Here is a 56,440-nt window from a genome sequence, read left to right as displayed (position 1 = left end):
GGAGCATCAGGACGCGCTCTGGCGCGGCCTGCAGGCGGGCATGCTGCAGACCACAGCCACCGACCACTGCTGCTTCTGCGCCCCGCAGAAGCGCATGGGCCACAACAACTTCACCCAGATCCCCAACGGCACCGGCGGGGTCGAGGACCGCATGCATGTGCTCTGGCACCACGGGGTGAATTCCGGCCGCCTGACGATGAACGAGTTCGTGGCCATCACCTCCACCAACGCCGCCAAGATCTTCAACATCTATCCGCGCAAGGGCTCGATCTCCGTCGGCGCCGATGCCGACATCGCGATCTGGGACCCGACCAAGGAGCGCACGATTTCCAAGGACACGCACCATCAGAACGTGGACTTCAATATCTTCGAGGGAATGACCGTCAAGGGCATCAATACGGTCACCATCAGCCAGGGCAAAGTGGTTTACCAGGACGGCGACGTCCGCACCGAACGCGGCGCGGGACGTTACGTCGACCGGCCGACCTTCGCGCCCTACTACGACGCTGTGAACCGCCGGCGGGAGGCAAAGACGCCGGTGGCGGTGAACCGGATGTAACAACACGGGTCCAAGGCCGACCGGACAGTGATAGCCGGGCGGCGAAGCACCGCAAACAAGGGAGCTAGGGGGATGACTTCTCGAATTTCGGGGAACGATACGGTATTGGCGAAACAAGGTTGGGGCCGGCGCTGTGTTCTGCGCGCCGGCGCGGTGGCTCTGGTGGCGGCCGCCGCCTTTGGGCTTTCCGGCGGCACGGCGCAGGCCGAAAAGCTGAAGGTCGCCGGCATCTACACGGTGCCGATCCAGCAGAAGTGGGTGGGCACCCTGCACCGGGCGCTGACCGCCGCCAAGGAGCGCGGCGACATCGAGTACAGCTTCTCGGAGAAGGTGTCCAACACCGACTATGTCCGGGTGATGCGCGAGTATGCCGAGGGCGGCGTCGATCTAGTGGTCGGGGAGGCCTTCGGCATCAGCCGCGAGGCCCGCAAGGTGGCCGATGACTATCCCGAAATCGCCTTCCTCATGGGCGATCCGGGCGTGCCCCACGGCAAGAACTTCTCCGTCTTCGACAACTGGATCCACGAGCCCTGCTATCTCATGGGGATCGTCGCCGGCACCATGACCAAGACCAACAGGATCGGCATGGTCGGCGGCTTTCCCATCGGCGAGGTGAACCGCCTGTTCCACGCCTTCATGGAAGGCGCGCGCTCGGTCAATCCGGACGTCGAATTCAAGGTCTCCTTCATCGGCTCCTGGTACGACCCGCCGAAGGCCAAGGAGTTCGCCTTCGCCCAGGTCGAGGCCGGGGTGGACGTGCTCTATGCCGAGCGGGCCGGCGTGGTCGACGCCGCCCGTGAGAAAGGCATCATCGCCTTCGGCAACGTGAACGACATGAACAAGGCCGAGAACGGCACCGACGTGGTGGTCGCCTCTGCCCTCTGGCACATGGAACCGGCTATCGACTACGCCATTTCCCAGGTGAAAGCCGGCACCTTCACGGCCGAGAACTACAAGGAGTGGACGATGATGAAGGCCGGCGGCGCCTCGCTCTCGCCGTTCTACGAGTTCGAAGACAAAATCCCGGCCGAAACCAAGGCGAAGATCGAGACGCTGGCCCAGGAGATCAAAGCCGGGGACTTCGTGGTACAGACCAACGACGACGAACCCAAGTCGACGTTCTGACCGAACGCGTCAGGGGTCGGGGCAGCAGTTCTAACGCTGCCCCGACCCCCGCAGAAATCGATCATCGGGGGATCTGACGATGGCGCAGGCGCAAGCGTCCGCCGCTGCCGCCACGAGCGCTGAGCCGGTGTTGCGGCTGTCCGGCGTCACCAAGCGCTTCGGAGCGCTGGTTGCCAACGACGCCATTTCCCTCGGTCTGGGGCGTGGGGAAATCCTGGCCCTCCTGGGCGAGAACGGCGCCGGCAAGACCACCTTGATGAGCATCCTCTTCGGTCACTACCTGGCCGACGAGGGCGAGATCGCGGTCTCCGGCGAAGCCTTGCCGCCGGGCTCCCCCAAGGCCGCCATCGCGGCCGGGGTGGGCATGGTGCATCAGCATTTTACCTTGGGCGAAAACCTCACCGTCCTCGACAACATCGTGCTGGGCACGGAGCCGCTCTGGCGTCTGAAGCAGAACCGTGCGGCCGCCCGGCGCCGGGTCGAGGATCTGGCGGCGCGCTTCGGCCTGCAGGTGGAGGGTCGGCGCCTCGTGCGCGACCTCTCCGTCGGCGAGCGCCAGCGGGTGGAAATCCTCAAGGCCCTCTATCGCGGCGCCCGCATCCTGATCCTGGACGAGCCGACCGCGGTGCTGACACCGCAGGAAGTTGAGAGTTTCTTCGCCACCCTGAAGACCATGGCGGCGGAAGGGCTCTCCATCATTTTCATCTCCCACAAACTGAACGAGGTGATGGCCATTGCCGACCGCGTCGCCGTGCTGCGCCAGGGCAGGCTGGTGGCCGACTTCCCCATCGCCGAAGCCTCGCGCGAAGGGCTTGCAGAGGGCATGGTGGGGCGTGCCGTCACCTTGCCCGAACGCAGCCGCCTGGAGCCGGGCGCACCTCTGCTGAAGATGGAAGGCGTCGGGCTGCGCGGCGCAGAGGGCAAGGTATCGCTTGAAAACATCGACCTAACCCTCTGTGAAAAAGAAGTTCTTGGCATTGCCGGGGTCTCCGGCAACGGTCAAGCCGCCCTCGCCGCCCTGATCTCCGGTCTCGATGCCCCGACAGCAGGACGCTTCGAGATCCTCGGCGACGCCATCACCGCGGCCTCCCCTGCCGCCATGCTGAAACGCGGGGTCGGGCGGGTGCCGGAGGACCGCCACGCCACTGGCGTCGTTGGCGACTTCACGGTCGAAGAGAACCTGGCGTTGGAAGCCTACGGCGGGGATCGCTTCTCGCGCCTCGGCTTCGTCAAGGGGGCGGCCCTGCGCCGCAACGCGGAGGAAAAGATTGCCGCCTTCGACATCCGCGGCGCCGATGCGACCACGGCCACGCGCAGCCTTTCCGGCGGCAACATGCAGAAGGTCATCCTGGCCCGGGTCCTGGACGAGAAGCCGCGCATCATCCTCGCCAACCAGCCGACCCGCGGGCTCGATGTCGGTGCCGCGGCGGCGGTGCAGGCCCTGCTGTTCCAGGCACGGGCCGAGGGTGCGGGCATCGTCCTGATCTCCGAAGACCTCGAAGAGCTGCTGCAGATGTCCGACCGCATCGCGGTGCTCTATCACGGGCGCCTGTCAGCGCCCATGCCGGTGGAGGAGGCGGACCTCAGGACTCTCGGCCTGATGATGGCCGGTCACGGTGCGGCAGGGCATCGCGACGAGGGCCGCCATGCGTCTTGAGCCCCGCGCCCATGTGCCGCTCTGGCTGAACCTGGCCGCCCCACTGACGGCCATCGCCCTGGCCTTCCTGCTCTGCGGGCTGCTCATCGCCTGGGCCGGCGCGCCGGTGCTGGCCGCTTACGGCGCTTTGGTAAAGGGCGCGCTGGGCTCGGTCTTCGCCCTGAGCGAGACCCTGACCCGCGCGGCGCCGTTGATCTTCACCGGGCTGGCCGCCGCCGTCGCCTTCCGGGCCAAGCTCTGGAACATCGGCGGCGAGGGCCAGCTCTATGCCGGTGCGCTGGCGGCAACCTATGTCGGCACCGGGCTCATCACCCTGCCGCCCTTACTGATGGTGCCCTTCCTCTTCCTGGCCGGAGCCCTCGCCGGCGGACTGCTGCTGCTCCTGCCGGTGATCCTGAAGCTAAAGCTCAGGGTCGACGAGGTGGTGACCACCCTCCTCCTCAACTTCGTCGTGCTGCTCTTCGCCAACTACCTGCTCTTCGGCCCCTGGAAAGACCCCTTGGCCATGGGCTGGCCCCAGGCGGCGCCGATCATCGACGAAGGCGTGCTCTCGCCGCTGATCCCGCGCACCCGCCTGCATTCGGGCTTGATCTGGGCGGTCTTCTTCGCGGTCGCGGCCTGGGCCTTCATCCGCTATTCCAAGTGGGGCTTCGAGATCCGCGCCGTCGGCAACAACCCGGAGGCTGCGCGCTTCGCCGGCATCCCCATGGGCGCGACCGTCCTGCGCACGGCGCTGCTCTCCGGCGGCCTTGCCGGCATGGCCGGGGTCTGCGAGCTGGCGGGCCTGAAAGGCTATCTCACCCTCGATATCTCCCCCGGCTTCGGCTACACCGGCATCGCGGTGGCCATGCTGGCGGGCCTGCATCCCCTGGGCGTGATCGCGGCGGCGATCTTCGTCGCCGCCATCTACAACGGCGCCGATGCCATGAGCCGGGCCATGTCGATCTCCAACTACCTGGCCGACGTGCTGACCGCGACCGCGCTGCTTCTGGTGCTGGCGAGCGTGCTCTTCGTGCGCTATCGGCCCCGCCTGCGCTAGGGGCCGGACGGCATGGATATCCTGGAGATCTTCGTCTCGCTGGGCTTCTGGGGGGCGCTGGTGCGCATGGCAACACCGCTCATCTTCGGCACCCTGGGGGAGCTGATCTGCGAGCGCGCCGGCGTCCTCAATCTCGGCATCGAGGGCATCATGACCCTGGGCGCCATGGTCGCCTGGATGTGGGTCTACCAGGGCGGCGGGCTGTGGTCGGCGGTGCTGGTGGCCGCGGCCTTCGGCGCCCTCTTCGGCCTGCTGCACTCGGGCTTCAGCGTCTATCTCGGCGTCTCCCAGCACGTCACCGGAATCGGCATCACCCTGCTGGCCTCTGCGCTCAGCTATTTCGCCTTCCGCATGCTGCTGCCGGATGTCACCACGCCGCCGAAGATCGACCCCTTCCAGCCCTACCCCGTTCCGGGCCTGTCGGAACTGCCCTTCCTCGGCGAGGTCCTCTTCACCCAGAGCCCCCTCACCTACCTGGCCTTCGCGCTGGTGCCGCTGGTCGCCTATGGCCTCTACCGCACGCCGCTGGGCCTGGCCGTGCGCATGGTGGGCGAGAACCCCATGGCCGTGGAAGCGCAAGGCATCGACGTCCATCGCCTGCGGACCGCTGCCGTCATGCTGGGCAGCGCCTTCATGGCCGTCGGCGGCGCCTTCCTCACCATCTCCGTCTTCGATGCCTTCTACATCGGCATGATCAACGGGCGCGGCTGGATCTGCGTCGCCCTGGTGATCTTCGCCTCCTGGCGGCCTGGCAAGGCGCTGCTCGGCGCGCTGCTCTTCGCCGCCTTCGAAGCGTTGCAGATCCGCGTGCAGCAGTCCGCCTCGGCCTTTATCCCCTACCAGTTCTTCCTCATGATGCCCTATGTTCTGAGCATCCTGGCGATGATCGTCATGGCGCGGCGCGCGGCCTACCCCAAGGCCCTGCTGGTGCCCTTCCGCAAGGGCGAGCGGTGAGGTGGGCTCGCTCTTCGAGACGGGCCTGTCGGCCCTCCTCAGGACGAGGCTCACTCCTTGCCTCATCCTGAGGAGCCGCGTCAGCGGCGTCTCGAAGGATGGGTACTCGATCGGAGAGATGTGATGCTCGATCTTATCGTGCGCAACGCCACCCTGCCCGATGGCGCAAGCGGGCTGGACATCGCCGTAGAGAACGGCGTCATCGCCGAGGTGGCCCCGTCCATCGCGGCGGAGGCGGAGCAGGTCATCGACGCCCGGGGCCATCTCGTCACGCCGCCCTTCGTCGACAGCCACTTCCACATGGACGCGACCCTCAGCCTCGGCCTGCCGCGCCTAAACCAGAGCGGCACGCTGCTGGAGGGCATCGCCCTCTGGGGCGAGCTGAAGCCGGATCTGACGGTGGAGGCGCTGAAGGCGCGCGCGCTGGCGCTCTGCCGCTGGTCGGTCGCCAAGGGCACGCTGGCGATCCGCAGCCATGTCGACATCTGCGACGACCGCCTGCTCGCCGTCGAGGCCCTAGTGGAAGTGCGGGAAACCGTAAAGGACGTCATCGACCTGCAGCTCGTCGCCTTTCCGCAGGACGGCTACCTGCGCTCCCCCAGCGCGCGGGAGAACATGCGCCGCGCCCTCAACAAGGGCGTCGACATCGTCGGCGGCATCCCCCATTTCGAGCGCACCATGGCCGAGGGGGCCGAGTCCGTGCGCCTGCTCTGCGAACTGGCCGCCGAGCGGGGCCTGCGCGTCGACATGCATTGTGACGAGACCGACGACCCCAACTCCCGGCACATCGAGACCCTGTCCTACGAGACCCAGCGCCTGGGCCTGCAGGAACGCGTCACGGGCTCCCACCTCACCTCCATGCACTCCATGGACAACTACTACGTCTCCAAGCTGATGCCGCTGATGGCCGAGGCCGGCGTGAATGCGGTGGCCAATCCGCTGATCAACATCACCATCCAGGGCCGCCACGACAGCTACCCCAAGCGCCGCGGCATGACCCGAGTGAAGGAACTGCTGGCCCAGGGCGTCAACGTCTCCTTCGGCCACGACTGCGTCATGGACCCCTGGTATCCGTTGGGCAGCCACGACATGATCGAGGTGGCCCACATGGGCCTGCACGTCGGGCTCATGACCGGCGTCGAGGAGCAGAAGAGTTGCTTCGCCGCGATCACCACGAACGGGGCGAAAACCCTGGGGCTGGAGGGCTACGGCCTCGCCCCCGGCTGCAATGCCGACATGGTGATCCTCCAGGCCGGCGACGTGCTGGAGGCCCTGCGTCTGCGCCCCGCCCGCCTCACCGTCATCCGCCGCGGCCGCGTGATCGCCGAAACCCCGCCGGTGGAATCGCAGTTGAAGGTGCTGGGCAATGAAGCTATCGACTTTACGAAACACTGATGTGCGATTGAGGAACTCCTTTGTCCCAGCTCGACCTCGCCTTCGTCCGCTCCCAGTTTCCCGCCTTTGCCGAGCCTTCCCTGAAGGACTGGGCCTTCTTCGAAAACGCCGGCGGTTCCTATGCCTGCGGGCCGGTGATCGAACGGCTGACCCGCTTTTACCGGGAAACCAAGGTGCAGCCCTACGGCCCCTTCCCGGCCTCCGAGCGCGCCGGGGCGGAGATGGACGAGGCGCGGCGGCGTCTCGCCGGTTACCTGAACGTCGCCGAGAACGAGCTGCACTTCGGCCCCTCGACCACCCAGAACACCTATGTGCTGGCCCAGGCCTTCCGCGAGATGCTGAACGAGGGCGACGAGATCGTCGTCACCAACCAGGACCACGAGGCCAACTCCGGCGCCTGGCGGCGCTTGGCGGACAGCGGCATCGTGGTGCGCGAGTGGCAGGTGGACCCGGAGAGCGGCCAGCTCGATCCAGGCGGGCTCGACGCGCTGCTCACTGAGAAGACCCGGTTGGTCGCCTTCCCTCACTGCTCCAACATCGTCGGCCACGTGAATCCGGTGGCCGAGATCGCGGCCAAGGCCCATGCCGCCGAAGCGGTGGTCGCGGTGGACGGAGTCTCCTACGCGCCCCACGGCTTCCCCGACGTGGCCGCGCTGGACGCCGACATCTACCTTTTTTCGCTCTACAAGACCTACGGGCCGCATCAGGGCCTGATGACCGTGAAGCGCGACCTGGCCGAGCGCCTGCCCAATCAGGGCCATTTCTTCAACGCCGGCAAGATCCTGAAGAAGCTGACGCCCGCCGGCCCGGACCACGCGCAGATCGCCGCCTCCGCCGGCATCGCCGACTACTTCGACGCCCTCCACGCCCACCACTTCGACGGCGAAAACGCCGACGAAGCCGAACGTGGCCGCCGCGTCCATGGGCTCATGGAGGCGCAGGAGAAGGTGCTGCTGGCGCCGCTGCTCGACCACCTGCGTCAGCGCAACGACATCCGCGTGCTGGGCCCGACCGACCCGGCGGTGCGCGCGCCCACGGTGGCCATCCATCCCAAGAACAAGCCGGCGCCGGAGGTCATCGAGAGCCTGCGGCACCACAAGATCGCCGCCTGCGTCAGCAACTTCTACGCCTACCGCCTCGTGCAGGCCATGGGCATCGACCCCGAGCCCGGCGTGCTCCGCCTCTCCTTCGTCCACTACACCAGTTCCGAGGACATCGAGCGCCTGTTGGAAGCCTTGGACGCGTCGCTCTGACGGTCCACCGGATACGCATCCTTCGAGACGCCGCCTGCGGCGGCTCCTCAGGATGAGGGTCCAGGCCATGTCCTCATCCTGAGGAGCGGTCCAGAGGACCGCGTCTCGAAGGATGCGAAGCCTTAAAGAAAACGGGGGAGCGCCACAGCGCTCCCCCAAACCCACCCCTCTATGCTGCGGGATTTACATCCCGTTGGCCTTTTCCCAGACCGCGTGGGTCCAGGCGCCTTCCGGCTTCTTGGTGATGACGGGCGTCGACGCATTGGCAAGCAGCGTGTCCACCGTACGGTCGTAGTCGCCCGGCTCCAGATAGCCGAGGCCCTTGGCCGAGCCTTCCAGCAGCTTGGCGATCTCGCCCATCATGCGCCGCTGGTGCTTCTCGGTCTGGGCGCCGGTCTCGTCGTTTTCCAGCACGATGTCGGCAGCTTCCTCGACGTTGTTCTTGGCATAGTCCCAGCCCTTCAGGGAGGCGGCCACGAAGCGCGCCATCTTGTCGACGAAGGCCGGGTCCTGAAGGTTCTCTTCCAGAACGTAGAGGCCGTCCTCCAGGGTCGCGACGCCCTGGTCCTCGTACTTGTAGACGATGAGGTCGTCGGCGCTAAGCCCGGCGTCGATGATCTGCCAGTACTCGTTGTAGGTCATGGTGGAGACGCAGTCGGCCTGTTTCTGCAGGATCGGGTCGACGTTGAAGCCCTGCTTCAGCACCGTCACGCCCTCGGGCCCGCCGTCGGTCGGCAGGCCGAGCTTCGCCATCCAGGAGAGGAAGGGGTACTCGTTGCCGAAGAACCAGACCCCCAGGGTGCGGCCCTTGAAATCCGCCGGCGAGGTGATACCGCTGTCCTTGCGGCAGGTCAGCATCATGCCCGACTTCTTGAAGACCTGGGCGATGTTCACCAGCGGCACGCCCTTCTCCCGCGACGCCAGGGCCGAGGGCATCCAGTCGATGATCACATCGGCGCCGCCGCCGGCGATCACCTGCGGCGGGGCGATGTCCGGCCCGCCCGGCTTGATGGTGACGTCGAGCCCGGCTTCCTCATAGAAGCCCTTGTCCTGGGCGACGAAGTAGCCGGCGAACTGCGCCTGGGTCACCCACTTCAACTGCAGCGTCACCTCGTCGGCCGCCGCCGCCGTCCCGGCCGTCAGCAGCAGGCCCGCCCCCGCCGCCAGTGAAATCAGCTTTCTCATCTTGCCTCTCCTCTTCTCTGAGACTCGTTTCTTGCTCTTGAGGTTTCTCTCCCTAAACGCATCCCAAATCCTTGGTCTTCCTTCCTTATCGATAGGAGGGATGCCAGAACGTCGCGGCCCGCTCGGCCAGGGCCAACAGCCCGTAGAACAGCGATCCGGCCACGGCCGCCACGGCGATGGTGGCCCAGACCATCTCCACGTTCATGCGGCCGATCTCGGTCGAAATCCGGAAGCCCATGCCGACGATCGGCGTGCCGAAGAACTCCGCCACGATGGCGCCGATCAGCGCCAGCGTCGAGTTGATCTTGAGGGCGTTGAAAATAAAGGGCAAGGCGTTGGGCAACCTGACCCGCACCAGGGTCTGCAGGTAGCTCGCCCCGTAGGAGCGCATGAGGTCGCGCTCCATCGCCTGAGTGGCGTGGAGACCGGTGATGGTGTTCACCAGCATCGGGAAGAAGGTCATGATAACGACGACCGCCGCCTTGGACTGCCAGTCGAAGCCGAACCACATCACCATGATCGGCGCGACACCGACGATGGGCAGGGCCGAGACGAAGTTGCCGAGCGGCAGCAGGCCGCGCTGCAGGAAGGGCACCCGGTCCACCAGGATCGCTACCAGGAAGCCGCTGCCACAGCCCATCAGGAAACCGGTCAGCACCGACTTGATGAAGGTCTGGTAGAAATCGGCGATCAGAGTATCCGTGGAGACCATGAAGATGGCCGCGATGCGCTCCGGCGAGGGCAGCAGCACCGTCGGCACGCCGAAGCCGGTGACACCGACCTGCCAGAGATAGATCAGCCAGGCGCCGAAGAGGCCGGGCACCAGCAGCGCGGCGAAGCCTTTGCTGTCGCCCTTGCCCGCGGCTTCCGACAGCAGCCCGAGGGTGCGCCAGACCAGAAAGCCCAGCCCGAGAACGAAGATCCAGACCCCCATCCCCTGAAGCCCGACCGGCGCTTCGGCGCCCAGAACGGCGAACTGTCGGCTGATGGCCGCAAGCGGAACCCAGGCGCCGGCGACGCAGGCCATGAGCAGGACCAAGCCGACCGCGAGGCCGCGCAGCGCCAGCGCCGCCTGGCCCACTGCGGCCAAGGCGGCTATGCCGAGACCAAGCAGGAGACCGGGCTCCGCCAGCCAGGCCACGCTGTTGCCGAGCACGTCCTGACCGACCGGCAGAAGAAGCGAGACAGCGAAACACAACAGGGCCAGGAGACAGGCGCCCTCTTCCTTCCAGGCCCGCCGCATCATGGACGGACCCCCGTGCGCCGCAGTACCAGCCGCTCGATCATGCCCACGGCCGCCACCAGCAGGCCGGCCATGGCCGCGGCGGTCAGCAGCGCCGCCCAGATCTGCACGGTCTGGCCGTAGTAGGACCCCACCAGCAGCCGCGCGCCGATACCTGCCGAGGCGCCGGTCGGCAGTTCACCCACGATGGCGCCAACCAGGGAGATGGCGATGGCGACCTTCAAGCTGGCGAAGAGGAAGGGGATCGACGAGGGCCAGCGCAGCTTACGGAACACCTGGCCCGTGCTGGCGCTGTAGGTGCGCATCAGGTCCATCTGCAGCGGATCGGGCGAACGCAGGCCCTTCACCATGCCGATGGTCACCGGGAAGAAGCAGAGGTACATGGAAATCAGCGCTTTCGGCACCAGCCCGGTGAAACCGATGTTGCCCAGCACCACGATGATCATCGGCGCGATGGCAAGGATCGGAATGGTCTGGGAGGCGATCACCCAGGGCAGCAGGCTGCGGTCCAGGGTGTTCACATGGACGATGCCGACGGCGAGCACGATACCCAGCAAGGTGCCCATGGCAAAGCCCAGCAGGGTCGAGGAAAGGGTCACCCAGCCGTGGTAGACGAGGCTGCGTTTGGAGGTCACGTTGCGCTGGAAGATCGACTTGTTCAGCTCCACCGCGACCTGATGCGGCGCCGGCAACACCGGGCGCTCCATGGCCATGGCGTCTTCGGCCAGGCGGGTGATGGACCAGTCTTCACCCTGGCGCTCGTAGCGGTCAATCAACAGGGGCGCGTTCAGCCAGACCGTGCCCAGGTACCAGAGCGCGAAGATCGCCAGGCAGACCACCGCAAGGGGTCCGCTGCGGCCTGCGAAGACCCGGGACAGGAGTCCGGGCGAGGATCGTGGCGGAGCGCCGAGAGCCTCAGTCGTCATAGCTGTGCCCGGCCCGCAACCCCTCGCGCACACGGTGCGCGATCTCCGCGAAGTCCTTGCTCTCGCGGCTGTCGAGGGTGCGGTCCGGCGGCAGGTTGCAGTCGATGATGTCGATGATGCGCCCTGGGCGCGGCGACATGACGACGATCTTGGAGGAGAGGAACACCGCCTCGGGGATCGAGTGGGTGACGAAGATCACCGTCTTGCCCGTGCGCTCCCAGAGGCGCAGCAGTTGCTCGTTCAGGTGATCGCGGGTGATCTCGTCCAGCGCGCCGAAAGGTTCGTCCATCAACAGCAGGTCCGGCTCGAAGGACAGCGCCCGGGCGATGGAGACTCGCTGCTGCATACCGCCCGAAAGCTGCCAGGGGAACTTCTTCTCGAAGCCCTTCAGGTTCACCAGGTCGAGATAGCGCGCCGCGCGTTCGCGCCGCTCGGCGCTGCTCATGCCCATGATTTCCAGCGGCAGCATGACGTTGCGCTCCACCGTGCGCCAGGGATAGAGCGCCGGCGCCTGGAAGACATAGCCGTAGGCGCGGGCCTGGCGCGCCTCGTGGGGCGAGACGCCATTCACGCTGATATTGCCCGCGGTCTGGCGCTCCAGATCGGCGATCACCCGCAGCAGGGTGGTCTTGCCGCAGCCGGAAGGACCAATGAAGGAGACGAAATCGCCGGCGTTGACGGTGAGATCGACCTCCGACAGCGCATAGACCGGCCCGTCCGCGGTCTCGAAGGTCAGGGAGAGGTTCTGGACGTCGATGACCGGCCGGGACCGGCTTTGTGACCGGTGCTCCGCACCCTCTTCCCTTGCCGCTGCCCCCGCTTCCTGCTGCATCGCCGCCTCTAGCGCCATCCTGTCATGCCCCTCTCACATCCCTCTTGCCTGTGGGGGCTTTGCGCTATTCCGGCCTGTTCGCCCGGAAAGGTCAAGCACTAGCCCGCTCCAGCATGGCATGCAGCAAAACGTTGCAGCCCGCCGCCAGGTCCTCCGGCGTGGCCGATTCGCTCTCGTTGTGGCTGACCCCGTCCTCGCAGGGCACGAAGATCATGGCGGTGGGCGCCACCCGGCTGATGTAGCAGGCGTCATGCCCGGCACCGGAGATAATGTCCATGTTGCCGTAGCCGGCCGCCCCCGCCGCCTTCTTCACCGCCGCGACGCAGTCCGCGTCGAAGGCGATCGGCGGCGAATACCAGATGTTCTCGATCTCCGCTTCGACGCCCACCGGATCGCAGATCCCGGCGCAGGCGGCGCGCAGTTCGCTTTCCATCTGGCTCAGCGTGTCGTCGTCGGGATGGCGCAGGTCGACGGTCATGAAGACCGAGCCGGGGATGGTGTTCCGCGAATTGGGGCTCACCTGCATCATGCCGACCGTAGTGACGGCATGGGGCGGATGGGCCAGGGCGATCTCGTTGATCGCCGTCACCAGCTTGGAGGCAGCGACCAGCGCATCCTTGCGGCGGTTCATCGGTGTGGTCCCGGCATGGGATTCGGACCCCGTCAGCGTCACCTCGAACCAGCGCTGGCCCTGGGCGCCGGTGACCACGCCGATGGTCTTTTCCTCCGCCTCCAGGATCGGCCCCTGCTCGATGTGGGCCTCGAAGAAAGCCTTCATCGGATGCTCGCCTGGCGTCTCCTCGCCCAGGTAGCCGATGCGCTCCAGCTCCGCGCCGATGGTCTTGCCATCGACGTCGGCACGGGAATGGCCATAGTCTAGATCGAAGACCCCGGCGAAAACGCCGGAGGCGACCATGGCCGGGGCGAAGCGCGATCCCTCCTCGTTGGTCCAGACTGAGACCTCGACCGGCGCCGCGGTCTCGATGCCGTGGTCGTTCAGGGTGCGGATCACCTCCAGGCCCGCCAGCACGCCGAAGACACCGTCGAACTTGCCGCCGGTCGGCTGGGTGTCCAGGTGGCTGCCGGTGGCGACCGGCGGCAGGGAGGGATCGCTGCCCGGGCGCCGCGCGAAGATGTTGCCCATCTTGTCGACGGTGATGGTGCAGCCGGCGTCCTGGCACCAGCGCACGAAGAGATCGCGCCCCTCGCGGTCGAAGTCGGTCAGGGCCAGGCGGCAGTTACCGCCGGCCACGCCCGGTCCGATCCGGGCCATCTCCATCAAGGAGTCCCACAAGCGGTCCTGATTGACCGTGAGGTTCTTCAAGGTCATTGCAGTCTGTCCCCCTGCACTCTTCGTCCCGTTCGGCCGCCATCGGGCGGGCCGGCGGATGTGTTCTTCGCCCCCAGGCTTACTGTACCGGCCTTACTCTGCCGCCTTCTGGTTCATCGGGTTGCGCGGGTCCTGGGTCCAGTTCATGTAATCCTTGCCGTTGTCCACCTCGACCATGGAGATGCAGCCCTCCACCGGGCAGACGTGCATGCAGAGATTGCAGCCGACGCACTCGGCGTCGATCACCTCGTAGCGTCGCGCGCCGTTATCCTTCTGCGCCGCGATGGCCTGGTGGGAGGTATCCTCACAGGCGATATGGCAGAGGCCGCACTGGATGCAGAGGTCCTGGTCGATCTTGGCGACGGTCTCGAAGTTGAGGTCCAGATACTGCCAATCGGTGACGTTGGGCACCGCAGCGCCGCGGAAGTCGTCCAGCGCCGCATGACCCTTGCCGTCCATCCAGTAGCCGAGGCCGTCGATCATGTCCTCGACGATCTTGAAGCCCTTGTGCATGGCCGCCGTGCAGACCTGAACGGAGCCGGCGCCAAGGCTCATGAACTCTGCCGCATCGCGCCAGTCGCTGATGCCGCCGATGCCGGAGATCGGCAGGCCGGCGCACTCAGGGTCGCGGGCGATCTCTGCCACCATGTGCATGGCGATGGGCTTCACCGCCGGGCCACAGTAGCCGCCGTGGCTGCCCTTGCCGCCAACCGTCGGCGTCGGCGCCATCATGTCGAGGTCGACGGACATGATGGAGTTGATGGTGTTGATCAGGGAGACCGCATCGGCCCCGCCTGCCTTGGCCGCCCGCGCCGGCCCCAGCACATTGGTGACGTTGGGGGTCAGCTTCACGAAGACCGGCATGCGGCTGTGCTTCTTGCACCAGCGGGTCACCATCTCGATGTATTCCGGCACCTGGCCGACGGCGGAGCCCATGCCGCGCTCCGACATGCCGTGCGGGCATCCGAAGTTCAACTCCACCGCATCGGCCTCTGTCTCTTCCACCTGCTTCAGGATGTTGCGCCAGTTCTCCTCCTCGCAGGGCACCATCAGCGAGACCACCATGGCCCGGTCGGGCCAGTCGCGCTTCACCTGCTTGATCTCGCGCAGGTTCACATCGAGGGGCCGATCGGTGATCAGTTCGATGTTGTTGAAGCCGGCCATGCGGGTGCCGTTGTAGGTCATGGCCCCGTAGCGCGAGGAGACGTTCACAACAGGCGGGTCCTCGCCCAGGGTTTTCCAGACCACGCCGCCCCAGCCGGCCTTAAAGGCGCGGACGACGTTGTACTCCTTGTCCGTCGGCGGCGCCGAGGCCAGCCAGAAGGGATTGGGGGACTTTACACCGGCGATGTCGCAACGAATGTCAGCCATGTCCTTGCCTCCCGGGCCGCAGCCCTTCCTGCTTGCGGTCGCTTCAGGACCGCAGAAAACGATTGATGGACTCCGCCGCGAGCTTGCCGTCCTGCACGGCGGCAACCGTCAGGTCCTCGCTGGCGGCCACACAGTCGCCGCCGGCCCAGACATCGGGCAGCGAGGTCTGGCGCTCGTCGTTGACCGCGATGCAGGCGCCATCCATCTCCAAAAGCGCGCTGCTCCCGTTCGCCTGCGGCAGCGGGAGCATCTCCTGGCCGATGGCCTTGAACACCATGTCCGCGGGCACGCTGAAGGCATCGCCGGTGCCGCTGAGGCGCCCGTCGCCATCAAGCTGTGTATACTCGAAGACCACGTCGGTGACGTGCCCGTGGGCGCCCCGGATCTCGCGCGGCTGCGCCCAGTGCTTGATCTTCACCCCGTTGACCTGGGCGAACTCCTGCTCATGCCCGGTCGCCGACATGGCCTCGGGGCCCCGGCGATAAACCAGGGTGACGTCCTCCGCGCCCAGGCGCTTGGTCTGGACGGCGATGTCGATGGCGGTGTTGCCGCCGCCGATCACCACCACCTTACGGCCCACCGGCAGACTGGCCAGGTTCTCGCTCTGGCGCAGATCGGAAATGAAGTCGACGGCGTTGTGGACGCCCTCCAGATCCTCGCCTTCCAGCCCAAGCGCCCGCACGCCGCCAAGGCCCATGCCCAGGAAGACCGCGTCATAGTCGCGGCGCAGGTCGGCCAGGGAGATATCGCGCCCAAGGGCCTGGTCGTTGCGGATCTCGATGCCGCCGATCTCCAGGATGAAATCCACTTCGCGGTGGGCGAAGTCCTCAGGCACCTTGTAGGCCGCGATGCCGTATTCGTTGAGTCCGCCGGCCTTGGCCTTGGCCTCGAAGATCACCACGTCATGGCCGTGCATCGCCAGACGGTGCGCGCAGGACAACCCGGCCGGCCCGGCGCCCACGATGGCAACCCGCCTGCCCGTCGCTTCGGCGCGCTGGAAGGGGTGCGCCGCGTCGTCCATCACTGCATCGGTGGCATAGCGTTGCAGCAGGCCGATCTGCACCGGCTTGTGTTCCTGCGTGTTGCGCACGCAGGCCTCCTGGCAGAGCACCTCCGTGGGGCAGACCCGCGCGCAGGCGCCACCCATGATGTTCTCGTCCAGGATGTCCTGCGCCGCGCCGCGCACGTTGTCTGTCGAGATCTTGCGGATGAAGCTCGGGATATCGATCCCGGTGGGGCAGGCCTCGATGCAGGGCGCGTCGTAACAGAAGTAGCAGCGGCTCGACTCGATGAGCGCCGCCTTGCGGTCCAGCGGCGGATGCACGTCGCTGAAGTTCTCCGCGTAATCGGAATCGGTCAAGCGGCCGGCCGCAATGTCCGGTTGGTTACCCATCCTGATCTCCCCGATCATTTGCCTGCTTACGCACTTCCGGCGTATTGCTTCTTTGTTGAGGATGACTGTAGCCTTGCCTTGACCAAGCGGTCAATTAATTTTGACCAGTTGGTCAGGTTTTGCGCTATCCTGGTGCGTGCGAACGGTCGGTTCGAAAGACGCGATAGGAAAACAAAGAAGGCCGATGAGCGAAACGGCAGCAAAAGAAGGCCCGGTTAAAGAGGCCGAAAAAGAGGAAACCGCCCCCGGACATATCCGGCTGCGCAACCGGGCCCTCATTCTGAAGGCTGCCGAGGAGATCTTCGCCGAGCAGGGCTACCGCGGCGCCACCACGGCGGCCATTGCCAAGCGCGCCGGCCTGCCCAAGGCCAACGTCCACTACTACTTTGGCACCAAGGAGGCGCTCTACCGCGCCGTGCTCGACGACATCCTGACGCTCTGGCTGGGCGAACTGGACCGGCTGACGGAAGACAGCGATCCGGCCGAAGCTCTGGCGGACTACATCCGCGCCAAGATCCGCCACTCGCGCGAGCGCCCCCTCGCCTCGCGGGTCTACGCCAACGAGATGATCCGCGGCGCCAAGCACACCGGCGACTTCCTGAAGAGCGACCTGAAAAGCCTGGTGGCCGCGAAGTCGAAGGTGCTGGAGAGCTGGGTGCGCCAGGGCAAGATCGAGCCGGTGGACCCCGTCCACCTGTTCTCGGTGATCTGGGCGGCAACCCAGCACTATGCCGATTTCGAGGTGCAGGTGAGCGCCCTGGTCGGCCGCCGCCAGCTCGCCGCCAAGGACTACGACACAGCCGCCGAGACCGTGGTGCGCATGGTGCTGCGCGGTTGCGGGCTGAGCTATCGGGGTGCAACGGAATGATCAAGGCGGTGGAGCTGCTGAAACGCAAGGACGAACTCTCGGCGGATGCCTTTGCCGATTGGCTGCTGAAGGAGCATCTGCCCATGGTGCTGAAGCTGCCGGGGCTGCGCCGCTATCAGGCAAACATCGCCGCCGACCCGGAGGACGACTTCGACGGCTTCAGCGAGCTCTGGTTCGACAGCGAGGAGGCCATGCTGAGTGCTTACAGCACCGACCTGGGCAAGGCCGTAGCCGCCGACTCCCTGGCCCATGTGAAGCTGCGCAAGCGTTTCGTGGTGCGCGAGCATCCCTTCGAGCCACCCTTCCCTTCGGAGGCATGATCTGATGGCCCTGGTGGTGCGCGTCGGCAATGCCCGTGCCGAGTGGTGGCGGGAAAAGCTGCAAGGCCTACTTCCCGACGTCGACTGCCGCGACTGGGAGACGCCCGGCGACAAGGCCGATGTGGAGTACGCCGTGGTCTGGAAGCCGCCGCCCGGTGGGCTCAAGACCTTTCCCAATCTGAAGTGCGTCGTCTCCATGGGCGCCGGCATCGACCATGTGCTGGTGGACCCGGAACTGCCCAAACACCTGCCTATCATCCGCACGGTCGGCGACGACCTGCGCCAGCGTATGCGCGAATACGTCGCGCTCCACGTGTTGCGCCACCACCGCCGCCTGCCGGACATCCAGGCCGCGCAGCAGCGCAAGGCCTGGGACCAGATCATCACGCCGCCGGCGCCGGAGCGTCACGTCGCCGTCCTGGGCCTCGGCAACATGGGCGCCGAGGTGGCGCGCACCCTGTCGGGGATCGGTTTCGCCGTCCATGGCTGGTCGCGGCGCCCGAAAAACCTGAACGGGATTGTCTGCCATCACGGCGAAGCCGGGCTCGCCGAACTGCTGCCGCTGTCAGAGATCCTCGTCTGCCTGCTGCCCCTCACCCCGGCGACCGAGGGTGTTCTGAACAAGGACCTCTTCGCACGACTGCCGGAGGGCGCGGCGGTCATCAACGTCGGACGCGGCGGCCATCTGGTCGAAGAAGACCTGATCCCCGCGCTGGACAGCGGGCAGCTCTCCGGCGCCACACTGGACGTCCTGCATCAGGAGCCGCCGCCGGAAGACCACCCTTTCTGGACCCATCCCAAGGTGCTGCTGACGCCCCATATCGCCAGCCTCATCGACCCCGAAGCCGGCGCCAAGGTGATCGCGGAGAACATCCGCCGCTTCCGCGCCGGCCAGCCGGTCCCCGATCTGGTCGATCTGGAACAGGGGTACTAATTCGGGCGGAAGTATCTTCTTAAGTCAGACGCTCAGGCGATTGATCTGGAAGGAAAATTGTGTATCATCGCCCTGCTCCCTACGCCGAACAGAGTAGACCTTTGGTGAACCTTCTCGTTGATCCGCCGACGTACTATCTTATCTGAGATACGCATTTATCTGTGACCCAACGCGGGCGGATCGGGGGAAGACATGTCGGGATGGAGGCGATGGGCGCTGCTGCTTGCCGCGCTTGCCTGCATTTCCCCCGCGCTGGCGACCAATCCGGCCCGTGCCGAGCTTCCGAAGGGCGCCGTCCTGGTGATCGAGGCGGAGAGCGCTGCGGTCCTGCAGTCCGAGAACGCCACCCACCTCTGGTATCCCGCCTCCCTCACCAAGGTCATGACCGCCTACATGGTCTTCGAGGCGCTGGCGGACGGCCGCCTGGCGCTCGACCAGAAGGTCCCGGTTTCCAAGCACGCCGCCGGCCAGTCGCCGACCAAGCTGGGCCTCGGCGCCGGCAAGCAGGTGCGCGTCGATCTCTTGCTGGACGCCATGATCGTGCGCTCCGCGAACGATGCGGCGGTGGCCCTGGCCGAAGCGGTGAGCGGCAGCGAGGAGGCTTTCGCCACCGCCATGACCCGTAAGGCCCGCGCGCTCGGCATGCGCCGGACGGTGTTCAAGAACGCTTCCGGTCTACCGGACCCGATGCAGGTCACCACCGCCAAGGACATGGCAATCCTGGCGCGTGCACAGCTGAACACCTTCCCGCAGCACTTCGCGCGCTTTTCCAAGACCCAGTTCATGCTGAACCGCCGCGCGCGGCCCACCACCAACGGCTGGATGGTCGGCTACCCCGGCGCCGACGGCTTCAAGACCGGCTTCACCTGCGGCTCCGGCTACAACCTGATCGGCACGGCGGAGCGCGACGGACGGCGGGTGATTGCCGTGGTTCTGGGCGGCAAGACCAGCGGTGTCCGCAACGCCCGCATGACCAAGCTGATGAACGCGGCCTTCGCTGCGCCTTCGCCGGACGCCGACGCCGGGACCCTCGGTTCGCTGCCCGCCACGCCGACCGCCGCCGTTCCCTATGTGCTGCCCGGCGGGCAGTGCGCTGTGGCCCCGGCGGTCGGCACCGCCCCCACCGACGGCAAGCTGCCGGGCTGGGGCCTCGTGCTCGGGTCCTTCGGCAGCAAGGCCCAGGCCAATGCGGTCATCAAGGGGCACCGCCAGTCCCTGAAGGAGGTCACCCGGCGCGGACGCCCGGCGGTGATCGCAAAGCTGCGCCACGATCCACAGCTTTACACCGCCCTGCTGGTCGATCTGAACCAGCGCGACGCCGGGGAGGCCTGCAAACACCTCTGGAGCCTCGGCCACTACTGCCTGGCGGTCCCGCCCAAGCTGCTGAACAATCCGGATACGCTCTGGCGCTAGCCGCGGGCGCTGATCCATCCCAGCTTCCGCCGCCATCTGATCGTCGCGGCAATTGCCAAAGCGGCAAGGCCTCACTAGCATTGTTCCCTGGTGTCCCAAGCACTTAGGACGGCAGCCCAACGAACCGTCCGGCCGGCCACCCTCAAGTCCCTGTTCAGGTCCACATAACAATTCGGGAGGAAACCATGCGGATGCTTCGAACCACCGGTGTGATCATGGCAACGGCCGCCGCGGCCCTGCTGTCGGCGGGGGCTGCCTTTGCGGCCTGCGACTGGACGCCGGAAAGGCCGGTCACCTACGTCGTGCCCTGGGGCGCCGGCGGCGGCACCGACGCCAATTCGCGCATGCTCGCCAGCATGCTGGAAAAGCACTTCGGCGTGCCCTTCAACGTCGTCAACCGCACCGGCGGTAACGGCGTCGTCGGCCACAGCGCCATCGCCACGGCGGAGCCGGACGGCTACACCATCGGCGCGGCCACGGTGGAGATCACCACCATGCATCACGCGGGCCTGACCGAGCTGAACCACACCGACATCACGCCCATCGCCCTGGTGGACATCGTTCCTTCCAGCGTGCTGGTCGCCAAGGATTCGGAGTTCAACAGCCTCAACGACCTCCTGACCTACGCCAAGGCCAACCCCGGCAAGCTCACCGGCTCCGGCACCGCCCAGGGCGGCATCTGGCACCTCGCCCTGGCCGGCATGCTGAACTCCGAAGGCATGGACCCGGCGGCGATCCGCTGGGTGCCCTCCAACGGCGCGGCCGCGGCCATGCAGGAACTGATTGCCGGCGGCGTCGACGTTGCCACGCCCGCCCTTTCCGAGGGCAAGGCCCTGATCGAGTCCGGCGAGTTGAAGGCGCTGGCCTACATGCACGACAGCCGCATGGGCGCGCTGCCGGAGGTCCCGACCACCAAGGAACTGCTGAAGTCGGGCTGGACCCTGGCCGCCTTCATCAGCATCAGCGGTCCCAAGGGCCTGCCGGAGGAAATCGCCTGCAGCTACGAGAAGGCAGCCCTGGAGGCCTTCGAGACGCAGGACTGGGCCGACTTCAAGGCTTCCCGCGGGGCCGAAGTGGTGAAGATGGGCAGTGCCGATCTGACCACCATGATGGCGGCCACTTCCGACAACCTGGGCGCCACCATGAAGGCGATCGGGCTGACGCAGTAGCGACCCACCGCGAGAACGCGGCCGCCGCGGGCGAAAGCTCCGGCGGCCCCCTTTCCTTTATGTTTTCAATCCGGGCGGGCCTGCAAGACTGAAGGCCCGCAACACAAGCTTGCAATGACCCCTGCAATGACAGAGGACGCCGGCGCATGAAACTGGGGGACCTTCCGCTCGGGTTGCTGGCCGGGGTCGTCGGCCTCGCGATCATCCTGGAAGCTGCAAGCTTCCCGGTCATGGCCGGCATGGCCTACGGGCCGGAGTTCTTCCCGATCATCATCGGCATCGGATTCTGTCTCTGCGGGCTCGTGCTGATCGCCGCCGACCTGCGCGCGCGGCTTTCGGGAACCGCTGGCCCGGCCCTCACCATCGAGCCGGCCCTGCGGCGGCGCAAAGCCCTGCTGCGGGCCGGCGCCGTCGTGATCGGCACTGTCGCCTTCATCGCCCTGGTGAAGCCCCTGGGCTTTCTGCTCGCCCTGGCGCTGCTGCTGGTCTTCCTGCTGCGGGTGCTGGCGGCGGGCTGGACGATCACACTCGCGCTGGCGCTCGGCCTGCCCTTTGCCCTGCATTTCGGCTTCACCTGGCTGCTGCGGGTGCCGCTGCCGCGCGGCCTCGTCGAAACCCTGCTGTTCTAGGCCGCGCGACGATGCCCGAAGCCCTCGCCGCCGCCCTTACTTCGGTTTTCACGTTTGAGGTCTTGCTGACGATCCTCCTGTCCGCGCTCTACGGGCTCTTTGTCGGCTCCATCCCCGGGCTCACGGCCACCATGTCGGTGGCGCTGCTGGTGCCCATCACCTTTTTCCTCGACCCCGTGCCGGCGGTGGCCGCCATCGTCACCACCACGGCAACGGCCATCTTCGCCGGCGACATTCCCGGCGCCCTGCTGCGCATTCCAGGCACCCCCGCCTCCGCCGCCTATGTGGACGAAGCCTTCACTCTGACCCAGCGCGGCGAAAGCGAGAAGGCGCTGGGGGCGAGCCTGGTGACGGCGGCCATCGGCGGAATCATCGGCGTGCTGCTGCTGACGCTCTTCGCCAACCAGCTGGCCGGCGTGGCCGTGCGCTTCTCCTCCATGGAGTACTTCTGGCTCGGCTGCCTGGGGCTCACCTCTGCGGTCATGGTATCGGGCGGATCGGTGGTGCGCTCCGCCCTCTCTCTGCTCATTGGCCTGATGATCTCAACCGTGGGGATCGATATCGCCACCGGCCATCCGCGCTTCACCTTCGGGGCGATCGATCTGCTGGACGGCGTCTCTTTCATCCCCGCCATGATCGGTATGTTCGCCCTGAGCCAGGTCCTGCGGACCGTGACCACGGACCTGCAGACGGAAAGCCGGGTCTCGCCGATCGGGTCCCTCTTCGGCTACATGGTCGGCACGGTCCGGCGCTACTGGCTGAACATCATCCGCTCCAGCCTGCTGGGCAACGTGCTGGGCGCCCTGCCCGGCGCCGGCGCCGACATCGCCGCCTGGATCGCCTACAGCATCTCCAAGCGCTTCTCCAAGAAGCCCGAGAAGTTCGGCAAGGGGTATGAGGAAGGCATCGTCGATGCCGGTTCCGCCAACAACTCCGCCGTCGCCGGCGCCTGGACGCCGGCGCTGGTCTTCGGCATCCCCGGCGACTCCGTTACGGCCATTGCCATCGGCGTGCTGATGCTGAAGGGCATCACGCCGAGCCCGCGCGTCTTTCAGACCGACGGCGATTTGGTCTACGCGATCTTTCTCGCCTTCATCATCGCCAACCTGCTGCTGCTGCCGCTGGGCAGCCTGGCGATCCGTCTCGCCCGCCACGTGCTGACCATCCCCAAGCGCGTCCTCATGCCGCTGATCCTGGTGTTCTCCATCCTCGGCGCCTTCGCCGTCGACAACACCACCTTCTCTATCGGCATCATGCTGGTGCTCGGCCTGCTGGCCTATTTCATGGAGAGCAACGACATCCCCATCGCCCCGGCGATCCTCGGCATCGTGCTGGGCAAGGTGATCGAAAAGAACTTCCTTATCACCATGATCAAGACCGAGGGCGACCTGCTGGGCTTCTTCAGCCGCCCCATCGCCGCCGGCCTGGGCGCCGTCACCGTGGCGCTGTGGCTCTATCTCTGCCTCGCGCCGCTGCTGCGTGCGATGAGGAATAAAAGACAAACAAAACAAAGCGAAAGCGAGAACCCTTCATGAGCGCACTCAAGAAACGCATGGCCTCCAAGACGCCCACCTACGGGGCCTGGCTGCAGTTCGCCTCGGCCAACGTGGCCGAAGCCCTGGTGAACGCGGGCTTTTCTCTGGCGCTGATCGACAACGAGCACGCCGGTGCGGACCTGGAGACGACGCTCGCGATGATGCGGGCCATCGAGGCGGGCGGCGGCGAAGTCATCATCCGCGTACCCTCAGGCGATCCGATCTACCTGAAGCGCATCATGGAGCTTGGGCCCAGCGGCCTCTTGATTCCGCAGATCAACACCGCCGAGGAGGCAGAGGCCGCCGTCGCCGCCTGCCGCTATCCGCCCCACGGCCGCCGCGGCTTTGCGCGCACGGTGCGCGCCTCGCGTTACGGGCAGCGCGCGGGCTATTCCGACTGGGCGCACGAGACCCTCACCATCATGGTGCAGATCGAGACCCGGGAGGCGATGGGAAACCTGGAGGCCATCGCCGCCATCGAGGGCATCGACATGCTGTTCATCGGCCCCTACGACCTCTCCGGCGCCGTCGGCCGCCTGGGGGAGACCGACGGTCCGGAGGTTCTGGCCGCCATCGCGAAGATCGAAGCCGCCGCCAAGGCCAGGGGCCTCGCCCTCGGTTCCGTGCCGCGGGCGGACGCCGGCGTCCAGGCCCTCTTCGACCAGGGTTACAGCCTGGTCATGGGCGTCTCGGACGTCGGCGCCCTGCTCTCCGGCCTGCAGGCGGAGGCCGCGAAGATCCCGGAGGCGGTGCGGCTGATCGGCAGTTGAGCAGGACGTCGCTATCGGCGAGCATGCCGCCATGACCATGAGCGAACGGGCAAAGGCGCTGGCCGGCCTGCACTACAACATCTCCGATCCCGAGTTGCGGGACCTACGCGCGAACATCCGCAAGGCGCTGCATGTCCACAACCACGCGGTGGGAGACGAGGACGCGGGCCTGACCCCGGCCCTGCGCGCGGCCCTGGGCGGCGTGGGCCGCAACGTCTTTATCGAAACCCCGTTTCACTGCGCCTATGGCGTCAACCTCTTCCTCGGCGACGACGTCTATATCAACGCCGGCTGTGCAATCCTCGACTGCGGGCGGGTGGAGATCGGGTCCAAGACCATGCTCGGCCCGGCGGTGCAGATCTACACCGCGATCCACCCGCTCGACCCGGTCGAACGGGCGACCGGCGTCGAGACCACGGCGGCGATCACCCTGGGCCGCAACGTCTGGGTCGGCGGCGCCGCCGTCCTCCTGCCCGGTGTCACCATCGGGGAGAACGCGGTCGTCGGCGCCGGATCGGTGGTGGTGAAGGACGTGCCGGCAAACACCGTGGTGGTCGGCAACCCGGCGCGGCCGGTGAAAAAAGTGACGGACTGAGCCCTCGGCTACACGGTTCGGTACGGAACAGGAAAACGAAAGCTCAGCAGTAGGAGGCTTTTGGCGGAGCGGGTGTCACCCCCACCCCAACCCTCCCCCATCGAAGGGGGAGGGGGATACTGTAGCAGCGGCGCAGAGAACGCCCCTCCCCCCTTGATGGGGGGAGGATGGGTGGGGGGTGAGTTGCACGCCCCGCTGGTTGCCTGTTGTCCGCGCCGGCAGCAAAGGGGGGAACGTCGGGTCTGTCTGGACTACAGTCATGCCGACCCGCCCAGCGGCAGAGGGAGCATCACCATGACCGAACGGATCGAAACCGGAGCCTGCTTCTGCGGCGCGATTGCCGCGGAGCTGCGCGGCGAACCCATCTGGATCGTCTACGATCACGACGACGATTGCCGCCGCGCCATCGGCAGCCCCCTGACGGTCTGGATCGGCTACCGGTCGGATCAACTGCGCTTCACCCGCGGCACGCCCAAAACCTTCTCGAAGACAAGAGGGATCGAACGCAGCTTCTGCGCCGACTGCGGCACGTCGATCGGCTATTGCGACGCGGGCCTACCCGGCGAGGTCCACCTCTGCATCGGCTTCATGGATCATCCGGAGCGCTTTCCGCCCCAGGCCCATTCCTTCTGGCCGCTCAAGCTGCCCTGGGTGGAGATGGCCGATACCCTGCCCCGCCTTGACGCCACGTCCCGACGGCGCGCCGCAGCCTTCGGCGACCCGGCCACACGCAAGTGCGGGTAGCCGGCCGTTGACCCCAGAAGAACTGGCGGAGCGGCATCCGCGCCTGTTCCATGTGACCGAGCCAGGCGCGCATGAAAGCATCCGGCGGCACGGCCTCTTGTCCACGCGGGCACTGCTCGAGCGTTTCGATGTTCCGGCGGCGGAGCGGGAACGGCTGGCAACGACCCGGCGGCCGGAGGCCGTCCCGCTGCATCACCCCGAACACGGCACCGCCGTCCTGAACGACAACCTGCCGCTCTCCGAGAAGGCGCTGCGGACCTGCCTCGACGACGGGCTGACGCCGGCGGACTGGCTGGGCATCCTGAACGCCAAGGTCTTCTTCTGGGCCGACGAAGCCGGCCTGCAACGGCTGTTGGGGGCACGCATGAACCGGGGACGGCAGCGGGAGGTGCTGATCTTCGACACGCACCGTCTCGCCGAGGCCCACATCGACAGCCTCTGTCTCAGCCCCATCAACTCCGGCGCCACCCTGCGCCGGGCGGCCCGCCGCGGACTTGCCACCTTTTCCCGGGCCAAGGACTACAGCTACCCTCAGTGGCGCCGGCTCAGAGGCCGCTCCGACCGCATTCTGGAAGTGACGGTCGACAACGCCGTGCCACGGGCCGCCGACTTCCTGCTCGACGTCCGCCTTGCGCCCTAAGGCGTCACCGCCGCAGAGCTAGAACGACACGCAGTTCGCGCTGTCGACGCGCATGACGCTTTCCTGGTCGAAGCGGTCTTTGTAGGCGGCGCGGATGTCCTCGATCTTGGTCTCGCTTTCCTCCGACGGGAAGTAGAGGATCACCAGAACGATGGAGCCTTCCTTGGCGATGACGCCCTGGCTGTTGCGCCACTGGCCGTAGCCGCGCAGCACCGTGAGGCCGTCGGGAAAGCGCGGCGTCACCTCCTCGTCCAGGAAGTTGCCCCAGGCCGCGTCGCTCACCGTCGAGCCGTCTTTCTTCGTGGTGCCGAAGTAGAGTTCCAGCCGCGCCATGGAGAGGTAGTCGGTCTGGCAGGCAGGCATGGCGACCTGGGCCACGCTGGGCGCGGGTGCAACGACAACGGCGACCGCCAGGAGCACGGCGGGCAAAAAGGCAAAAGTGAAGAAGCGCGGCAGGCTCATCGGTGCTGTCTCCTTTGCGGTGAGACGGCAACTATAGCCCGATCCTGGGGCGGCGCGGCAAGATCTTGACGCGCGCTTGAGCAGTCAGGTCATGACGCGCGCACTGCCGGACACCCGGATGGAACTGCCCCGCTCCCCGGGGATCTCCACGATCAGGTGCGAGGGCGCGCCCATGTCCTCCCCTTGGAAGATCTCGATACGCCCGCCGTGGGGCCAGCCGATGTCGCGCAAGGTGCCCGCCAGGGCCGCCGCCGCCGCGCCGGTGGCCGGATCTTCCAGCACGCCGCCGGAGGCGAAGGCGTTGCGGGCATGGAAGCGCTGCTCGCCCTCGGCATGGACCAGCGCGATGGTGACGAGGCCCGCGTCGTTCATCAGCTTGCGCCCGGCATCCAGGTCGTAGGACATGGCGGCCAACGTCACCCGCTCCTTCAGGCCCAGCACGATGTGGGTCGCCCCGGCTTCGGCAAAAGCCGGCGGAATACGCGGGTCGAGGTCATCGTGAGTCAGGCCGAACAGCGCGAGGCTGCGTTCAAGCAGGTCTTCATCGAGGGGCCGGCTGCGGGTCGGCGGCGACTGCAGCGCGCCAGAGACCGCGCCGCCGTTCTGGCGCCCCTCGACCGTGATCTCCGCCTCGTTCAGGGTCAGCGGGAAAACGCCGTCGCCCTGCTGCATTGCCAGCGCCGCGCCGAGGGCGATGGTTGCATGGCCGCAGAACGGCACCTCGGATTCCGGCGAGAAGTAGCGCACCCGCCAGCCCTCGCCGTCGGGTGCCGCAAAGGCGGTCTCGGAAAAGCCGACCTCGGCGGCGATGCGCTGCATCTCCGCGGTCTCCGGCAGGGCGTCGCCGATGGCCACCCCGGCCGGATTGCCCCCTTCGGGCCCCTTGGAGAAAGCGGCAATGCGGAGCACGTCCATGGCTGCAGTCCTTTTGAGCGATCAGAAATGAAGGGTCCCGGGGGCTCGCCGGCGCCCGGGAGAGAACGCCAACCGTAGCCCCGGCGCTTCGGCCTTTACAGGGTCTTTCGAAGGTGTTTGGCTCGTTTCATCATTGATCTTGAAGGCTCTGAATATGAAAACCTTACAAATGAAAGGCGCCGGCCTGGATGCCGTGGACGTCGCCTTGATCGAGGCACTGACGGAGAACGCGCGGCTTTCCATGCGCGACCTCGCGGGACGGGTCGGCATGTCGGCGCCCAGCGTGACCGAGCGGGTGCGCCGGCTGGAGGACGTCGGCGTGCTGCGCGGCTTCACCGTCGATCTGGACAGCAAGGCGCTGGGCTACGGCCTCCAGGCCATCGTCCGCATCAAGCCCCTGCCCGGCCAATTGCACAAGGTCGAAGAACTGATCCGCAAGATTCCCCAGTTCGTCGAGTGCGACAAGGTCACCGGCGAGGACTGCTTCATCGCCCGACTCTGCGTCGCGGACATCGACAGCCTGGACGGCCTGCTGGATGCGGTCGCCGACCGGGCGGAGACCAACACCGCCATCGTCAAAGCCACGCCGGTGCCGCGCCGTCTGCCGCCGCTACCCGTTGGACGATAATGCTTCGGCAGCTTTGCGGCTCAGGAGCCGCCGGCAGGCTTTCTCAGCGCCAGGCGATAGACTTCGAATCCGTGCGCCGCAAAGAAGGCCTGCGCCCGCTCGTTGCTGGCCCAGGTGTCCAGCGCGATTTCCTGAAAACCGCCGTCCAGCGCCGCGCTCTGCACCTCAGCCATCAGCACGGCCGCCACGCCCCGGCGCCGGAATTCCGGGCGCACGAAGAGATGGTGCACCAGCAAACGCGCAAGCCTGGGCTTCAGGGCATTGGCTGGGCGGTGCTGGGCCTCGTACCAGAGATAGCCTGCCGCGGCACCGTCCAGCTCCGCGAGGACGATGCGGTTGTCCTTGTTGCGCAGCAGGGCCGCGAAGAACCTCTCCACCTTCCCTTTGTCTGCCGGATAGAGAAAGTCGTCGGGATAGGCTGATGCATGCTGGCGCTGGATCTCGTCGTTGAGATCGGCCAGCAGCGGCAGGTCTTTAGCGGTGGCGTCGCGGATCGTGGCGGTCATGGATGCATGTTCCCGAGGCGGCGCACCACCAAGAAAGCGGCCATCGCCAGCAGAGTCAAGGCGAGCCCGCCGGCGATGAAGGCGGCGCCGACCGAGTAAAGCGCCGCAACGGCTGCGCCGATGAAGGGCGCCACCAGCATGACGCTCACCGTCACTGCCTCGCAGGTGGAGGTGACCCTGGCAATCCGCTCCGGCGTCGCCTCCATCTGGATGATGGTGCGGAACGGCACGACGACCGCCGCCGTCGCCGCGCCCAGGACCGCGAAGATGCCGATGTAAGCCAGCCAGGGCAGATCGAAAGCCGCGCCCGGCGCAACGCCAAGGCCGATGGCCAGGGGGCCGGAGATCAGGTAGCCGAGCCCCATGAGCACGAAAGGGTTGCACCGGGCGCCCCAGGCGCCGACCGCCAGCGAGGCCAGGACGCCGCCGCCCCCCGCCGCCGCAACCGCCAGACCGAAGACGCTCTCGTCATAGCGCAGCGCCAGGGTCAGAAGCGGGATCAGAGCGTCGTAGAGAAAGAGAAAGAAGTAGCCCATGGCCATGAGCGCGAGGCCGGCCAGCAGTGCCGGCTTGTGACGAAACTCTGCCAGCCCCTCCCGCACGTCGCCGAACAGCGAGCGCGGCTCGTGCGAAGGCATGGTGGAGCGCAGCCGCCGGCCCAGCCCCAGCAGCATGGCCGCAGCGAGCAGAGACACGGCAGCGTTTGCCAGCAGGATTTCCTGGGGCGCCAGGAACAGCAGCAGCAGGCCGCCCAGGGCCGGGCCGGCAACCTTGGAGGTCTGGTTGATGGCATGGCTGATGCCGTTGGCCGCCATCAGGTCCTGCGCCGGTACCAGAGCCTGGATCGCCGCCTGCTTGGCGGGCGTGTAGAAGGCATCGGCACAACCGCGTGCGAAGACGATCAGCAGAAGCACCGTTGCGTTGGGCGCAAAGGCCGCAGCGAAGGTGGCTGCCGCGCGGCCGAGGTTGCTGAACACCAGAACCCGCTTCAGGTCGGCGCGGTCGGTCAGGGCTCCAGCAAGCGGGCCGATCAGCACATAGGGCAGCCCCATGGCCGCCGCCAGCAGGGCAAAGGCCATCGGGCCCTGCTGCCAGGTAAAGGCCAGCAGCGCACCGACGGCTACGAAGTCCAGCCAGTCGGCGAAGTCCGCCGGCACCTGCGCGCCCAACAAGCGCGGCAGGCCCGGGTGTGCGGTCGCCGCCGCAAGGCCTCCCGCTCTAGCCATGGACCGGACCCCGTGTTTTCAAACCGCTAGGCTCGCGGCGCCGTTGTCCCCGTCCCTTCGGGCGTCAGACTGAACGGCGCCGGTATGGCCGCGCCGGCGGCCGGCGCCGAGGGGTCCGACGCCCCCCAGCAGGTGCCGGTCTCGGGATCGCGCAGCACGCCGGAGGGGCAGGAGTAGAGTTTCGGAAAGACCATCAACTGCGCCACCTCCAGCTCGAAGACCTTGGCCAGTGCGGCCACCCCGTCCGTGCCCATGGCCGGGTTGACGCGCACCGAGCCCCGGGCCGAGGCGTCGATGCGCGGGCTGTGGAAGGCCTCCTCCAGGCTGATCCCGTAGTCCAGCAGCAGGGCGGTGATCTGCGCGGTGCAGGGCACGATGTGGTTGGCGCCGGAGGCCCCGACGGCAAAGAGCGCCTGGCCGTCGCGGGTGGCAATGGTCGGGCACATGTTGGACGAGTTGATCCGCTTCCCGCCGGCCATGGAGACAGGGTTGCCGGGGCGCGGATCGAAGTAGGAGACCGAGTTGTTCATCAGGATGCCGGTCTGGGGCAGGACGACACCGCTGCCGAAGCGGTTCAGCAGGGTATAGGTGAGCGCCACCATGTTGCCCTCGGCATCGACGGCGGACATGTGGGAGGTACAGCCGCCCTCTTCCGCTCCTGCGGCAGCGAGACCGACCTTGCGCTTGTGGGTGGCGAAGGCCTGATCGAGGCCGCGGGCATAAGCGATCCAGGTATCCGGACCAACCGCCTCGCCCGGCGTGAACGCGTCCTCCAGGTACGCCAGCATGTCGAGCAGCCGCGCCCCGCCGGAGGTCTCGCCCGCGGTATGGATCGCGGCACCCCGGTGGCTGCCGCTGAGCGGCGCGTGCTGCTCGACCGTGTAGCCCGCCAGGTCTTCGATAGTAATGCGTGAGCCCCCGGCCTTGAGGTCGGCCGCGATCTTCTCGGCCAGCGAGCCCTGGTAGAAACTTTGCGGCCCCTCTGCAGCCAAGGTCTTGAGAGTAGCCGTCAGCGCCGGCAGCGGGCGGTAGGTCTCCGGCAGCGGCGGCGCGCCGTCCGGCAGATAAATCGCCGATGCCGCGGGGTCCCGGCGGATCAGGTCCATCGCCAGTGCGACCTGCAGGGTTGTGTGCCAGTCCACCGGCAGGCCCCGTTCCGCCAGCGCGATGCCGGGCGCCAGCACCTCGGCCCAGGACAGGCGGCCGTGAGCGGTCAGTGCCGCCGACAGGCCCGCCACGGCCCCCGGCAGCGTGATGGCGCCGTAGCCGCGCACGTTTGCCTGGTCCCTGACCCCCGGATAGCCCATGAGGGACGCCGGCTCGGCGGGGTCCAGCGGGTAGTCCGCCGGGTCGATGGCCTCGGCCAGAGTACCCTGGAAGTTGAACACCCGCGCTTCCCGGTCTTTCGCCAACCAGACCACGAGGAACCCGCTGCCGCCCAGGCCGCACATCCAGGGCTCGACCACGTTGAGGGCCATGGCGCAGGCCACCGCGGCGTCAACCGCGTTGCCGCCCTGCGCCAGCATCGCGGCACCGGCGCGCGCCGCCATCCAGTGCTGTGCGGCGACCGCACCATCCGGCGAAGAGACCGCCGGCTTGCGGACCTGCCATTGTTCGACGTTTTCGTTCACGCGGGCTAAGCTCCCTATCTTGTCGTTGCGGGTCTTGTCGTTGCGGGTCTTGTCGTTATGCGTTCGGCGGTGCCGGGGGGAGAGAGTCGATGAGTTATGATATCAGAGAGATGCCGCCACAGGTGAGCGCGGGGTTGCTGGAAAAAGCGGCACGCGCGGAAACCGCGACCATCGGCCATCGCAGGCACCTGGGTTTCGTCGACAAGGCGATCCAGGGCGTGCTTTCCACAGGCGCCTTTCCCGTGCAACGCATTGCCGGCACCGCCGTCACCCTGGCCTTGCCGGGCCAGGACTCGACCCTGCTTCACCACGTGATCCAGTTCCTGCGGCCCGGCGACGTTCTGGTTATCGACCGCCTCGGCGACCACAAGCACGCCTGCCTCGGCGGCGGCGTGGCGGCGGCCATCAAAGCGACCGGTTGCGCGGGGGTCGTCATCGATGGCCCCTGCACCGATCTGCCGGAGATCGAAGACCTCGCCCTGCCGGTCTGGTGCCGGGGCGTCGCGCCGATCACCACCCGGCTTTACGATATCGGCGGCAGTTTCAACGTGCCGGTCTGCTGCGGCGGCGCCGTGGTCACCCCCGGCGATCTTTTGATCGCCGATTTCTCCGGTGTGCTGGTTATGCCGCCGGCAGAGGCCGAGAGCGATATCGACTGGGCGCTCGGCAAACAGGAAGGGGAACTGGAGGGCCACAAGCGCCTGCTCGCCGGCGAGAAGCTCGGCGAGCGGACCGGCGCCAGCGCGATGGTGGCGGCCAAACTCGGGGCTTAGGGCCGCATGCCCTTCCGTTCGCCGCCGCGCCCTCTCAGCAGTGCCTCGTCCGGTCGCGTCCTTGGCTTCGGCAGGACCAGCAGCCCGGCAGCGAAGATCACAGCCATGCCGACCAGCGTCTCCCTGTCCGGAAGCTCCGAAAAGAACAGCGCGCTCCAGACGATGGCGAAGATCAGGTAGGAATAGTCGAAGGTCGCAACGATCACCGGCGGACCGGACTGATAGGCCTTGGCGGCAGCCGCCGCTGCCCCGACGATCAGGACGGCCAGCACGGCCATGAGCGCCCAGTCCTGCCCACTCAGGGCTACCCAGGGGCCAAGCACGAAAGGGCTCACCGCCGCCGTCTGCGGGCTGAAGTCCAGGAGTGCGACGCCACCGCTCGCAACCATTCCCGAGGCCAGGAGCATGGCATTCAGGCACAGCGCCAGAACGAAGGGGCTTTCGTTCTGGCATCTGCCACGGGTGATGATCATCGCCAGCGCGTAGCAGACCGCCGCGAGGATCGGCAGCAAGGTCGCATAGGAAAAGGCATCGCTGCCGGGCTTGACGACGATCAGAACGCCGACGAACCCCATGGCGATGGCAAGGCCGCGCCTCGGGCCGACCGGCTCCCCGATCAGGATGGCCGAAAAGAACGCGATGAACAGCGGCGCCGTATACATCGCCGCCGCAGCCACCGGCAGGCTGAGAAGAGGCAAAGAGACATAGAGCGCGATCCACATAGTCATCTGGAGCAGGCAGCGCAGGAAGACCCAGCCGGCGTTTCCCGGACCGATCGCGACAGCCTGACGAAGCCCTCCCAGAACAAGCAGGCAGAGGGGGATCGCCAGAAGAGACCGGGTCACGAAGATCTGCCAGAGCGTCAGATCGGCGCTGATCCATTTCACGACCGCATCGCCGAAGGAGATCATCAGCACTGAGGCAACGATCATGGTCACGCCCACAAGGGTCGCATCGGGGCGGCTGGCAGGGCCTGGCGCCATTGTTGTGCTCCGGAATACAGTGGATTTATCAGTTCTGGTAAAGAATGGTTCGTGCTACCCTTCTCTTTCAAATGAGCTTTCGGCTGTTTAACATTACCAATAGTTATGAATAAGCTCGGCAAGGCACTGCCCCCTCTGACCAGTCTTCTCCCCTTCGAAGCGGCGGCCAGACTGGAGAGCTTCACCCGCGCCGCGGAGGAACTGCACCTGACCCAGGCGGCGGTCAGCCGGCAGATCCGCGCGCTGGAGGAGGATCTCGGCGTGAAGCTCTTCGAGCGCCGGCATCGGGCCGTGTTCCTGACCCAGGCCGGCCAGGACTTCAGCCGCATCGTCTCGGAAAGCCTGGAGAGCATGGCCGCCGGTGCCGGCGAACTGCGCGGCAAGCGGCGCGATGGCGAGGTCGTTCTCTTCGCCGAGCTCTGCTATGCTTTCTACTGGCTGATGCCCCACATCTCCGCCTTTCATCAGCAGCATCCGAGGATCGACGTCCGGATCACCGCCTCGACGCGGCCGGTCGCGCTGTCGGACGACGATTTCGACGTCGCCATTCAGACCGCCGAGAGGGCTTGCGGCCCGCACCGGCTGGTCTTCACGGCAGCCGACGAGGTCTTCCCGGTCTGCAGTCCGAGCTACCTGAAAGACGAGGACACACCGCTATCGCTGTCTGATCTTGCGGCACAACGACTGCTCCACCACTCTGTCGACCCGCAGGACTGGATCGAGTGGGACGACTGGCTGCAGGCGGTTGGGGCCAACCAGCGCGTCGGTCACGACGGCAGCGTTTTCGACAGCTATCCGGTCATGATTCAGGCGGCGGTGGAAGGCCATGGAATCGGGCTTGGCTGGCGGCGCGCCGTGGGTAAGCTGCTGGAGTCCGGCCAATTGATCAGGCCTTTCGATCAATCTGTGGTACGGGGCGAGGAAATCGCGGTCTACCGCCACCACAAACGCCAGCTGCGGCCCGAAATGAAAGCGCTGCTGTCCTGGCTGGAGGGCGAACTCGCGTAGTCGACGGATTGGGGTCATGGATTGGGTGTTGAACAAGCGTAACAGTCGATGAAGGCCCTGGTCACCGGCAGCAGCGGCCATCTGGGCGAAGCCCTTGTCCGCACGCTCAGAGGCGCAGGGCACAACGTTCTGGGCCTCGACATCCTGCCATCACCCTTCACGGACCGGGTGGCCTCCGTCACCGACCGCGAGGCCGTCCGCCAAAGCATGGCTCGTGCGGACGTGGTCTTCCATACCGCCACACTGCACAAACCCCATGTCGTCACCCACAGCCGGCAGGACTTTGTCGACACCAACATCACCGGCACCCTGAACCTGCTCGAGGAAGCCGTGGAGGTCGGCGTGGAGGCCTTCATCTTCACCAGCACGACCAGCGTCTTCGGAGACGCGCTGGTACCGGGGCCGGGTGAGCCCGCGGCCTGGATCACCGAAGACGTCGTTCCCCAACCCAAGAACATTTACGGCGCGACCAAGGCTGCGGCGGAGGATCTCTGTCAGCTCTTTCACCGCAACCAGGGTCTGGCCTGTCTCGCGCTGCGGACGTCGCGCTTCTTTCCGGAAGAAGACGACAGTGCGGCGGTCCGCGACGCCTATGCGGATGAAAACATCAAGACCAACGAGCTTCTCTATCGCCGCGCCGACCTGGCGGACATAGTCGACGCCCATCTGGCGGCGGCGCGGCGTGCGCCGGAAATCGGCTTCGGCCGCTACATTATCTCGGCAACCTCGCCTTTCGCGCAGCGCGACCTTGCGCCGCTGCGCGGCGAAGCGGCCGCGGTGATCGGACGCCTCCATCCAGAAGCTGGAACAGTCTACGATCAGCTTGGCTGGCGGCTCCCGGATGCGATCGACCGGGTCTACGTGAACGCGCGCGCGCGCCGGGACCTTGGATGGCGTCCGCGGTACGACTTCGCCCGGGCCATCGCGTTGCTGCGCTCCGGGCAGGACCCGCGCAGCCCCCTCGCCCGGCTGGTCGGGTCCAAGGGATACCATGCCGAGACCTTCGACCAAGGTCCCTATCCGGTCGAGGAGGACAAACGACGGCAGGGTTGAACCGAAGCGCATCCTGCGATATTCGTTTATGACATAAACAATCTTGGCCGCTGCGGCGGACCGGACACCAAGCGACCGAACCAGCGGTCGCCCAGACTGGGAGGAACCGATGAAGCGATTGACCACCCTTGCCGTCGCGGCCTTGGCCCTGACTGCTCTGTTCAGCGCGGTCGTGCCTGGCCCGGCCACAGCGCAGGAGGTGACCCTGAGGGTTCACCACTTCTTGCCGGCGCCGGCACCCGTGCCGAAAAACTTCATTACCCCTTGGGCTGAGAAGGTCGAGGCGGAGTCCGGCGGCCGCATCAAGGTGGAGGTCTATCCCGCCATGCAGCTGGGCGGCAAACCGCCGGCCCTTTTCGATCAGGCCAAGGACGGCGTGGTCGACATCGTCTGGACCCTGCCCGGCTACACCTCCGGCCGGTTTCCCGGCACCGAGGCCTTCGAACTGCCGTTCATGCCCGCCTCGGCCGAGAACACCAGCAAGGCGGCCTGGGACTTCTTTGAGAAGTATCTGAAGCCGGAGTTCTCCGCCGTGCAGGTCCTCGCGGTCCACGTCCACAGCCCCGGCCTGCTGCACGTGAAGGGCGACGGCGTCTCCAGGCTGGAGGACATGAACGGCCTGAAGCTGCGTGGCCCGACCCGCCAGGTGAATGCCTTGCTCTCCGCCCTCGGCGCCACGCCGGTGGGCATGCCGGTGCCGGCGATGCCGGAGGCGCTTTCCAAGGGCGTCATCGACGGAACCGTCATTCCCTGGGAGGTCACCACGCCGCTGAAGGTGGCGGAACTGGTCAACAGCCACACCGACTTCGACTCCGCGCGCGGCTTCTACACCGCCTTCTTCGTCTTCGTGATGAACAAGGCCCGCTACGACGGACTGCCGGACGACCTGCGGGCGATCATCGACGCGAACTCGGGCCGCGAAACCTCGGCCTGGGTCGGCCGGGTCATGGACGAAGGCGACGCGCCGGGCATCAAGGCCGCCGAGGCGGCAGGCAACGCGATCCGCAAGCTCGCACCCGAGGAGGTCGAGCGCTGGAAGGCCGCCGCCGCGCCCCTGGCCGAGGCCTGGATCGCGGAGATGAATGGCCAGGGCTACGACGGCGCGGCCATGGTGGCCGATGCCAAGGCGCTGATCTCCAAGTACGCCGGCGAAGAGTGAGGCCGAGGCGCTTCGTCACAGCGCCATGGCGTATCCTTCGAGGCTTCGCTCCGCTCCGCACCTCAGGATGAGGTTGGTCTTGGATCTCAAGGCACGACCTCATGCTGAGGAGGGCCGAAAGGCCCGTCTCGAAGCATGCTGCACCGGTCTCCGCCGCTGCGCTTTGGAATAGGGCCCTGAAGGTCGTGGTGCGGCAACAGGCTGCCAGCACTCACGTGAGGAGACTTAGTCATGACCGTTCTTGTTTCCGGGGCCGGCATCGGCGGCCTCACCCTGGCGCTCAGCCTCCATCAGGCAGGCATTCCCGTACGGGTCTTCGAAGCGGTGAAGGAACTGAAGCCGCTGGGCGTCGGCATCAACCTGCAACCCCATGCGGTGCGCGAGCTGACCGAACTCGGCCTGCTGGAGGATCTCGACCGGATCGCGCTGCGGACCCGCGAGGTGGCCTATTTCTCCACCGGCGGCAGGCTGATCTGGAAGGAGCCGCGGGGCCAGAGCGCCGGCTACGACTGGCCGCAGTTCTCCATTCATCGCGGCAAGCTGCAGATGATGCTGCTGGAGACGGCCCGGGCGCGACTGGGACCGGAGGCGGTCCGCAGCGGCACGGCCGTCGAGGGCTGGCGGGAGACGGCCGAGGGCGTGGAGGTCGACCTTTCCGAGCGGGAGACCGGCAGGTCTCTTGGAACCGAGCGCGGCAGCCTCTTCGTCGCGGCCGACGGTATCCACTCGACGGCCCGGGCAAAGCTCTATCCCGACGAAGGCCTGCCGGTCTGGGGCGGCATCATGATGTGGCGTGGCGTCACCCGCGGCCCGCGCTTCCTCGGCGGCGCTGCCATGGCCATGGCCGGCTGCAAGGCACGCAAGTTTGTCTGCTATCCCCTTTCCGAGGAGGGAGAGGACGCCGTCATCAACTGGATCGCCGATCTGGCGATGCCGCCGGACACCCTCTGGAAGCGGGAGGACTGGAACCGCAAGGGCGCACTGGAGGACTTCCTGCCGCGCTTTGCCGACTGGCACTTCGACTGGCTGGACGTCCCGGCGATCATCCGCCAGGCCGAAAGCGTCTACGAGTACCCCATGGTCGACCGCGATCCTCTGCCCCGCTGGACCCATGGCCGCATGACCCTGCTGGGCGACGCGGCCCATGCCATGTATCCCATCGGCTCCAACGGAGCGACCCAGGCCATCATCGATGCACGGGTGCTCACACGTGAACTGATCCAGAGAGGGCTTTCGGCGGAGGCGCTCTCCGCCTACGATGAGGAGCGCCGCCCGGCCACGGCAAAGATCGTCACGGCCAACCGCGGCGACGGGCCGGACAGGGTCCTCGACATCGTCGAGGAGCGGGCACCAGGGGGATTCGAGAAGATTGAGGACGTACTCAGCCATGAAGAGCTGGACCGCACCGCGAAAGCCTACAAGCACATCGCCGGCTTCGATGTGGAAACGCTGAACGCCCGCCCGTCGATCGTCGCCGTCTGATCCGTGACCAGCCCGGAGGCAGCGGGGGTCGCTCCCCAACTGGAAGCCCGCATCGGGCGCGCACTCGGCGCGGTCTGCCGCGTCCTGGCTCTGGCCGGCGGCGTGGTTCTGACCGGCATCGCGCTGATGACCGTGGTCTCGATCATCGGGCGCGGCTTTTCCTTTGCCGGGTTGGGGCCTGTCCCCGGCGATTTCGAGCTGGTGGAGGCGGGCTGCGCCGTCGCTGTCTTTGCCTTTCTGCCCTGGTGTCAGTACCGCCGCGGCCATGTCACCGTAGATATCTTCATCTCCCGCCTGCCGGTACGGGCCCAGGCCTCGCTGGCGATGATCGGCAATATCGCCCTTACCGCAGCCGCCGGGCTGATCGCCTGGCGGCTCTGGTTCGGCATGCTCGACAAGTTCTCCTACGGCGAAACGACCATGATCCTGGGCTTCAAGCTCGGCTACGCCTACGCGGCAGCCTTTCCCGGTGCGGTCTTCTTCGCGCTTGTCTGCCTCTACACCGTCTGGCGCAGCCTCAATGAGGCGATCCGCAGGCAGGAGACGCGATGAGCGGCCTTGCCCTCTCCGCCCTCGCCTTTGCGGTGATGCTGGGCCTGATCTTCCTGCGCATGCCCATCGGCGCGGCCATGCTGCTGACCGGCCTCGCCGGTACCTGGATCGTGACAGGAACGCCAGTGCCGGTTCTGGCCCAGATGAAGTCGCTGACCTACGACACCTTCTCCAGCTATTCGCTCTCCATCGTGCCGCTTTTTCTGCTGATGGGTCAGTTCGCGGCCAAGTCCGGCATGTCGGAGAGCCTGTTCCGCGCCGCTGCCGACTGGCTGGGCCACCGCCGTGGCGGTGTCGCCATGGCCGCCGTCGGGGCCTGCGGCGGTTTCGGCGCGGTCTGCGGCTCCTCCCTGGCCACCGCCGCCACGATGGGTCAGGTCGCCCTGCCGGAAATGCGGCGACTGCGCTTTTCCGATGCGCTCTCCACCGGCGTGCTGGCGGCCGGCGGCACGCTGGGCATCCTGATCCCGCCCTCGGTTATCCTGGTGATCTATGCCATCCTGACCGAGCAGAACATCATCAAGATGTTCGTCGCTGCCCTGATCCCCGGCATCCTGGCGGCGCTGGGCTACATGGCCACGGTCGCCATCTACGCCCGGGTAAGACCGGAGGCCGCCCAGACCGCCCCCCGCGTGCCGTATCGGGAGCGCTTCCGCGCCCTGGCCGCCATCTGGCCGGTGGTCTTCATCTTCGCCCTCGTCATCGGCGGCATCTATCTCGGCTGGTTCACCCCGACCGAAGCGGCGGCCATCGGCGCCGTGGCCACCGGCGCCTATGCCCTGGCGGTCGGACGCCTCAGCCACCGCGATTTCGTCGACTGCGTCCTGGGCGCTGCCTCCGCAACGGCCATGATCTTTTTCATCGTGCTGGGCGCGCAGGCGCTGAACACCTTTCTTGCCCTCACCCAGACGCCCCAGGCCGCCGCCGACTGGGTCACGGCGTCCGGGCTCTCGCCCTGGGTTGTGCTGACCCTGATCCTGGCCTGCTACCTGGTCTTCGGCTGCGTCATGGACTCGCTCTCCATGATCCTGCTCACCATCCCGATCTTCTTCCCCATCGTCATGGCCCTGGACTTCGGCCTGACGCCGGAGGAAACGGCCATCTGGTTCGGCATCCTCGCGCTGATGGTGGTGGAAGTCGGCCTGATCACACCCCCCGTGGGCCTGAATCTCTTCATTATTCATTCCCTGGCGCGCGATATTCCTTTGAGCGTCACCTATCGCGGGGTGGCGCCCTTCGTGCTGAGCGATATCCTGCGTATTGTGATCCTGGCCGCCTTTCCCGGGATCACGCTGTGGCTCATGCGGGCGATGTTCTGAAATGACGCGCCCACCGCAACACCTGGACTACGGCCTGTTGAACGGCCTGGGCGGGCACCTGTTCCGCCATGCCTTCCTGCGCGGGCAGCAGGTCTTCTCCGAGGTCTTCGCCGACCAGGCCATCACCCCGCTGCAGTTCATGACTCTGGAACTGGTGATGCTGAACCCCGGGGTCACCCATAAAGACATCTGCGCCGCCATGGCCTCCGCCCCCTCGGTCATGACGACGTCGCTGAAGCCGCTGATCCGCGACGGCGTCCTGCTGCGGGAGCGCAAGACCGGCGACGGCCGGTCGATCGGCTACCGACTCTCGGCCAAAGGCGAAACCTGGTTCAAGACCATCCGCCCCCAGATCGACCTGGCCGAGGACAAGCTCTTCGCCGGGCTCAGTGGCGCGCAGCGCCGCGCGCTTCTGGAGGTCGTCCGTCAGCTTACGGAGCGCGATGCTTTGAGCGGATACACAGAACCCGAAGGCCGTCGCGCCCGGCGCTGACCCGCGCGGCTGCGGCCTCAGGGTTTGTAAGGCTCAGCGCTCGGCGAGAGCCAGGCGCAGGCCGAGCAGGCCGAAGGCGCCGGCAAAGCCGCGCCTCAGCCACAGCATGACCCTGGGCTTTGAGATCACGTAGCGGCGGGTCGCCGAGGCGAAAGCACCGTAGCCGACGAAAACGATGAAGGTCAGCGCCATGAAGGTGGCCGCCAGCACCAGCATGGAGGCGGTGGCGTTGGGCGCTGCCGCGGGGACGAACTGGGGCAGAAAGGCCAGGAAGAAGAGCGACAGTTTCGGGTTCAGAATGTTGAGCAGGAAGCCGTTGACGATGACCTTGATGCCGGAAACCGACGCACTGCGCTCCGAAACCTCCAGGCTGCCTCCTTCCCGCAGAATGCCCCAGGCCATATACAGCAGATAGGCGACGCCGAGATACTTCACGATCTGGAACGCCAGGGCGGAGGTGTGCAGGAGGGCCGCCAGCCCCGCGATGCTGGCCGCGATATGCGGCAGAATGCCCAGGGTGCAGCCGAAAGCCGCCAGGATACTGGCCTGCCAGCCTTTGCTCAGTCCATAGGCCAGGGTGTAGATCACGCCGGTCCCCGGCAGCAGAATGACCACGATGGAGGTCAGCAGGTATTCGGCGGACATCGGAGATCCCTTCAGCGGCAGGCAGCGTGAAGGCACAGGAGACCAGAGATCAGGCGGCTTTTCAAGTCGGCCAACGGAAGCACGTCAGTTGAAGATGACCGCCGTGTCCGGGCCAAGCACCAGATCCGGCAGCCAGAGAGTCAGGGCCGGCACGTAGGTGATGAGGATCAGCACCACGATCAGCGGGACCAGGAAGGGTATGACTGCCATGGTAACCTTCTCGAAGGGTACCTTCCCCACCTCCACCATGATGTAGAGGCCGATTCCCATGGGCGGCGTGGCGATGCCGATAAGCAGTGCCAACTGCAGGACGATCCCGAAGTGGACGCGGTCGACACCGAAGCTGTCGATCACCGGCAGCAGCATGGGAACCAGCATGAGCTTCGCCGGCACGCCCTCGACCACACAGCCGATGAGCAGGACGAAGACGATCATCAGCGCCAGGAAAACGGCGCGGCTTTCGGTGAGCGCGAAGATGGCGTCCCCCAGCTTCTGCGGCACCTGCTCGATGGCCAACAGCCAGCCCATGGCGATGGAGAAGCCGATGATGATCATGATGACGGAGGTCATGAGCATGGTGTCGGTGAGCGCCTTCCACAGCCGCGCCCAGGTCAGGGAGCGATAGACGACGCCGAGCACCAGGCAATAGAGACAGGCCAGCACCCCGGCTTCGGTCGCGGTGACGATGCCGCCGAGGATCGAACCCAGAATGATCCCCGGTGCGACCAGCGCCAGCACACCGTCGATACCGGTGCTCAGCACCTCCCGGTGGCCGGCTCTCTCCTGCGTTGGGAAGTTGTGGCGAATGGCCAGGATGCGGTTGAAGGTCATGAGCGAGAGACCGACGATCAGACCCGGAATGACGCCGGCCAGGAACATGCGCTCGATGGACTGCTGGGCCAGGAAGGCATAGACGACGAGGCCGATGGAGGGTGGGATGATCGGCCCGACGACGGCCGAGCAGACCGTAACCGCCGCGGCGAACTCCGCCTTGTAGCCGCGCTCCTTCATCGCCTTGATCTCGATGGTGCCGAGGCCTGCACAGTCCGCCACGGCAGCGCCCGAAACCCCTGCGAAGATCATCGACGACAGCACATTGACCTGTGCCAGTCCGGCCTTGAAGTGCCCCACCAGGGCGTTGGCGAAGTTGAAGATGCGGTCGGTCATGCCGACCACGTTCATCAGGTTGCCGGCCATGATGAAGAAGGGCACCGCCGCAAGGGAGGGTTTGTTCACCCCTTCCAGAATCTGCTGCGGAACGATGTAGAGCGCATCGGAGAACTCCGAGGTCGCGAAGGCCAGCAGAACCGCCGCGCCGATGGCCATGGACACCGGCACCCGCAGCAGGATCAGCGCAATGAAAGCGATGAAGAGGACCGCGGCCATGGTTTCCCCCGACCTGTTCCTAGCTGTCCACGGCGGGGAGCGTGTGCGGCTCCGGCCAGTCCAACCAAGCCTTCACGAAGTCCAGCAGGGCGTTCACGAAGATCAGAAAACAGGAGATGCCCAGCGGGATCGAGAGGGTGTAGCGCTCCAGTTCGCCCCAGGGCGTCACCACGGCATCGATCACCCCGACCTGGGATGCGATGATGGTGGGCATCTGCAGCAGGATCACGCCCGTCACCGTCATCACCACCAGGGCGACGAAATAGCGCGTGCCGCGCATTGCGCCGCCCCCCAGGCGCAGCACCACGAAGTCGACGGCAATGTCCTTGCGGAAACGGTAGACCGCATAGAAGCCGAAAAACGACATCCAGACGAAGAACTGCATCGTCCAGGGCCAGATCCAATAGAACGAGAGATTGAGCGGACGCAGCAGAATGGTCGCTGCCGTGCCAATCAGCATCAGCAGGAGACAGAGGTTGGCGATCACCAGAAAGACCTGGCCGAGCCTCTCCAGCCATACGTCCAACTGAAAGGCGAGCCGCGCCAGCGGCCCGCCTTCAAGGTGTTTTCCCCCCGACACCGCTTACTGCGGCGCCCGTGTCGCCTCGACCATCGCCAGGAAGCCCTCGGGCAGTTCGCCTTGGGATTCCAGGTCCTGATAGAACTGCGCCATGGATTCGACGAAGGGCGTACGGTCGATGTTCACGAAGGTCACGCCCTGTTCTTTCATGCGGGCGATCGACTCCTCCGCTGCCGTCCCCATGATGTCGTGGCTGTAGGCACCGGCATCGACGTAAGCGCGGTTGACGGCATCCTGCAGCTCCGGGGCGAGCTTGTCGTAAGCCGCCTGGTTGGTCATGAAACCAATCGATTGGTAGTACTCGTCATGACGGACCACGTGGGGCGCCACCTCGTAGAACCGCATGGACTCGACGAGGGCGATGGGGCTGTTCACCGCGCCGACGATCTTCTTGTCGATGGCCTGATAGACGTCGGTCCAGGCGAGGGTCTTCACCTCCGCCCCCAGATGGGTCCAGGTGGCAATCGCCGTCTTGTTGGGATGCATGCGCAGCTTCAGGCCCTTCATATCCTCGTAGCTGCGCACGTCCTCATTCGCCACCATCACTCGGTAGGGCCCGCGAATGATGGCCGTGGGATCGCCCAGCACGCCGACACCGGCCTGCTTCGAGGCTTCCTCGAACCAGCCCTTGGCCATGTCGCTGTTCATGAACCGCACCCAGTGATCGCGGTCGTCGAAGAGAAACGCGGCACTGATCCAGGTGATTTCGGGCACCCACTTCTTCATGTAGGTGGAGCCCTCGGCATAGAGATGCACGGTGCCCAGCTTGAGCTGCTCCATCACCGCGTTGGTCTTGCCGAGCTGCTCGTTCGGGTACATTTTGATTTTCAGCTTGCCGCCGCTGTACTCCTCGGTCAGATCGGCAAAGCGCTGGAAGACTTTTCCTTCCGGGCTGTCGGGCGGCATCTTGTGCGCCATCCGCCACTCCTCGGCCGCCTGGGCGGCGGAGATTCCGGCGCCGACGGCCACCACAGCCCCCAGCAAAGCGGACATACAGGTTCTCAACAGTGTCATCGCTACCCCCTCTCATTGCCGGCAGGGCCGGGCGCGGCTTGCCGCAGACTGCGGCGCGTGATCCGGGATTGGCCGGCTGATCTCCGGCCGCAAGAGGTGGGTCGCGCCGTCTTTCGCCTTTTGCGATACTCCCTGCATTAGATCGCATGCCGCGTTCGACGGTCAATAGGGGCACCGGTAGCGATTACCGGGAGTAGTGCAGCTTGCCGGCACTTCGGCTGACGCTTGCGCTCCCGAAGGACTTGACGGTTACATCTTGGGACAGAAATTTGCGCACAAACGGTGCAAGCACGCAGGGTAAACACACTGGGCGACGCCGAGAAGCGGACCCTCGGCGAACAGTTAGGAGAGGACGGCAGGATGGCGGGTAAGGCCTTCGCATCCCAGGGCGACCTGGACGGAAAGACAATCACCTTCGAAGAGCTGGCCGAGGGGCTCTATGCCTACACGGCGGAGGGCGACCCCAACTCAGGCATCATCGTCGGCGATGACTCGGTCATGGTGGTTGACACCCAGGCGACGCCCGTCATGGCCCAGGGCGTGATCGACCGCATCCGCGAAGTGACCGACAAGCCCATCGACTACGTCGTGCTGAGTCACTATCACGCCGTGCGCGTACTCGGCGCCTCGGCTTACGGCGCCCGCCAGATCATTGCCAGCCGTGACACCCACGACCTGATCGTCGAGCGTGGCCAGCAGGACTACGAGTCCGAAGTCGGGCGCTTTCCACGGCTCTTCCAGTCGGTGGAGACGGTGCCCGGCCTCACCTGGCCGAACGTGATCTTCGAGAAGTCCCTCACCCTCCATCTGGGCCAGCGCGAGGTGCAGATCCTGCAGCTCGGCCGCGGCCACACCAAGGGCGACACCGTGGTCTGGCTGCCAAAGGAAAAGGTGCTCTTCGCCGGCGACCTGGTGGAGTTCGGCGCCACGCCCTACACCGGCGACGCCTATCTGAAGGACTGGCCTGAGACGCTGGGTCGCCTGCGTGAGCTCGGGGCGGAGAAACTGGTGCCCGGGCGCGGAGCGGCCCTGAAGACCCCTGAAGCCGTGGAGGAGAGCATCGCCGGCACCCAGGCCTTCCTGACCGAGATGTACCAATCGGTCGCCAAGGGCGTGGCGGAGGGCAAGCCGCTGAAGGACATCTACGGCGAGACCTTCGAGCGGCTCGAGCCCAGGTTCGGCGGCTGGGTGATCTTCGAGCACTGCATGCCCTTCGACGTCGCGCGGGCCTACGACGAGGCGTCCGGGATCGCCGACCCCAGGATCTGGACTGCAGAGCGCGACGTGGAGATGTGGCGCGCCCTGGAACAGGGCTAGCCGCAGTCAGAACGCCGCCGGGCATGCCCAAGACCTATCAAAACCCGCGCTACCCCTATCGCCGCAGTGCCGATCAGGACTCAGGCGCGGACGCCGCCCACCACCCGGTGGTCATCGTCGGGGCCGGCCTCGTTGGCCTCGCGGCGGCGGTCGATCTCGCCCAGCAGGGCATCGCCACGGTCGTCCTGGACGACGACGACACCGTCAGCTTCGGCTCCCGCGCCATCTGCTTTGCCAAGCGCAGCCTGGAAATCCTCGACCGGCTCGGCCTCGGCTCGCAGCTTCAGGCCAAGGGCGTGACCTGGAACAAGGGCAAGGTCTTCTGGCGCGGCAGCATGATCTATGACTTCGATCTGTTGCCCGAAGGTGGCCACCGCTGGCCTGCATTTATCAATCTGCAGCAGTACTACGCCGAGGAATGGCTGGTCGAGCGAGCCAGGGAGACGGGCTTGGTCGACCTGCGCTGGAAGAACCGCGTCGTCGCCGTGGACCCGGGTGAAAGCGGAGCGGCGCTGGAAATCGACACACCCGATGGCGCCTACAAACTGACCTGCGACTACCTGCTGGCGGCCGATGGGGCCAGAAGCACGGTCCGCAGGACCTTGGACCTCGACTTCAGCGGCCAGGTCTTTCGCGACCGCTTCCTGATCTGCGACGTGGTCATGAAGGCCGATTTTCCCAGCGAACGCTGGTTCTGGTTCGACCCGCCCTTTCACCCCGGCCAGTCGGCGTTGCTGCACCGCCAGCCGGACAACGTCTGGCGGATTGACCTGCAGCTCGGCTGGGACGCCGATCCGGAAGAGGAGAAGCGTCCGGAGCGCGTGATGCCGCGTCTGAAGGCCATGCTGGGCGAGGACGTCGATTTCGAGATCGACTGGGTCTCCGTCTACACCTTCCAGTGCCGACGGCTGGAACGGTTTCGCCACGGCCGCATTTTCTTCATCGGCGACTCCGCCCACCAGGTTTCGCCCTTCGGGGCCCGCGGCGGCAACGGCGGCCTGCAGGACAGCGACAACCTCTGCTGGAAGCTGGCCGCCGTCTTGAAGGGCGAGGCAGCGGAACGGCTGCTGGACAGCTACGATGCGGAGCGCATACCCGCTGCCGACGAGAACATCCTGAATTCCACCCGCAGCACCGACTTCATCACGCCGAAGAACGCGATCAGCCAGGCTTTTCGCGACGCCACCCTGGAGCTTGCGGCGGACTATCCCTTCGCCCGGCAACTGGTGAACTCCGGGCGTCTTTCGCGGCCGGCAACCCTGGCCGGGTCGGCACTCCTCACGATGCCCGAAGCGGCGCAGCCGGGCCTTCCCGTCGGCGCGCCCTGTGCCGATGCTCCGCTGACCCGCGGCAACGAGAGAACCTGGCTGCTGCAACTCCTGTCAGGCGGTTTCTTCGGCCTGCATTATCGCGGGGCGGGTGCTGCACCTGAAAATGAAGACCACGTCGCGCGGCTCGCGGAGGCCGAGCCGAAGCTTCCGGTGCTGACCATCCGCTCCCCCGATGCCGCCGCAGGGGACCGCGAGACCGCCTGGGTAGACAGCGAGGGTCTTTTCGCCGAACGTTACGGCGCCGGGCCCGGCAGCTTCTATCTGGTCCGCCCGGACCAGCACCTGGCCGGGCGTTGGCCCGCGCTCCAAGCAGAGGCTGTCAGCGCGGCCATGGCCAAGTCTCTTGCTCTTCCGTGAGGCCCTATGCCCGAACACCTGATCACCGAGCCGGGGCTTGACGCCCCCGACGACTTCTACGCAGCGCTGACGGAACTGCACCGGGACCTTGCCCCGGAGGAGAGCACCAAGGTCAACGCCAAGCTGATCCTGCTGCTCGCCAATCACATCGGCGATATGCGGGTTCTGCAGGAAGCCATCGCCGCCGCCCGGCCCAAGCGGTGACCGCTCCCTTCCCGACAACACCGCCGCCCGCCCCGCGGGCGGTTCTGCGCGACCTGCTGGCGCTCGCAGGACTGGACGGAGGGCTGGCCGACACGGCTGAGCTCACCGGCAGCGAGCCGGTCCTGCCCTCCTCCTTCGCGGTGGGAACACTCGCGCAGGTGACCATCGCTGCAACGGCTTTGGCAGCCGACGCCCTCTGGCGGCTGCGCGGCGGCGCGGAGCAGGAAGTTGCTGTCGATATGCAGCATGCCGCCTGCGAATTCCGCAGCGAGCGCCTGTTTCGCGTCGACGGCAAGGCGCCGCAGCGTCTTTGGGACCCCATTGCGGGTGTCTACCGCACCGGGGACGGGCGCTGGGTGCGCCTGCATACCAACTTCCCCCACCACCGCGACGGCATTCTCGCCCTTCTGGACTGCGCTTATGAGCGCGCGGCGGTGCAGCAGGCCCTCGACGGCTGGCAGGCGGCGGACTTCGAGGACGCAGTGGCCGAGCGCGGCCTCGTGGCCACCTTGATGCGCAGTCCGGGCGAATGGCTGGACAGCCCTCAGGGCGCGGCGCTCGCCCGGCAGCCTCTCCTATCCATAGAGCGGATAGGGGAGAGCGCGGCGGAGCCGCCGCTGGCGGCGCCACGCCCTTTGGGCGGCCTTCGCGTTCTGGACCTGACGCGCATCATTGCCGGCCCGGTCGCCGGCCGGGCCCTGGCCGCTCACGGCGCAGAGGTCATGCGGATCGCCGGCCCCCATCTGCCGTTCATCGAACCCCTGGTGATCGACAGCGGCCGCGGCAAGCTTTCAGCCCACTTGGACCTGCGCCAAGCGAACGGACGCGAGGGACTGGCCCGCCTTCTGCGCGAGGCCGATGTTTTCATCCAGGGCTACCGCCCCGGGGCAGTCGCAGGCCATGGTTTCGGACCGGTGGAAGCCGCAGCCCTGCGGCCCGGTGTCGTCTATGTCTCCCTCAATGCCTATGGCTACGACGGACCCTGGGCGGCGCGCCGGGGCTTCGACTCCCTGGTCCAGACCGCCAGCGGGATCAATTACGCGGAAGCGGAGGCAGCCGGGGCGGAAGGCCCCCGGGAACTGCCCTGTCAGGCGCTTGACCACGCCTCCGGCTACCTCATGGCCTTGGGCGCTATCGCCGCTCTGGTCCGGCGCGCCCGGGAGGGCGGAAGCTGGCACGTCCGCGTCTCTCTGGCGCGCAGCGGCCGCTGGCTGCAGAGCCTCGGCCGGATTGCCGGCGGACACGATTGCCCCGAACCGGGGGAGCGCTATCTGGAAAGCCTGATGGAAACCCAGGACTCCGGTTTCGGCCGGCTCAGCGCCATTCGCCATGCTGCAGAGATGTCGCAAACCCCCGCCCGCTTCGCGCGGCCAAGCGTTCCCCTTGGCAGCCACCCCGCCGCCTGGCCTGACCGGAACGCCTGATCCAGGACTTCGTTCTAAAACTTCGTCCGCAGGCCCAGCGTCACGAGATTGCGGGTGAAGTCCCGATCCTCACTGTCCGACCAACGCTGCACGAAGCGATAGTCCGCGCCGATCGAGACGTAGCGATTTATGAGATACTCCGCGCCGAGGCCGAAGATGGCGCGGTCGTCGGTTCTGTCGACCTCGCGAAAATCATCCTGGACGTAGCGCGCCTCGGCAACGACCAGAACGTTGCGCAGCAGCTCATGCTGAACCTCGGCGGCAACCGTAGACTGGGTTTTCGACGAAGAACCCGGCGTGTTGGTCGCGATATCCCGGCGCGCGAGCCGACCGGTCACGGTGGTCAGTCCGGTCACGTACCAAGTGACGTCGCCGTCGACGATGAAGTCGATATCGTCGTCGAAATCGGGGTCCTCAAAGTCGTTGGCGATAAAGCCGACATCCAGGCCGACATGGACAAGCCGGGTCAGCTCGGTCTCGATCCCGATTGTGGCGCCGCCGGCCCGTGCATCGCGGTCCGCGCCCGTCTCGTCCAGTTCATCGAAATCCCGGATGCGGAAAAACGGCTGCAAGGTGACATTTGTGATGGTCGACACTTCATAGCCGATCGGCAGGCCGAACTGATCCCCGGTCGTCGTCGCCGCCTGAGATGTAGTCGTCCCGGCGCACCTGGAAGCTCCCGCCCAGCGAAATCCGGTTGAAACGATGGATGTACCCCGCGTTCCCCTGAAAGCGATTGAACTCGGTGGGCTCCTCGTCGCCGGTATCCTCCGGGTCGTCGCGGCCGATAACCTGTCGGCTGTGCTCGGCGCCGAAGTCGGCCTGGCTGCGTTCCGCCAGATCCAGCCGCAGTTGCGGACGGATCAGATATTCGGTGCGGTCCTGACTGGAGTTGTCGAGAAAAGACTGATCGCGGACCCGGCCGGCAATGCGCAGGCTGTGGCGTGACCATTCGCTCCGGGCGACCAGAGAAGCGGCGACAGAGGTGATGAAATCGTCCTGCTCCCCGTCCTCGTCGGCAAAGATGTTGTCGTCATAGGTCTCGCTGATGTTAAGGCGCGGGAACAGGCGAAATCCGCCCAGGTCGAGCCCCTTGGCATCAAAGGCGTCTCGCGGCCGGTCCAGCACGGCGACAGGTTCGTCGCCTTCCTGCGCGGCCGCAGGGGTGGCAGCCAGCGGAACTGCGAGAGCGCCAGCCAGCACGGCCGGGGCCAGCGGCAGTACACGACAGCGCCGCCGGGCGGAGGGGTCGGGCCCGATACCGGGCCGGGTATCGGGCCCGGTATTCGAGCGTCGCGAAGCCAGCGTCGGCGGCAACGCCGCGACAAGATCAACGAAAGCAGAAATGGGAACCGCCTAGAAGTAGCGTTCGTAAACGTTGATCACATCGCCCGGCTGCACGAAGGCCAGCGGATCGGCCCTGAATTCCGCCAGCTCGCCGTCGACTTCGCGGGTGATCGAGACGGTGTCCTGATCCGCCCTGAAGGTGAAGCCCCCGCTGATCGAAACCGCCGTGAGCACCGTCATGCGCGGCACGAAGGGGTACTGTCCCGGCGCCTTTGTCTCGCCGAGGATATAGAACGGCCGGTAGGTCGCGATTTCGACCGTGGTGTTCGGCGCGACCAGAATGCCTTCGGCAAGCTTCCCGGAGACTGCGTTTTCGAGCTCCTGAACGCTCATACCCTCCGCATCGACCGCGCCGATCAACGGAACGGTTACAAAGCCGGAGTCGCTGACCAGGTACTCCCCGGTGAGTTCGTCCTGACCGAAGACAACAAGGCGGACCCTGTCGCCGGCCCCCAGCTTATAGGGTCCCTCCACCTGGGCCGGCAGCGGCGGCAGGGAGCCAGCCCCGGTGCAGCCCGCTACAAGAATCGAAAGCGTGGCCGCCGCCAGGACCCTGGCGGCAAAGCTTCCCCCGACGTGCATCTCCTCCTCCTTTACCTACATCATAAGACTTTACATACATCATAAGAAACTCGCGCCGCTCCCCGGTCGGCAACGAGCAGATACCAATGCTAATCGCCGGCTTCGGACAGGCGGTCGGCCACCTGCAGACCGGCAGGCCGCCGCCGCCGGCCGACCCGCCGCTGACCGGTTTCCGGCTCGACGCGCAGGCGCACGGCACTCAAAGGCCAGGCTTCGGCTGTCGAAAGAATGGCGGCATGCAGATCGGCAGCGGGCTGACGTTCCAACGCTTTGAAAACGTCCGGCTGCAGGATGTAGCGCCCCAAGGACGCCGCAGAGACGGCGGCGAAACTCCCTTCCCGCTCCCGCAGCCCGTCATCGAGCACAGCCACGACGTTGCCGCCGGTCAGCCGATAGCGCGCCAGAAGGCGCAGCATCGCCATGGCTCCGCGCGCCTGAGGACGCCCCGGGACCAGAACGGCGACGGGCTCCGATCCGATGACCTCCCGGGCGGCACACAGGGCGGCGCCAAGGTCGTGGGGTCCACGCTGGCGCATGGCGCGTCCCTGGCGGTGGCTCAAAGCCCTGCCATCGTCCTTCCGATCCGATGCGGAGAACCGGCCCGCCACATAAACCTTGCGGCCGGCATGACGGTCATCGACGACGGTCGTGCCCTCTTCGGTCACCATCAGGATTTCGCTCAATCCAGCTGCCCGCGCCTCCTCCACCACAGTCTGCAGGTCCGGATCCTCACCAACGGCACCGGCAGCTGATCCGTGGGTCTCGGCCGCCATCAGCGTCCTTGCGGCTGCGGCGTCCAGCGGAATGACGGCTTTGCGGAGAGGGATCACAGTCAAGTTGTCCAGCGTCCTTCTAATAGGCTTCGCGATCACCGAGAACGACGAAGGCGGTTCTGATGAGGATCTGCAGATCGAAGGCCAGCGACCAGTTCTCGATGTAGAACAGGTCGTGTTCCACACGCCGTTCGATCTTTTCGACGGTATCGGTTTCGCCGCGCCAGCCGTTTACCTGGGCCCAGCCGGTGATGCCCGGCTTGACACGGTGGCGCGCGGCATAGGCATCGACGGCGTCTTCGTAGAGATGACCGCCGGCTTTCGCGGAGGTGGCATGAGGGCGCGGGCCGACCAGCGACATATCGCCCTTCAGGACGTTGATCAGCTGCGGCAGTTCATCGAGGCTGGTCTTGCGCAGGAACCGTCCGACCCGGGTCACACGACCGTCATTGCGGCGTGTGAGGACTTCCGCATTGGCGTCGGTCATGTGGTGGTGCATGGTCCGGAACTTCCAGCAATCGAAGAGATTGTGGTTGAAGCCATAGCGTTTCTGGCGAAAGAAGACCGGACCGGGGGAATCGAACTTGATCGCGAGCGCCACCAGCAGAAACAGCGGCGAGAGCGCGACCAGCAGGAGAGCGGCGATCCCGCGATCTTCGATCGTCTTCAGAATGAACGACCAGCCCGAGATCGGCCGGTCGAAGAGCTGCATGACAGGCAGCCTTGCCAGGTGGGTGAAGGCGCGGTCGGGAAAACTGAACGCCGCGAGGTCCGGCGCCAGGCGGATCGGAACCGGCGTGCGTTCGAGCTGGCTTACAACCTCCCTCAGTCTCTGGTCGGCTGTCCACGGCAAGGCGACGACCACCTGGTCCACCTCGTCCCGGCGGATCATCCCGATCAGTTCCTCCACGCTGCCCAGCAGCGGAATGCCGTTGCTTTCCCGAAGAACGCGAGAGCGGCGGTCATCCGCGAAGCCAACGATCTTGGTGCTGAGATCGCCGTGGGTCTGAAGGTAGGCGGCAAGCCGGCGGCCCTGCTCCCCTGCCCCCACGATAACCGTGCGGTTGGCGAAACGGCCGGCCACCGCAAGCCCGCGCACCCAGCGGCGCAGCAGCAGGCGGCCGGCGACCAGTGCCACAGAGGTCCCCAGGAACCAGGAAAGCGCCCAGATGCGCGAATAGGTGTCGGACACCTTCATGAGAAAGGCCAGCGCGAGCAGGACACAGAAGGTCACCGTCCAGGCCGTGATCAGGTTTCCGTAGGGAATGCGCTTGGCGAAGAGAAAGTCGTCCCGATAAACATCGAAACGATGGAGCATCATGCTCGCAACAACGATACCGACGACAATCGCGCCGAGATATCGCGGGTAATACAGGCTCAGATCGTCGGCTTGCCGAAGAAAGAAAAACGCAAGTCCTAGAACCCCGATCACCATCAAGTCGCAGGTGCGAAACGCGATATCGACTGCGATCCGCGAAATCGGTCTGACGTCCCGATTTGCCTGCTTACCGTCAACTGCCGCCAGCGCAGCATCCATTACACAATCCCCCTGTGAGACTCAGCGGCACTGCGTTCCTAGGCATACCCGGCGCGTCTGTGATCGTTCTGTCGCGCGATCCTGATTAACGACGCAGGTCTCGAACACCGAAGCCGAACGAGACACCCCTCACTACTGCACCGCAAAAACATAGCCCCTTCCGCGCGTGTGAACGTGTGATTTCGCGTGGGCTAACTGTGGGCTTTGTTGTGACTAATTTCTCGGTCATAGGAAAATCACTGGCCTCCGCGACGCCTTTGTGCGACCGCGAAAAGGTGGTCACGGAACGGGTCGGCGGCTACAGTCGACGCTCGCCTCAGTCGACGTTGTGACCTCAGGGCGGAAAAGCTAGAGACGGACCGGGTTCACGACGACCGCATGCGGGAAGCCACGATGGCGCCGGATTTCATCATCATTGGTGCCATGAAATGCGGCACCACCAGCCTTTACCGCTACCTCGGGGCACATCCGGAAATCGGACTTTCGCGTGAAAAGGAAACGGACTTCTTCCTCGCCAAACAAAACTTCGCACAGGGGCTGGACTGGTACCGCGCCCAGTTCACCAGCGGCGCCCGGATCCATGGTGAGGCATCGCCCAATTACACAAAGCACAGCGAGTTTCCGGGGGTACCGGAACGTATCTTCAGCACGGCCCCTGGCGTGAAGTTGATCTACATCGTGCGCGACCCGATCGACCGGTTTCTGTCCCAGTACCATCATCACGCCATTGCAGGAGAAGCGAACCAGGACCCGGCGCAGGTTCTGAACAGCCAGGCCGGCCGCAACTACCTTGAGTGCAGCCGGTACTTCAAACAGCTCTCCCGATATCTGGAGTTCTTTGAGCGGGACCGGATCTTCATTGCCTGTTTCGACGAGCTGCGGGACCGGCCCCAGGCCCTTCTGCGCCAAGTGTTCGACTTTCTAGAAGTCGACAGCGCGATCACCGTCGACGGGCTTGACCGGATTCACAATCAACGCAGCAGCCTGCAGGGGCTGCCTCAATGGTACTTCAATGCCCGACGATCGCCGGTCCTAAGGGCAATCAAGGCCCGCATCCCGCGGCCGCTTTATGATGCCATGCTGAACCAGCTGCGCCGGCGGTCCCAAGTCGAACTGCCGCGGCTGGACGAAGGCCTGCGTGCTGAATTGAAGGACCTGCTCCAGGACGATGCGACGCAGTTTCGCGACCTTGCCGGCATGCCCTTTAACAATTGGTCGCTGTAGAATGACAATGGCTGCCGAACCGCACTCCCCGACCCCTGCGCAACCGGGCGCGCTTTCGGAGCGCCACCCGCCGTCGCAGGAGCCCGCCGGGCAGGAGCCGCTGACGCTGCTGCGCGCGCTGGAGTGGGCCTTCCTGCTGTTCACCATCCTGGCCGCTTCCTACGCCTTCGCCCTGCAGCGGCCGGTTGAGACACTGAGCTGGTATCTCATCTACCTCACTGCGCTCGGTCTCTTCATTCTGCGGTACGGAACCTTTCTGTCGGCGCTCTGGTTGATGGGGCCGTTGCTGCTGTGGCCCGTTCTGGCGGCGACCTCCTACTTCTGGTCCGACACGCCGAACCAGACCCTGCGGGCCACCATTCAGCTCACCATGACGGTGCTGATCGCAGCCTACCTTGGCGGACGGTTCTCGCTCTTCGACATCTGCCGCGGCCTGTTCTGGGTGATGCTGGCCTGCGCCCTGGTCTCACTGCTGGCAATCCTCGCCAAACTCGGCTTCGCCTACGACCACAACGGTATCGCGCGGGGCATCTTTCCGCATAAGAACGTCCTGGGCGGGCGCATGGTTCTCCTGCTGATCTGCTCGATTCTCCTGTTCGCGATAGGATGGAAGCGGCCGCTGGTGCTGTTGGCTGCGACGCTCTGCCTGCTGTTGACGGGGTTCAGCCGTTCGGCGACCTCGATCGTCATGATGTTCGGCCTCTGCGCCATCGCGCCGGTGCTCCTGACCTGGCGGTCGCCGGGTCCGCTGCGCCTTCTGGCCTATCTGCTCGCTGCCATGGTGGGGGCATCCGCCGCCTGGTTCGTACTCTCCTACGGCATCGACCCCGCCGGTCTGGCGCTGGACGCCCTGGGCAAGGAGCGCACCCTGACCGGCCGCTCCGTGCTCTGGGACTTCGCGACCGGAATGATCGCCCAGAGGCCCGTGCTCGGCCTCGGCTACAATGCCTTCTGGGACGGCAACGACGGCTCCCTAAGCAGCTACATTCAGTATGTCATGCAGCAGAACCTGAAGAACTTCCACAACTCCTATCTGGACATCACCGTCCAGATGGGCTTTGTGGGCCTCTTTCTTACGCTGGCCTCGGGGGTCTGGTTCGGCGTTGCCGCGATGAGGGTGCTTCGCTACGGCAGCGATGCGACGGCCGCCCTGCCCATTTTCTTCCTGGCGTTTGTCACGGTGTACTCGCTCAGCGAGTACGCCCTCTTCCGCCAGCATTCGCTGATACAGATCCTTCTCGGGGCCCTCTTCGTCGCCAGCCTGCGCTACGGCGCGAGCGCCCGGGACTCTATGCTGGAGTCGACCTTAAGCGCCCTTGGCAAAGGCGGCGCCAGACTTCCGCAAACAACTGGCTGGAGACATAACTGAAGACATGCCAGCCCTTAAGGCTGGCCAGCAGCGCCCGGTGCCAGCTGCGTTCCCGCGCTTCGTCGATAAACACCCGCCACTGCAGACGCTGCTCAAGGCTTTTCCTGTGCTCCTCCAACGCCGCGCGAAACCCGGGGGAAGCGAGCGCCGGATTCTCCAGAAAGCGCAGGTCGACCGCCAGAAGACGGCGCAAATCCTCGGTGCTGTGACAGGCGGTCAGAGAGTCCGAGCGCAGGCGGTAACGGTACAGCGGCTCCTGGCACAGAAAGAAGCGCGCACCCGCGGCAAAGCAGGCCATGTAGAAGGCGAAGTCTTCGGCAAAGCGCAGGGACTCCTCATATCGCAGAGCTTGCCGCGCCAGAAACCGCCGGGAGATCAGCGGCTTCAGAAACCCGTAGCTGCGCCGGGGGCGCTTTGGGTCTGGCAGGTTCCCGCGCAGGAAGTCCGCAGCAGTGATCGGCGCACAGCTGGCGACCTCGCCGGCCGGCAGCATGGGTTCCAGATTGCCGGCCTCGTCCTCCAGGAGCAGGTTGTCGGCCACGAGATCAGCACTGCAATCCCGTGCAAGGGCGGTCAGGCGCGCAAGCCGGCCCGGCTCGAAGGCGTCGTCCGCGTCGAGCAATGCGATCCAGTCACCCTGCGCAGAATCGAGACCAAGGTTACGGGCGGCGGCGGGCCCGCCGTTGCGTTCTGCCGCAATGACCTGGATACGGTCGTCGGCGGCCGCAAGCGATCTGGCGACTGCAAGCGTCCGGTCCGTGGAGCAGTCGTCGATGATGAGAATCTCAGAGTCCGCGAGGCTCTGCCCCTGCACAGAGGCGACCGTGCGCTCCAGATAGGCCGCTGCGTTGTAGGCAGGAATGATCACGGAGACGCGCGGCGCACTCATGGCTTCGCCGCAGGGCACGTCCGACGCCACAGAACTTGATGCTTGTGGCCTCGATGCTGGTGGCCGTGGTACCTGGCGGGTTCCTGACACCTGCTCTGCCAGCCTCTGTCGTTGGGGTACAAATAACCGCTTCGCTGCGGGGCAGGTTAGCCCTCCTTGGAGACCGCAGGGCTAGAACATCTTTGTGGCATGCTTGCCTTCGTCATCCCGCCCATACTATTGGGAAACAAGGGAAAGTGGTTCGTCACCCACCATCCGTTCCCGGCCGCGCCACCAATCCGGCGGCCGCGGTTCCGGACACGGCCCAGAGCCCGCCAAGAGGCACGGCAGCCGGCCCTGGAGGAAACGCCGCATCGTCGCCCAGGTTCGCCTTGTGCGCAGCCACTTCGACG

The 56,440-nt window shown here is 66.1% G+C and carries 54 protein-coding genes and 1 pseudogene (1 of these 55 only partly in view); 33 read left to right on the top strand and 22 right to left on the bottom strand.

Annotation, left to right across the window (positions count from 1 at the left end; all coding sequences use genetic code 11):
• The 7 genes from hydA to ACO06P_RS01025 all read left to right on the top strand — a co-directional run.
• On the top strand, positions 1-559 hold the 3' end of the coding sequence (gene hydA, locus ACO06P_RS01055) for a dihydropyrimidinase (RefSeq protein WP_420348164.1). 884 nt of this gene lie to the left of the window's left edge; 559 of the gene's 1,443 nt are visible here — the last part of the coding sequence; its start codon lies off the left edge, out of view; its stop codon occupies positions 557-559.
• Between the two features lie 105 nt (positions 560-664).
• Entirely contained in the window at positions 665-1,684 is a 1,020-nt protein-coding gene (locus ACO06P_RS01050) for a BMP family protein (RefSeq protein WP_420348163.1), read from the top strand.
• A 79-nt stretch (positions 1,685-1,763) separates the two neighbouring features.
• Positions 1,764-3,341 (top strand): ABC transporter ATP-binding protein, encoded by a 1,578-nt coding sequence (locus ACO06P_RS01045; protein ID WP_420348162.1) that lies wholly within the window; start codon positions 1,764-1,766, stop codon positions 3,339-3,341.
• Positions 3,331-4,380, top strand: a complete 1,050-nt coding sequence (locus tag ACO06P_RS01040) for an ABC transporter permease (RefSeq protein WP_420348161.1) — start codon at positions 3,331-3,333, stop codon at positions 4,378-4,380. The genes ACO06P_RS01045 and ACO06P_RS01040 overlap by 11 nt, the downstream gene beginning before the upstream one ends.
• 12 nt (positions 4,381-4,392) lie before the next feature.
• Positions 4,393-5,334 (top strand): ABC transporter permease, encoded by a 942-nt coding sequence (locus tag ACO06P_RS01035; RefSeq protein WP_420348160.1) that lies wholly within the window; start codon positions 4,393-4,395, stop codon positions 5,332-5,334.
• A gap of 123 nt (positions 5,335-5,457) precedes the next feature.
• Positions 5,458-6,729: an amidohydrolase family protein gene (locus tag ACO06P_RS01030; protein WP_420348159.1), complete on the top strand. Its 1,272-nt coding sequence runs from the start codon at positions 5,458-5,460 to the stop codon at positions 6,727-6,729.
• 20 nt (positions 6,730-6,749) lie between these two features.
• Positions 6,750-7,982 (top strand): aminotransferase class V-fold PLP-dependent enzyme, encoded by a 1,233-nt coding sequence (locus tag ACO06P_RS01025; protein ID WP_420348158.1) that lies wholly within the window; start codon positions 6,750-6,752, stop codon positions 7,980-7,982.
• 183 nt (positions 7,983-8,165) lie between these two features.
• Here ACO06P_RS01025 and ACO06P_RS01020 read toward each other — a convergent pair whose 3' ends face one another.
• The 7 genes from ACO06P_RS01020 to ACO06P_RS00990 all read right to left on the bottom strand — a co-directional run bounded on the left by ACO06P_RS01020 (position 8,166) and on the right by ACO06P_RS00990 (position 16,262).
• The gene (locus ACO06P_RS01020; protein WP_420348157.1) at positions 8,166-9,167 is read right to left on the bottom strand and encodes an ABC transporter substrate-binding protein; all 1,002 of its coding nucleotides are present in this window, start codon (positions 9,165-9,167) and stop codon (positions 8,166-8,168) included.
• An 85-nt stretch (positions 9,168-9,252) separates the two neighbouring features.
• Positions 9,253-10,413 carry an ABC transporter permease gene (locus tag ACO06P_RS01015; RefSeq protein ID WP_420348156.1) on the bottom strand — a complete coding sequence of 387 codons (1,161 nt, stop codon included), beginning with the start codon at positions 10,411-10,413 and terminating at the stop codon, positions 9,253-9,255.
• Entirely contained in the window at positions 10,410-11,336 is a 927-nt protein-coding gene (locus tag ACO06P_RS01010; RefSeq protein ID WP_420348155.1) for an ABC transporter permease, read from the bottom strand. Before ACO06P_RS01010 ends, ACO06P_RS01015 begins: the two co-directional genes overlap by 4 nt.
• On the bottom strand, positions 11,326-12,186 hold the full coding sequence (locus ACO06P_RS01005; protein ID WP_420348154.1) for an ABC transporter ATP-binding protein: 861 nt from the start codon (positions 12,184-12,186) through the stop codon (positions 11,326-11,328). The genes ACO06P_RS01010 and ACO06P_RS01005 overlap by 11 nt, the downstream gene beginning before the upstream one ends.
• A gap of 73 nt (positions 12,187-12,259) precedes the next feature.
• Positions 12,260-13,498 carry a Zn-dependent hydrolase gene (locus ACO06P_RS01000; protein WP_420348153.1) on the bottom strand — a complete coding sequence of 413 codons (1,239 nt, stop codon included), beginning with the start codon at positions 13,496-13,498 and terminating at the stop codon, positions 12,260-12,262.
• Positions 13,499-13,591: 93 nt separating this feature from the next.
• Complete coding sequence (preA, locus tag ACO06P_RS00995; protein ID WP_420348152.1) at positions 13,592-14,869, bottom strand: NAD-dependent dihydropyrimidine dehydrogenase subunit PreA; 1,278 nt, start codon at positions 14,867-14,869, stop codon at positions 13,592-13,594.
• A gap of 43 nt (positions 14,870-14,912) precedes the next feature.
• A complete protein-coding gene (locus ACO06P_RS00990; protein ID WP_420348151.1) occupies positions 14,913-16,262 on the bottom strand; it encodes an NAD(P)-dependent oxidoreductase in 1,350 nt (449 codons plus the stop codon).
• Positions 16,263-16,446: 184 nt separating this feature from the next.
• On the opposite strand from ACO06P_RS00990, the gene ACO06P_RS00985 reads away from it, so the two are divergent.
• The 11 genes from ACO06P_RS00985 to ACO06P_RS00935 all read left to right on the top strand — a co-directional run bounded on the left by ACO06P_RS00985 (position 16,447) and on the right by ACO06P_RS00935 (position 25,879).
• Complete coding sequence (locus tag ACO06P_RS00985; protein WP_420348150.1) at positions 16,447-17,130, top strand: TetR/AcrR family transcriptional regulator; 684 nt, start codon at positions 16,447-16,449, stop codon at positions 17,128-17,130.
• The gene (locus ACO06P_RS00980; protein WP_420348149.1) at positions 17,127-17,450 is read left to right on the top strand and encodes an EthD family reductase; all 324 of its coding nucleotides are present in this window, start codon (positions 17,127-17,129) and stop codon (positions 17,448-17,450) included. Before ACO06P_RS00985 ends, ACO06P_RS00980 begins: the two co-directional genes overlap by 4 nt.
• 4 nt (positions 17,451-17,454) lie before the next feature.
• A complete protein-coding gene (locus ACO06P_RS00975; RefSeq protein WP_420348148.1) occupies positions 17,455-18,384 on the top strand; it encodes a 2-hydroxyacid dehydrogenase in 930 nt (309 codons plus the stop codon).
• A gap of 192 nt (positions 18,385-18,576) precedes the next feature.
• Entirely contained in the window at positions 18,577-19,797 is a 1,221-nt protein-coding gene (locus tag ACO06P_RS00970) for a D-alanyl-D-alanine carboxypeptidase family protein (protein WP_420348147.1), read from the top strand.
• Positions 19,798-19,982: 185 nt separating this feature from the next.
• Positions 19,983-20,966: a tripartite tricarboxylate transporter substrate binding protein gene (locus ACO06P_RS00965; protein WP_420348146.1), complete on the top strand. Its 984-nt coding sequence runs from the start codon at positions 19,983-19,985 to the stop codon at positions 20,964-20,966.
• Positions 20,967-21,112: 146 nt separating this feature from the next.
• Positions 21,113-21,595 (top strand): tripartite tricarboxylate transporter TctB family protein, encoded by a 483-nt coding sequence (locus ACO06P_RS00960; RefSeq protein ID WP_420348145.1) that lies wholly within the window; start codon positions 21,113-21,115, stop codon positions 21,593-21,595.
• An 11-nt stretch (positions 21,596-21,606) separates the two neighbouring features.
• Complete coding sequence (locus tag ACO06P_RS00955) at positions 21,607-23,130, top strand: tripartite tricarboxylate transporter permease (protein ID WP_420348144.1); 1,524 nt, start codon at positions 21,607-21,609, stop codon at positions 23,128-23,130.
• On the top strand, positions 23,127-23,900 hold the full coding sequence (locus tag ACO06P_RS00950) for an HpcH/HpaI aldolase family protein (RefSeq protein ID WP_420348143.1): 774 nt from the start codon (positions 23,127-23,129) through the stop codon (positions 23,898-23,900). The genes ACO06P_RS00955 and ACO06P_RS00950 overlap by 4 nt, the downstream gene beginning before the upstream one ends.
• Before the next feature lie 31 nt (positions 23,901-23,931).
• Positions 23,932-24,495, top strand: coding sequence for a sugar O-acetyltransferase (locus tag ACO06P_RS00945; RefSeq protein WP_420348142.1), 564 nt, complete (start codon positions 23,932-23,934; stop codon positions 24,493-24,495).
• A 294-nt stretch (positions 24,496-24,789) separates the two neighbouring features.
• Positions 24,790-25,239, top strand: a complete 450-nt coding sequence (locus tag ACO06P_RS00940; RefSeq protein WP_420348141.1) for a GFA family protein — start codon at positions 24,790-24,792, stop codon at positions 25,237-25,239.
• Between the two features lie 7 nt (positions 25,240-25,246).
• A complete protein-coding gene (locus tag ACO06P_RS00935; RefSeq protein ID WP_420348140.1) occupies positions 25,247-25,879 on the top strand; it encodes a DUF7002 family protein in 633 nt (210 codons plus the stop codon).
• An 18-nt stretch (positions 25,880-25,897) separates the two neighbouring features.
• Here the strand turns inward: ACO06P_RS00935 and ACO06P_RS00930 are convergent, their stop codons facing one another.
• The gene (locus ACO06P_RS00930; RefSeq protein WP_420348139.1) at positions 25,898-26,341 is read right to left on the bottom strand and encodes a DUF3574 domain-containing protein; all 444 of its coding nucleotides are present in this window, start codon (positions 26,339-26,341) and stop codon (positions 25,898-25,900) included.
• Positions 26,342-26,425: 84 nt separating this feature from the next.
• Entirely contained in the window at positions 26,426-27,256 is an 831-nt protein-coding gene (locus tag ACO06P_RS00925; protein ID WP_420348138.1) for a PhzF family phenazine biosynthesis protein, read from the bottom strand.
• Positions 27,257-27,410: 154 nt separating this feature from the next.
• On the opposite strand from ACO06P_RS00925, the gene ACO06P_RS00920 reads away from it, so the two are divergent.
• The gene (locus ACO06P_RS00920; RefSeq protein WP_420348137.1) at positions 27,411-27,884 is read left to right on the top strand and encodes an Lrp/AsnC family transcriptional regulator; all 474 of its coding nucleotides are present in this window, start codon (positions 27,411-27,413) and stop codon (positions 27,882-27,884) included.
• Positions 27,885-27,904: 20 nt separating this feature from the next.
• Here the strand turns inward: ACO06P_RS00920 and ACO06P_RS00915 are convergent, their stop codons facing one another.
• From ACO06P_RS00915 to ACO06P_RS00905, 3 genes are read right to left on the bottom strand one after another with little or no spacing between them, the layout of a single operon-like run.
• Entirely contained in the window at positions 27,905-28,390 is a 486-nt protein-coding gene (locus ACO06P_RS00915) for a GNAT family N-acetyltransferase (protein ID WP_420348136.1), read from the bottom strand.
• On the bottom strand, positions 28,387-29,616 hold the full coding sequence (locus ACO06P_RS00910; protein ID WP_420348135.1) for an MFS transporter: 1,230 nt from the start codon (positions 29,614-29,616) through the stop codon (positions 28,387-28,389). The genes ACO06P_RS00915 and ACO06P_RS00910 overlap by 4 nt, the downstream gene beginning before the upstream one ends.
• Before the next feature lie 26 nt (positions 29,617-29,642).
• Positions 29,643-31,247 (bottom strand): gamma-glutamyltransferase family protein, encoded by a 1,605-nt coding sequence (locus ACO06P_RS00905; protein ID WP_420348134.1) that lies wholly within the window; start codon positions 31,245-31,247, stop codon positions 29,643-29,645.
• Between the two features lie 89 nt (positions 31,248-31,336).
• Between ACO06P_RS00905 and ACO06P_RS00900 the strand changes: the two genes are divergently transcribed.
• Positions 31,337-32,020 carry an RraA family protein gene (locus ACO06P_RS00900; protein WP_420348133.1) on the top strand — a complete coding sequence of 228 codons (684 nt, stop codon included), beginning with the start codon at positions 31,337-31,339 and terminating at the stop codon, positions 32,018-32,020.
• Here ACO06P_RS00900 and ACO06P_RS00895 read toward each other — a convergent pair.
• The gene (locus ACO06P_RS00895) at positions 32,017-33,003 is read right to left on the bottom strand and encodes a DMT family transporter (protein ID WP_420348132.1); all 987 of its coding nucleotides are present in this window, start codon (positions 33,001-33,003) and stop codon (positions 32,017-32,019) included. The genes ACO06P_RS00900 and ACO06P_RS00895 overlap by 4 nt on opposite strands.
• Before the next feature lie 105 nt (positions 33,004-33,108).
• Between ACO06P_RS00895 and ACO06P_RS00890 the strand changes: the two genes are divergently transcribed.
• From ACO06P_RS00890 to ACO06P_RS00860, 7 genes are all read left to right on the top strand, one after another.
• Positions 33,109-34,011, top strand: coding sequence for a LysR substrate-binding domain-containing protein (locus ACO06P_RS00890; protein ID WP_420348131.1), 903 nt, complete (start codon positions 33,109-33,111; stop codon positions 34,009-34,011).
• Positions 34,012-34,059: 48 nt separating this feature from the next.
• Entirely contained in the window at positions 34,060-35,064 is a 1,005-nt protein-coding gene (locus tag ACO06P_RS00885) for an NAD-dependent epimerase/dehydratase family protein (protein ID WP_420348130.1), read from the top strand.
• Positions 35,065-35,173: 109 nt separating this feature from the next.
• Complete coding sequence (locus tag ACO06P_RS00880; protein ID WP_420348129.1) at positions 35,174-36,223, top strand: TRAP transporter substrate-binding protein; 1,050 nt, start codon at positions 35,174-35,176, stop codon at positions 36,221-36,223.
• A gap of 231 nt (positions 36,224-36,454) precedes the next feature.
• A complete protein-coding gene (locus ACO06P_RS00875; protein ID WP_420348128.1) occupies positions 36,455-37,705 on the top strand; it encodes a flavin-dependent oxidoreductase in 1,251 nt (416 codons plus the stop codon).
• Positions 37,706-37,708: 3 nt separating this feature from the next.
• Positions 37,709-38,257: a TRAP transporter small permease gene (locus ACO06P_RS00870; RefSeq protein WP_420348127.1), complete on the top strand. Its 549-nt coding sequence runs from the start codon at positions 37,709-37,711 to the stop codon at positions 38,255-38,257.
• Positions 38,254-39,576 carry a TRAP transporter large permease gene (locus ACO06P_RS00865; protein ID WP_420348126.1) on the top strand — a complete coding sequence of 441 codons (1,323 nt, stop codon included), beginning with the start codon at positions 38,254-38,256 and terminating at the stop codon, positions 39,574-39,576. The genes ACO06P_RS00870 and ACO06P_RS00865 overlap by 4 nt, the downstream gene beginning before the upstream one ends.
• 1 nt (position 39,577) lies before the next feature.
• On the top strand, positions 39,578-40,069 hold the full coding sequence (locus ACO06P_RS00860; protein ID WP_420348125.1) for a MarR family winged helix-turn-helix transcriptional regulator: 492 nt from the start codon (positions 39,578-39,580) through the stop codon (positions 40,067-40,069).
• A 33-nt stretch (positions 40,070-40,102) separates the two neighbouring features.
• On the opposite strand, the gene ACO06P_RS00855 is transcribed toward ACO06P_RS00860, so the two are convergent.
• The 4 genes from ACO06P_RS00855 to ACO06P_RS00840 form a co-directional block, all read right to left on the bottom strand.
• Positions 40,103-40,714, bottom strand: coding sequence for a LysE family translocator (locus tag ACO06P_RS00855; RefSeq protein WP_420348124.1), 612 nt, complete (start codon positions 40,712-40,714; stop codon positions 40,103-40,105).
• 84 nt (positions 40,715-40,798) lie between these two features.
• On the bottom strand, positions 40,799-42,100 hold the full coding sequence (locus ACO06P_RS00850; RefSeq protein ID WP_420348123.1) for a TRAP transporter large permease: 1,302 nt from the start codon (positions 42,098-42,100) through the stop codon (positions 40,799-40,801).
• 19 nt (positions 42,101-42,119) lie between these two features.
• Positions 42,120-42,680, bottom strand: a complete 561-nt coding sequence (locus ACO06P_RS00845) for a TRAP transporter small permease (protein ID WP_420348122.1) — start codon at positions 42,678-42,680, stop codon at positions 42,120-42,122.
• A gap of 3 nt (positions 42,681-42,683) precedes the next feature.
• A complete protein-coding gene (locus tag ACO06P_RS00840) occupies positions 42,684-43,673 on the bottom strand; it encodes a TRAP transporter substrate-binding protein (protein ID WP_420348121.1) in 990 nt (329 codons plus the stop codon).
• Between the two features lie 381 nt (positions 43,674-44,054).
• Between ACO06P_RS00840 and ACO06P_RS00835 the strand changes: the two genes are divergently transcribed.
• The 4 genes from ACO06P_RS00835 to ACO06P_RS00820 are packed head-to-tail and all read left to right on the top strand — an operon-like array spanning position 44,055 to position 48,327.
• Positions 44,055-45,011, top strand: a complete 957-nt coding sequence (locus tag ACO06P_RS00835; RefSeq protein ID WP_420348120.1) for an MBL fold metallo-hydrolase — start codon at positions 44,055-44,057, stop codon at positions 45,009-45,011.
• 23 nt (positions 45,012-45,034) lie between these two features.
• Positions 45,035-46,699, top strand: a complete 1,665-nt coding sequence (locus ACO06P_RS00830; protein WP_420348119.1) for an FAD-dependent oxidoreductase — start codon at positions 45,035-45,037, stop codon at positions 46,697-46,699.
• Between the two features lie 6 nt (positions 46,700-46,705).
• Entirely contained in the window at positions 46,706-46,903 is a 198-nt protein-coding gene (locus ACO06P_RS00825) for a DUF2783 domain-containing protein (protein ID WP_420348118.1), read from the top strand.
• Positions 46,900-48,327, top strand: coding sequence for a CoA transferase (locus ACO06P_RS00820; protein WP_420348117.1), 1,428 nt, complete (start codon positions 46,900-46,902; stop codon positions 48,325-48,327). Before ACO06P_RS00825 ends, ACO06P_RS00820 begins: the two co-directional genes overlap by 4 nt.
• Positions 48,328-48,341: 14 nt before the next feature.
• Here the strand turns inward: ACO06P_RS00820 and ACO06P_RS00815 are convergent.
• The 4 genes and pseudogenes from ACO06P_RS00815 to ACO06P_RS00800 all read right to left on the bottom strand — a co-directional run bounded on the left by ACO06P_RS00815 (position 48,342) and on the right by ACO06P_RS00800 (position 52,464).
• A pseudogene (locus tag ACO06P_RS00815) lies at positions 48,342-49,455 on the bottom strand (outer membrane beta-barrel protein).
• 228 nt (positions 49,456-49,683) lie between these two features.
• Positions 49,684-50,256 carry a polysaccharide biosynthesis/export family protein gene (locus tag ACO06P_RS00810; protein WP_420348115.1) on the bottom strand — a complete coding sequence of 191 codons (573 nt, stop codon included), beginning with the start codon at positions 50,254-50,256 and terminating at the stop codon, positions 49,684-49,686.
• A gap of 89 nt (positions 50,257-50,345) precedes the next feature.
• A complete protein-coding gene (locus tag ACO06P_RS00805) occupies positions 50,346-51,092 on the bottom strand; it encodes a hypothetical protein (protein ID WP_420348114.1) in 747 nt (248 codons plus the stop codon).
• 16 nt (positions 51,093-51,108) lie between these two features.
• Positions 51,109-52,464 carry an undecaprenyl-phosphate glucose phosphotransferase gene (locus tag ACO06P_RS00800; RefSeq protein WP_421938210.1) on the bottom strand — a complete coding sequence of 452 codons (1,356 nt, stop codon included), beginning with the start codon at positions 52,462-52,464 and terminating at the stop codon, positions 51,109-51,111.
• 495 nt (positions 52,465-52,959) lie between these two features.
• On the opposite strand from ACO06P_RS00800, the gene ACO06P_RS00795 reads away from it, so the two are divergent.
• A complete protein-coding gene (locus tag ACO06P_RS00795) occupies positions 52,960-53,790 on the top strand; it encodes a sulfotransferase domain-containing protein (RefSeq protein WP_420348112.1) in 831 nt (276 codons plus the stop codon).
• A 7-nt stretch (positions 53,791-53,797) separates the two neighbouring features.
• Positions 53,798-55,159, top strand: coding sequence for an O-antigen ligase family protein (locus tag ACO06P_RS00790; protein ID WP_420348111.1), 1,362 nt, complete (start codon positions 53,798-53,800; stop codon positions 55,157-55,159).
• Here the strand turns inward: ACO06P_RS00790 and ACO06P_RS00785 are convergent.
• On the bottom strand, positions 55,080-56,048 hold the full coding sequence (locus tag ACO06P_RS00785) for a glycosyltransferase family 2 protein (protein ID WP_420348110.1): 969 nt from the start codon (positions 56,046-56,048) through the stop codon (positions 55,080-55,082). The genes ACO06P_RS00790 and ACO06P_RS00785 overlap by 80 nt on opposite strands.
• Positions 56,049-56,440: the final 392 nt, after the last annotated feature.

It is taken from the genome of Pelagibius sp. (genome assembly GCF_965227505.1).
Lineage (GTDB): Bacteria > Pseudomonadota > Alphaproteobacteria > Kiloniellales > Kiloniellaceae > Pelagibius.
This window is presented reverse-complemented; position numbering and strand designations above follow the sequence as displayed.

Coding starts and splice junctions, on each gene's coding strand:
- ACO06P_RS00955 (WP_420348144.1), top strand. CDS start 21,607: ATGCCCGAAGCCCTCGCCGCCGCCCTTACTTCGGTTTTCACGTTTGAG.
- ACO06P_RS00980 (WP_420348149.1), top strand. CDS start 17,127: ATGATCAAGGCGGTGGAGCTGCTGAAACGCAAGGACGAACTCTCGGCG.
- ACO06P_RS00910 (WP_420348135.1), bottom strand. CDS start 29,616: ATGGCTAGAGCGGGAGGCCTTGCGGCGGCGACCGCACACCCGGGCCTG.
- ACO06P_RS00950 (WP_420348143.1), top strand. CDS start 23,127: ATGAGCGCACTCAAGAAACGCATGGCCTCCAAGACGCCCACCTACGGG.
- ACO06P_RS01015 (WP_420348156.1), bottom strand. CDS start 10,413: ATGATGCGGCGGGCCTGGAAGGAAGAGGGCGCCTGTCTCCTGGCCCTG.
- ACO06P_RS00915 (WP_420348136.1), bottom strand. CDS start 28,390: ATGACCGCCACGATCCGCGACGCCACCGCTAAAGACCTGCCGCTGCTG.
- ACO06P_RS00990 (WP_420348151.1), bottom strand. CDS start 16,262: ATGGGTAACCAACCGGACATTGCGGCCGGCCGCTTGACCGATTCCGAT.
- ACO06P_RS00880 (WP_420348129.1), top strand. CDS start 35,174: ATGAAGCGATTGACCACCCTTGCCGTCGCGGCCTTGGCCCTGACTGCT.
- ACO06P_RS00970 (WP_420348147.1), top strand. CDS start 18,577: ATGTCGGGATGGAGGCGATGGGCGCTGCTGCTTGCCGCGCTTGCCTGC.
- ACO06P_RS00790 (WP_420348111.1), top strand. CDS start 53,798: ATGGCTGCCGAACCGCACTCCCCGACCCCTGCGCAACCGGGCGCGCTT.
- ACO06P_RS00865 (WP_420348126.1), top strand. CDS start 38,254: ATGAGCGGCCTTGCCCTCTCCGCCCTCGCCTTTGCGGTGATGCTGGGC.
- ACO06P_RS01045 (WP_420348162.1), top strand. CDS start 1,764: ATGGCGCAGGCGCAAGCGTCCGCCGCTGCCGCCACGAGCGCTGAGCCG.
- ACO06P_RS00945 (WP_420348142.1), top strand. CDS start 23,932: ATGACCATGAGCGAACGGGCAAAGGCGCTGGCCGGCCTGCACTACAAC.
- preA (WP_420348152.1), bottom strand. CDS start 14,869: ATGGCTGACATTCGTTGCGACATCGCCGGTGTAAAGTCCCCCAATCCC.
- ACO06P_RS01035 (WP_420348160.1), top strand. CDS start 4,393: ATGGATATCCTGGAGATCTTCGTCTCGCTGGGCTTCTGGGGGGCGCTG.
- ACO06P_RS00795 (WP_420348112.1), top strand. CDS start 52,960: ATGGCGCCGGATTTCATCATCATTGGTGCCATGAAATGCGGCACCACC.
- ACO06P_RS00920 (WP_420348137.1), top strand. CDS start 27,411: ATGAAAACCTTACAAATGAAAGGCGCCGGCCTGGATGCCGTGGACGTC.
- ACO06P_RS01000 (WP_420348153.1), bottom strand. CDS start 13,498: ATGACCTTGAAGAACCTCACGGTCAATCAGGACCGCTTGTGGGACTCC.
- ACO06P_RS00925 (WP_420348138.1), bottom strand. CDS start 27,256: ATGGACGTGCTCCGCATTGCCGCTTTCTCCAAGGGGCCCGAAGGGGGC.
- ACO06P_RS00860 (WP_420348125.1), top strand. CDS start 39,578: ATGACGCGCCCACCGCAACACCTGGACTACGGCCTGTTGAACGGCCTG.
- ACO06P_RS00855 (WP_420348124.1), bottom strand. CDS start 40,714: ATGTCCGCCGAATACCTGCTGACCTCCATCGTGGTCATTCTGCTGCCG.
- ACO06P_RS00975 (WP_420348148.1), top strand. CDS start 17,455: ATGGCCCTGGTGGTGCGCGTCGGCAATGCCCGTGCCGAGTGGTGGCGG.
- ACO06P_RS00850 (WP_420348123.1), bottom strand. CDS start 42,100: ATGGCCGCGGTCCTCTTCATCGCTTTCATTGCGCTGATCCTGCTGCGG.
- ACO06P_RS00900 (WP_420348133.1), top strand. CDS start 31,337: ATGAGTTATGATATCAGAGAGATGCCGCCACAGGTGAGCGCGGGGTTG.
- ACO06P_RS01030 (WP_420348159.1), top strand. CDS start 5,458: ATGCTCGATCTTATCGTGCGCAACGCCACCCTGCCCGATGGCGCAAGC.
- ACO06P_RS00960 (WP_420348145.1), top strand. CDS start 21,113: ATGAAACTGGGGGACCTTCCGCTCGGGTTGCTGGCCGGGGTCGTCGGC.
- ACO06P_RS00825 (WP_420348118.1), top strand. CDS start 46,706: ATGCCCGAACACCTGATCACCGAGCCGGGGCTTGACGCCCCCGACGAC.
- ACO06P_RS00835 (WP_420348120.1), top strand. CDS start 44,055: ATGGCGGGTAAGGCCTTCGCATCCCAGGGCGACCTGGACGGAAAGACA.
- ACO06P_RS01040 (WP_420348161.1), top strand. CDS start 3,331: ATGCGTCTTGAGCCCCGCGCCCATGTGCCGCTCTGGCTGAACCTGGCC.
- ACO06P_RS00940 (WP_420348141.1), top strand. CDS start 24,790: ATGACCGAACGGATCGAAACCGGAGCCTGCTTCTGCGGCGCGATTGCC.
- ACO06P_RS00885 (WP_420348130.1), top strand. CDS start 34,060: ATGAAGGCCCTGGTCACCGGCAGCAGCGGCCATCTGGGCGAAGCCCTT.
- ACO06P_RS01005 (WP_420348154.1), bottom strand. CDS start 12,186: ATGGCGCTAGAGGCGGCGATGCAGCAGGAAGCGGGGGCAGCGGCAAGG.
- ACO06P_RS00890 (WP_420348131.1), top strand. CDS start 33,109: ATGAATAAGCTCGGCAAGGCACTGCCCCCTCTGACCAGTCTTCTCCCC.
- ACO06P_RS00895 (WP_420348132.1), bottom strand. CDS start 33,003: ATGGCGCCAGGCCCTGCCAGCCGCCCCGATGCGACCCTTGTGGGCGTG.
- ACO06P_RS00800 (WP_421938210.1), bottom strand. CDS start 52,464: ATGGTGATCGGGGTTCTAGGACTTGCGTTTTTCTTTCTTCGGCAAGCC.
- ACO06P_RS01020 (WP_420348157.1), bottom strand. CDS start 9,167: ATGAGAAAGCTGATTTCACTGGCGGCGGGGGCGGGCCTGCTGCTGACG.
- ACO06P_RS01010 (WP_420348155.1), bottom strand. CDS start 11,336: ATGACGACTGAGGCTCTCGGCGCTCCGCCACGATCCTCGCCCGGACTC.
- ACO06P_RS00785 (WP_420348110.1), bottom strand. CDS start 56,048: ATGAGTGCGCCGCGCGTCTCCGTGATCATTCCTGCCTACAACGCAGCG.
- ACO06P_RS00965 (WP_420348146.1), top strand. CDS start 19,983: ATGCGGATGCTTCGAACCACCGGTGTGATCATGGCAACGGCCGCCGCG.
- ACO06P_RS00840 (WP_420348121.1), bottom strand. CDS start 43,673: ATGTCCGCTTTGCTGGGGGCTGTGGTGGCCGTCGGCGCCGGAATCTCC.
- ACO06P_RS00810 (WP_420348115.1), bottom strand. CDS start 50,256: ATGCACGTCGGGGGAAGCTTTGCCGCCAGGGTCCTGGCGGCGGCCACG.
- ACO06P_RS00830 (WP_420348119.1), top strand. CDS start 45,035: ATGCCCAAGACCTATCAAAACCCGCGCTACCCCTATCGCCGCAGTGCC.
- ACO06P_RS00875 (WP_420348128.1), top strand. CDS start 36,455: ATGACCGTTCTTGTTTCCGGGGCCGGCATCGGCGGCCTCACCCTGGCG.
- ACO06P_RS00930 (WP_420348139.1), bottom strand. CDS start 26,341: ATGAGCCTGCCGCGCTTCTTCACTTTTGCCTTTTTGCCCGCCGTGCTC.
- ACO06P_RS00985 (WP_420348150.1), top strand. CDS start 16,447: ATGAGCGAAACGGCAGCAAAAGAAGGCCCGGTTAAAGAGGCCGAAAAA.